A 40556-nucleotide genomic window follows, 5' to 3' on the forward strand; every position below is an offset into this window, starting at 1 on the left:
CTCTTGCCCGCACCGCTCGGCGCCATGATGGCGAGCCGCTCCCCCCTGGCCAGTGGCAGGTCGAGCCCCTCGAACAGGGTCTGATCCCCGTAGCCCATGGCGAGTCCCTCCCCCCTGAGCAGCCAGTCGCCGGTCGGGGGATGCACGGCCTCGGGCCAGGCCGAGGGCTCCGCCGCCAGCAGGGCGCGGGTGTAGGCATGGGAAGGCGCCTGCAGCACCTGCTCGGCGGGCCCCTGCTCCACTATCTCACCCCCCTTGACCACCAGCACCCAGCCCCCCAGCGCCCGGGCCAGGGAGAGATCATGGGTGATGGTCAGCAGGTGGCGCCCCTCGGTCAGATAGCCCTGCAGCAATGTCTGCAACCTGGCACTGGCCCGGCGGTCGAGCCCCTTGGTGGGCTCGTCGGCGATGAGCAGGCGCGCCTGCCCCAGGGTGGCGGCGGCAAAGGCGGCGCGTTGGGCCATGCCCCCGGAGAGCTGGTGCGGGAAGTGGCGCTCCCGCCCGGCAAGCCCGAGCCGCTCGAGGGCGTCCCGCGCCCGCGAGCGCGCCTCCTTGCCGCCCGCCAGCCAGCCCTCCTCCACCTGGGGCAGCAGCCCCATGGTGGGGTCCAGCGCCAGCACCGGCTCCTGGGGCAGCATGGCCAGCTCCCGCCCCCAGAGGGCGCGCAGGGCGCAGGGGTCCGCCAGGCTGTGGCACAAGCCGCCCATCGCCATCTCACCCCGGCCGCGCAGGGGGGCAGGCAGGGTCCCCATCAGGGCATGGGCCAGCAGGGATTTGCCCGAGCCGCTCTCCCCTATCAGGGTCAAGGCGCTGCCTGGGAGCAGGGTGAGATCCAGCGCCTGCAGCAGGGTCTGTCGACCGTCATCCACCTGCAGGCCCTTGATATGAATGGTCGTCATGGGGTGACTCCTTGCGGGGATCCAGGATGAAGTGTGCCCTTCTGATTGAGCAGCACCAGGGCCAGCAGCATCACTCCCATCACCAGTATGGGGGCCAGCAGCAGGCGGGGCGCCTCCTGATAGTGGGGCAGCGCCTCCGTCATCATCAGGCCGAGTTCAGGGGTGGGTGGCTGGATGCCCACCCCGACGAAGCCCAGGGTCGAGAGGGTCAGGATGGCCCCCGCGAGGCCAAAGGCCATCATGGTCAGCAGCTGGGGAGCCAGCTCGGGCCAGAGGTGGCGCCGCAAGATGTGGGCGTTGCCAAAGCCCAGCAGCCGGGACGCCTCCACCTGGGGCGAGGCAAGCAGCGCCCGGCTGCGGGCCCGCACCACCCGGTAGTACTCCACCCACTGGGCCATGGCCAACCCGAGATAGAGGATGGCGAAGCCTCCCTGGGCCATGGCGGAGAAGAGCAGCACCAGCAGCAGGCTCGGCAGGGCCAGCACGCCGTCGGCCAGGCTGCGCAGCAGGCCGTCGACCCAGCCACCGCGCCAAGCTGAGAGCCAGCCCAGCAGCGACCCCAGCAGGGCCGCCGTCAGGACGCACAGCATCCCCAGCAGCAAGGAGAGTCGGGTCGCCGCCGCGAGCCGCGCCATCAGGCTGCGGCCCATCTGATCCCGCCCGAGCGGCTCCTGCCAGGAGGGATCGGCCAGGAACTGCACCAGATCCTGGGCGGCGGGATCGGGCCAGAGCACGGGGCCCAGCAGGGCGAACAGCACCACCAGCAGGAGCAGGCTTGCTCCCGCCTTGACAGAGAAAGACATGATCAGGACTCCTTGGGACCGCGGGGATCGATGGCGAGGCAGAGCAGATCCGTCAGGGTATTGAGCAGCACGAAGAGCGCCGCCAGCACCAGCACGGTTCCCTGCACCATGGGGATGTCGCGCCAGAAGATGGCGTGCACCAGGGCATGGCCGATGCCGGGCCAGGCGAACAGGCTCTCGACCACCACGACCCCTTCGATCAGCAGCACCAGCTGAACCCCTGTATAGGCGATGACGCTGACCCCGGTATTGCGCAGGCCGTGACGCCTGAAGACCCGGGCGGGCGAGAGCCCCTTGGTGAGGGCGAAGCGGTAATAACCGGACTGCACCACGGTGAGTACGCTCTCGCGCACCACCCGGGAGAGCACACCCGAAAGCCCCAGCCCCAGGGTGAGGGCGGGCAACAGCAGGTTGCTCCCCTCCCCGTGACCGGCGGCACTGACCCAGCCCAGCTCCACCGAGAGCAACACCATGAGCACCAGGCCGAGCAGGAAGGGAGGCAGCGCACGCATCAGCACGCTCCAGCCCAGGGTCAGGCGATCGCACCATCCCCCCGGGCGCAGGGCGCTCAGGCTGCCGAGCGGCAGCGCCAGCAACAGGGCCAGGGCCACGGCGGCCACCGCCAGGGACAGGGTGGCCCCCAGGTGGTGGCCCACCTCGCTGGCCACAGGTGCACCCGTCACCAGGGAGCTGCCGAGATCCCCCTGCAGCAGGGCGCCCAGCCAGTCACCGAAGCGGGAGAGAGCCGAGCCGGCCAGCCCCAGCTCGCTTCGCACCGCGTTGGCGGCCTCGGCGGTGACATAGTCATAGCCGTAGCGACCCGCGGCGATGCGAAAGGCGATGTCCCCGGGCAGGGATTGCACCATCAGAAAGCAGAGCCCGGCCACCAGCAGGGCCACCATCAGCGCCTGCACCAGGCGCTGGCCCAGTATTCCCATGACGGTAAAGAAGGGCGCCGCTGTCATTGTGCACTCCATGCGAGCTTGTCCAGACGGTAACTACGCTCCTGGGGATCCAGCTCAAAGCCCTTCAGCCCACGGCTGACCGCCGCGCTTTGGCGATACCAGGCGATGGGCAGGAGGGGCAACTCCTGCTGCAGGGTGGTGGCGATGTCACGGCGCAGTGCCGCGGCCTCCCCCGCGGGCAGGGTCTCCTTGCCAAGGCGGGCCAGTGTTTGCGCCATGGCTTGGGAGTGCCAGTTCATCACCCCCCAGTCGGCACCGGCGGGGGCCAGATCCCCCATCAGGGTGACCAGGGGATCCGGCACCAGGGCATAGTTGCGGGCATAGAGGCCGAGCTGGAGCGAGCCATCCTGATGACCGGCCGGGATCTCGCTTGAGTTGCCCACCGCCACCTTGAGATCCACCCCCACCGCCTTCCACTGTGCCTGCAGTGCCGTGGCCAGCAGGGGCAATTCAGGGCGATCCGGGAAGGTGCGCAGGGTCAGGGAGAAACGCTCCTCCCCCTTGTGCAGCACGCCATCCGCCCCCAACAGCCAGCCTGCCGCCGCCAAGGCCGCCTGAGCTGCCTTGACGTCATAGGCGAGCGGGGTCAGCCCGGGTTGATGCCACTCCCCCAGGGTGGGAGGGAAGAGCTGGGTCGCCGCCATCTCGGGATCCCGCAGCAGGGCCGCCGCCATGCCACGGCGATCGATGGCGAGGCTGAGGGCGCGGCGCACCGCCGGATCCTTCAGAAGAGGATCGGCCCCATTGAGCTTGAGCTGTATGGTGCGCGGCAGGGTAACGGAGACGATGGAGACCCGGGGCGCCTGCTGCAAGCGGCGGATGCTGACCGGATCCAGCCCCCAGGCAATGTCGGCCTGACCACTCTCGGCCATCAGGGTGCGGCTCTCGGCGCGGCCCACCGTCAGGTAGCTCACCTGCGAGATGGCAGGCTGGGGGCCCTGCCAGCCATCGAAGCGCTCGGTCTCGACTCGCTGGGGCTGCTGCAACCGGGTGATGCGATAGGGGCCTGAGCCGATGACCTGGGTCACCTCCCCCTTGGCGCCGTAAGCCCCCTTCGCCAGGATCTGGGTGCTGGGGTGAGCCAGCACGGCGGCCAGGGGGGCGAAGGGGCCGGTGAGGGTGACCAGCAGGGCCCCCTCATGGGCCTCGATGGACGCGATGGGGGCGCTGGTCATGACGCTGGGCTTGCGCCATGCCTGCTGCAGGGCAAAGGCGACCTGCTCGGCGCTCACCTCGCTGCCATCGTGAAAGCGGGCCCCGGGGCGCAGGGTGAATCGCCATTGCAGGCCATCCTCGGAGTGAGACCACTGGCTGGCGAGCCCGGGTTGCAGATTGCCTTGGCTGTCGACCTCGACCAGGGTCTCCGCCACCTGCATGCGGGTAAAGAAGACCCCGTTGCTGGCGGGGTCGACACTGTGGATCTCCCAGGGCCCCACCATGGCCAGCGGCTTGCCGTGAGCAACATTCATTCCGGCCATCAACACCAGGGCGCACCACCCCGAACAGGTGTGTATTTTTGTCATCCATTCCATCCAAACGATAATGATTACCAACCGATATCTGACGTTATAACATAACAATTAATCAGGATGAATGACTTTTCATTTTTGATAGATGGCTTATTTGCAGCGGGAAAGGGGGAACAGATGAGCGGCCCAGCAGACGCGCAATGGGGCGGCAATCATAAAAAAAGATGGCCCGTCATCGGGCCATCGTCATCATCCTAGCGGATCACCATCTGCTGCGCCCGCTTGACCTGATCCTCGGGGCTCTCGTTGCGGGGCGGAATGGTGATGCCCTTCTGGCAGGCAGGTTTGGCCTCCATGCGCGCCATCCAGGCCTGCAGATGGGGCAGACCCTCAATGGAGATGCCGCTCCAGTCATAGATCCGCACCCAGGGCCAGGTGGCGATGTCGGCGATGCTGTACTCGTCAGCCAGGTATTCATGGTGCGCCAGGTGACCGTCGAGCACCTCGAACAGACGGCGCCCCTCTTTCTGGTAGCGCTCTATGGCCGCCGGGATCTTCTCGGGGAAGTAGCGGTAGAAGACGTTGGCCTGCCCCATCATGGGGCCGACGCCGCCCATCTGGAACATCAGCCACTGGATGGCCTGGGAGCGGCGCTTGGGATCTTGCGGCAACAGCTTGCCGGTTTTTTCCGCCAGATAGAGCAGGATGGCGCCGGATTCGAACACGGCGAAATCACCGTTATCCCGATCGACGATCGCCGGAATGCGGCCATTGGGGTTGATGGCCAGAAACTCGGGCTTCTTCTGCTCCATGGTCGAGAAATCCAGCGGGATCACCCTGTAAGGCAACCCCAGCTCCTCGAGGGCGATCGACACCTTGAACCCATTGGGCGTGGCGGCAGTGTACAAATCTATCATCTTGGACTCCTTGGTCGTTCAAACGTAATGATCAGGCCTGGGCGCTGGGACGGGCACTCACCCGCTCATGCCAGGCCTGCAAGTGATGCTGGTGCGGGGCGATGCGAAGACCGACGACCTTGCCAAAGTCGATGGTGTACAGCAAAGAGGCTTAGCTCTTCACCGTAACGCTAGATAGTCATCGTCTCACTGAGACAGGTACCATCATCGAGCTCAAGCACCGGAATGCGCCCCGCCGGGTTCTTGGCAAGAAACGCAAGCTCGAGGTTCTCTCCTGTTCCCAGATCTACCTGCTGATAGGCCATCTCGATGCCTTTCTCCGCAAGAAACATCCTGAACCGGCGGGCATTGGGGACACACTTCAACTCATAGATCTTCATCTCGCCTGCGTGGGAATGAAGACCGCTGGCCGCTTCCCATCCCCACGGGGAACCATGGCCAGCGGCGCAACATCGGTCTGTTATGACAAATATTGCACCGCTTGAACAGCCCGAATACAGGGGAAACAGTTAGCCGCACAGAGTGAGGGGTTGACGTTGGCGCAGCAGGATGAGGCGGGAGAGGAGCGGAAAATAGGACTCGAGTTTGCTCTGCAGGACCAGGCTGCAGGCGGGATCAGCAAGCTCAGTCTCATCCAGCACTATGCCATTGGAGACAAAGTAAAAGCGCGGGTCCCTGATATCCGGTCCCTGGGGAGCACAGTCATATTGCCGATGAACCAACAGTGGCAAAACGGGTAATCCCAACGTAGTGCCGCTGGCGGACCAGACCGACTCCGGCCATGGTGCATCATCGTCTTCCAGCAGCAGGATGGCCGCCTCCTCCTTCGACGGTTGCCACCTATCCGGTTGTGCGACCCTGATCTCGGTGAAGTAATGCCCATCATCACTGGCGGCACGCAGTGCGGCCAGCACACCCAATGTTGTCGCTGCCGACGGTTTTTGACTGACTAATGACAGATTCATGGCTCATGTCCCTATGCTCACCACAGCCTGTTAGCCGGCTGTCGCGATAAGACTAGCCGATAACAGGCCTTTATTGGAGCCGTCAGATCTGGCAGTCAATGCCGTGACAGCGCCCGCGGATAACGGTTGCCATTCCAGAATATCTTGGTAAGATACCGCGTCCTTTTATCCCCCGTTCTTTAACATCCAGTGGTGAACCTATGCATCCGATGCTGAATATCGCCGTGCGCGCTGCGCGCAACGCCGGTCAAGTTGTAGTAAAAGCCTTCTCCCAGCCCGAGAACATCGAGGCTATCCAAAAAGGCAGCCACGACTTCGTGACCAACGTTGACCGTGAAGCCGAAGCGGCCATCATTCACACCATCAAGAAGTCTTACCCGGAACACAGCATCGTGGCTGAAGAGTCTGGTGAGATTGCCGGTACCAATCCGGATTACCAATGGATCATCGACCCACTGGATGGCACGACCAACCTGGTCAAGGGCATTCCGCACTTTGCCGTCTCCATCGCCCTGCGCGTCAAGGGCAAGACCGAACAAGCCGTTGTCTACGATCCCATTCGTGACGAGCTGTTTACCAGCACCCGTGGTAACGGCGCCCAGCTGAACGGCTACCGCATCCGCGTCGGCAAGGCCAAAGAGATGGCTGGCACCGTGCTGGCGACCGGTTTCCCGTTCAAGCAGAAGCACCACATCGAACCCTACCTGAAGATGTTCCAGAGCATGTTCATCGAGTGTGCCGACATCCGCCGTGCTGGCGCCCCTGCGCTGGACCTGGCCTATGTGGCCGCCGGTCGCATCGACGGCTACTGGGAAATCGGCCTGAAGCCCTGGGAAACGGCCGCCGGTGAGCTGCTGGCCAAGGAAGCTGGCGCCATCGTCACCGACTTCGTGGGTGGTCACAACTACGAAAACTCCGGCAACATCGTGGTCGCCAACCCGCGCGTCCTGAAAGAGATGCTCGGCAAGATCCGCGAAAACCTGCCGGATTCTTTGGCTAAATAAGCTGGCCAAGTAAATCGCGAACCCTTGAAAAAATGCCAGTCGGCCCAGCCGACTGGCATTTTTTATCTCTGATATCGGGAAACTAAGCCGCTGAAGCGTGGAACTGACCCTGCCCCGTTCCAGATGATCAGAATAAGCGGTCGGGCACAAGCCAGAGCTGGGTTTCCTCGATCAGCTCGATCAGATGGTGCCGTTGCGCCCCATGTTGATCACGACCCGCCGGTTCTTGGCTCTGCCCGCATCCGTCTCGTTGGAGGCCACGTGCTGTTTCTCGCCGTGCCCCTCCACCGAGATCTTGCCCTCCTCGATGCCGAGATCCACAAACACCTGCTTGATGGCATCTGCCCGCTTCTCGGAGAGCTTCTGATTGGGCCAACGCCCGCCGTAGCTGTCGCTGTAGGCGTCGATCACCACCACGTCTATGCTCTTGTCCGCCTTCACATAGTCGCCGATCAGCGCCAGCCGCCGCTTGGAGGCGGGCGACAGCTGATCGCTGTTCTTGTCATAGGAGAGCACGCTGAAGGCGATGTCGTTGAAGCTGTAGGGCAGCAGGCCGCTCAGGCAATCCATGAAGGCCTGGTATTTGACCCTGAAGTTGACCGAGGAGAGCGACACCCGCACCGGCCTGTCCTGGCGATACCAGTCTCTGTACTGGAAGGTGGGCATACGCCCCCCCTCCAGCTCGTCCAGCATGGTCCAGGCGGTTTGCCCCGCCACCAGGCCGTCGAACTGCTGATAGAACTGCAGCTGGCTTATCTGGCGTCCGGAGACACCGGGGCGCCAGCTGGGAGGCATGATCCCGAGGCTCACCGTCTGGGTCCTGGCCTGCGGCCGCTGTCCCTTCAGCTCGAAGTCCAGGTTGATCTTGCGACCGGCCCGGCTGACGAAGGCGCCCGTGCCCCAGCGGGGAATAGGGTGTTCGAGACGGCACTCCACCTGAGTATCCGAGGTCAACCGCCAGACGGATTGATCCAGGCCGGCACCGAACTCGGTCACTCCCGCCTGCAACTGCATACTCACGGATATGCTGATCAACCCTAACACCCAAGCATTCAACGGCTTGCCCTCCACACGATCTCGGATTAACTATCGGCAGCGGCAAGCCAAGCTTTAGGGCAAAACCTCAATGGGGAGCGGGGCGCTCCATCAGTTTGAAGCTGGCGATGCGGGCCGTCAGATCCCGGGCCAGCTGATCCAGCTCGACACTGTTTTGTTGCAGGGTCTCCGAGTGCAGGCGGTGGGCCTCATAGACCTCCCGAATGGTCAGCACGTTGTGCTGGATGTCGTCGGTCACATAACGTTGCTCCTCGGTGGCGGTCGCCACCTGAGCGGTCATGTCGTTCACCTTGCGCACCTCCTTGACGATATCGGTCAGCTCGCTGCCTGCCCGTTTGGCTTCGGTCACACTCAGCCCCGCCTGCTCGGTGCCCAGGTGCATGGCCGTCACCGCCTGACTGGCGCCCTGGCGCAGACGGGCCAGCATCTGCGCGATGTCATCCGCCGCCTGCTGAGTGCGCGAGGCCAGCGCCCTCACCTCCTCCGCCACCACCGCAAAACCGCGACCGGACTCACCGGCGCGGGCCGCCTCAATGGCGGCGTTGAGGGCCAGCAGATTGGTTCTGTCCGAGATCTGCTTGATGAGGTTGAGCGCCTCGCCGACCGACTCCGTTTCCCGATGCAGGTTGTCCACCAACTGCTGGGTATCGACCAGGGTACCCGCCACCTGCTGGATGGCGTCTATGGTCTGGTCTACCTCCTTGTCACCCTGATGGGCACGTCCGATGGCCTGCTGGGTCGCCAGCGAGGTCTGGGTGGCATTGCGGGCAATCTCCGCCACCGTCGAGGCCATCTCGGTCGCGGCAGTCGCCACCAGATCCACCTGACCAACCCCCTTGACCACACCGGCGTTGACCTGGGCAATCACCTCTGCCGAGGCTGCGGCGCTGCGAGCCAGCACGTCACAGGAGCGGCGTACCGCCAGCAACAGCCCTTCCAGATGTTCGAGGAAGCGGTTCAGATCCTGCGCCAACGCACCCAGCTCATCGCCGGATCGCCAGTTGACCCGCACCGTCAGGTCGTTCTCCTGCACCAGCCGTTTGAAGGTCTGATGCAGCGCCAGGAACCCCAGATGCAGGTCGCGCACCACCCGCCAGCAGATGGCACTGGTCAGGACCACGCACAACAGTACACCGACGGCGGCCCACCAGAAGTCGCTGGCACTGCGGGCCCGCATCTGCTCAACCCGATCATCCAACTGTTGATAGAGGCGATCCTCGCTCTCCTTGAGCAGGCCTATCTTGTCGGTACTCAAGGCAAACCAGGCTTCGGGATCGACACCAAAACCGCCGCTGGACGCCTTGTCCAACGCCAGTTTTTCCATGGCGGCCACGTCGGCCACCACGGGAGAAGCCAGGCTCTCGGCCAGCAACTGGCGCTGGGACGGACTCGCCACCGCCTGGAAACGCTCGAGATAGGTGTTCTGGGCGGCAAGGAGGGAGATGAACTGCTGCAACAGCGCCGGGGTGAAGCTGTCTCGTGCGAACACGTTGCTCAGGGTCGCCCGCTCCAACCCCATGCGTTCCTTGCTCTGCAAGAAGGCGGCGTAGGCATTGGTCTGCAGCGCTATGGTGGCATCCTGACTGCGGATGCTGACCTGATCCACCACGGCCAGCAGCTGGGTGATGAGACGGGTATAGAAGCCAACCTGCTCCGCCACCTCGACTCCCAGCGCACTGACCCGCTCGCGCATGGCGGTGAGCCCCACCAGCTCCTGCTGCACCTCGGACAAGGCCAGCAAGGCAGGATCCTGATGAAAACCCGCCAGCAGGGTGTCGACCACCTTGCGCTGGGCAGGCAGGGCATCACGAAACTTGTTGCCACCGGAGCCGAGGAAGCCGGCCGACATGCCACGCTCCTTTTGCAGCTCATGGGCGAGCTGCGCCGCCTCCCGCACCACTCCAAGTGCAGCCTGTGCCTGACTCATCTCCTGCTCGACCCGATAACGCTCATAGACGTATCGACCGGAAAAAAACAGCAGGGCCAACAGTGGCAGACAGACCACCAGCAACATCTTGTGCGCCAATCCCAGCTTCTTCATCGCCTCTCCCCTCCATGGTTGAAGTGGCCAATTATAAGCGCAACTGCTTTTAATAGAACCAGTTGGCGTGCGCATGGCGGCCCAGGAGGGACAAGGGCCGGCTTTTTTGCCATAATGCCGCCTTCTTTCACGCCGACCGAGATACCATGACCGACGCCGTTCACACCCTCAAGGGCCGTTTTCGTGGCTTTTACCCCGTCGTCATCGATGTTGAAACCGCCGGATTCAATGCCAAGACCGATGCCCTGCTGGAGATCGCCGCCTATACCCTCAAGATGGATGAGCAGGGCTGGCTCATGCCCGATCAGATCTTCCATTTTCATGTGGCGCCATTCGAAGGGGCCAATCTGGAGAAAGCCGCGCTGGAGTTCACCGGCATAGACCCCTTCAATCCACTGCGCGGTGCCGTGGACGAAAAGGAGGCGCTCACCGAGATCTTCAAGGGGGTGCGCAAGGGCATGAAGGAGAGCGACTGCGGCCGGGCCATCATAGTGGCCCACAACGCCACCTTCGATCACGGCTTCGTGATGGCCGCCGCCGAGCGAGCAGGCCTCAAGCGCAATCCGTTCCATCCCTTCGCCACCTTCGACACCGCGGCCCTCTCCGGCCTGGCACTGGGGCAGACGGTGCTGGCCAAGGCCTGTCAGAGCGCGAACATCCCCTTTGACAATAAAGAGGCCCACTCCGCCCTCTACGACACCGAGCGCACCACCGAGTTGTTCTGCCATATCGTCAACCGTTGGAAGAGCCTGGGGGGTTGGCCACTGGCCACACCGGACGAAACGCCCGCCGATGACAACCCCCAGTAGTTCCACCTGGGCATGAGAAAGAGGCTGCCTTGGCAGCCTCTTTCCATGAGGTTGCTGGGGACTCGACGCCTGGCAGCTGGTTTGACCAGAGTGGCATAAACAGGGTCATACAGCACCGTTTTCAGCATTCCATCCCGGTTGATCCGAATTTGCTCGGCAGGAATGCCGTGAAGAGGCCATTTTGCCGTTTTTTTTCTCGACTTTTGTCACGTTTTTCGCAAACTAGCTGGCTTTCACACGACTGACAGCAACACAATCCATAAGGAAATCAAATGAATCCTGTTGTTATCGCGGTGGCGCTGATGCTGGTGCTCAGCCTGCTGCGGATCAATGTGGTGGTCTCCCTCGCCATCGGTGCCATCGTGGGTGGCTTGCTCGGCGGCCTCTCCCTCGAGCAGACCCTCAGCACCTTCACTGGCGGGCTGGGTGGCGGTGCAGAAATCGCCCTCTCCTACGCCATGCTGGGGGCCTTCGCGGTAGCCATCTCCCGCTCCGGCATCACCGATCTGCTGGCCCGCAAGGTCATCAACCAGCTCGGCAAGGATGCCAGCAGCACCCGCATTCTCTGGGTCAAGAGCCTGCTGCTCACCTCGGTGCTCGCGGTCTCCGTCTCCTCCCAGAACCTGATCCCGGTGCACATCGCCTTCATTCCCATCCTGATCCCGCCGTTGCTGCATGTCATGGCCCAGATGCAGATCGACCGCCGTCAGGTGGCCTGCGTCATCACCTTCGGCCTGACCGCTACCTACATGCTGCTGCCGGTGGGCTTTGGCGGCATCTTCCTGAACAACATCCTGGCCAAGAATCTCGTCGACAACGGCGTACCGGTGGAATTCAGCCAGTTGCCCCTGGCGATGGCCATCCCGGTATTCGGCATGTTCCTCGGCCTGCTCATCGCCGTCTTCTTCAGCTACCGTAAGCCGCGTCAGTATGATCTGGAGAAGATCCTGGCCGCCGAACCGGAGACGGTCGAGCTCAATCTCAACCACATCTGGGTCGCCCTGCTGGCCATCGCCGTGGCACTCGGCCTGCAACTGATGACCAACAGCATCGTGCTGGGGGCGCTCGCAGGCTTCATCATCTTCACCTGCGGCGGCGTCATCAAATTCCGCGAGAGCCAGGATGCCTTCACCCAGGGTGTGCGTATGATGTCCCTCATCGGCTTCATCATGATCTCCGCCGCAGGCTTCGCCGCCGTCATGAAGGAGACCCACGGGGTGGAGAGTCTGGTGCAGTCCGTCTCCAGCATGATGGCAGGTCACAAGGGATTGGCGGCCTTCCTGATGCTGCTGGTGGGCCTGCTCATCACCATGGGGATCGGCTCCTCCTTCTCCACCGTGCCCATCATCGCCACCATCTATGTGCCCCTGTGCATCCACCTCGGCTTCTCGCCCATGGCGACCATCGCCCTGGTGGGCACCGCGGGCGCGCTGGGGGACGCGGGTTCCCCCGCATCCGACTCGACGCTCGGTCCCACCTCTGGCCTCAACGCCGACGGTCAGCACGACCACATCTGGGACAGCGTGGTGCCAACCTTCATCCACTACAACATCCCCCTGGTGATCTTCGGCTGGATTGCCGCCATGGTGCTCTGAGACCATCCCGAGCAGACAGACAAAAGGCGACCCCGAGGTCGCCTTTCTTGTCTTGCACATACCTCAGATGGCCGGTTGCAGCCCCCGCCTGCCGGCCAGGGCGCAGAGACAGGCCACCAGGGCCAACCCCATGCCGGCTGCTCCCACCCCGAGCCAATGTCCCTGTTGCCAGACCAGCATCCCCAGGCTGGAGCCGAGGGTTCCCCCCAGGAACATGCCGGTCATGAAGAGGGTATTGATACGCCCCCTGGCCTCAGGTCTCAGACCATAGATGCGCTGCTGATGGGCGATGAGTGCGCTCTGCACTCCGAGATCCAGCAAGATGACCCCGCACGCCAGCCCGGCCAGAGAGAGCCACAGCTCGAAGCAGATCCAGGCAAGCACCACCAGCACGGCACCGGCCAATACCACTGGTCTGGCCCCCAACCGATCCGCCATCCGGCCTGCCAGAGGGGCCGCCACCACCCCAGCCACCCCGATGACGCCGAACAGACCCGCCATGTCGGCCCCCAACCCATAGGCAGGTTCGGCCAGGTAGAACGCCAGCACGGTCCAGAAGGCGCTGAAGGAGGCAAACAGCAAGGCCTGGGTCAGGGTCGCGCGGCGCAAGGCGGGCTCCTCGCGCCACAGACCGACCAGAGAGTGAAGCAGACGGCCATAACCGAGGGGAGAGCGCGGCAATCCGGACGGTATCATCCTGGCCATCAGCAGGGCCCCCGACAGGGCCAGGGGAATGGCCAGCCAGAACATGGCGCGCCAACTGCCATAGGCGGTGACCAGACCGGCGACGGTGCGGCTGAGCAGTATCCCGGCCAGCAGGCCGCTCATCACGCTACCGACCACGGCACCACGGCGGGCAGGATCTGCCAGGGTTGCCGCCAGCAGGGAAGCCAGCGCGATCAGTGCAAACTGCCCCGGAATGAGCCCGCGGCGCTCGACCACATCGCCAAGCGGCACCAGCAAAAGCAGACCCATGGCATAGCCAAGCTGGGTCAGCATGGCGATCAATGGCATGCCCGAGTGCCCGGGAAAGTCCTGCGCCATCACCGCCAGCATGGGCTGGTTGTAGTAGATGTTGGCAACTGCCAGGCCGCATGACAGGGCCATGGCGAAGAGCAGGGAGGGGCCGGGGGTTGCGGCCCCTCCGGCAGAAGGCGATGTACTCATGATCTTCTCCTCGTGTTAGAAGGGCTCCCGCCAGGATACGGGCCCCATGCGCACAGCCTACCCGGGGAGCGTCGCCACCAGTAGAGCGGTGGGGACCATAACAGTTATTCCGCTGGCGTATGCCCCACGCCGGGCAGGCCGGTCACGAATGCCAGAAAGGCGCTCGCCTTGGCACCAGGCTGGCGACCTGCCGGGAGCAGGGTCCAGAGCTCCTGCATGGGCAGTTGCCACTCGGGCAGCACCGCCACCACCTCGCCGCGGGCAAGCTCGGGAGCAAACATCCACTCCGAGGCGATACCGAGCCCCAGGCCTGCCAGCACGGCTGCGCGCATGCCTTCGGCCGCCGAGACCGTCAGCCTGCCTTCTCCGGAAACCACTTTCTCTTCGACGCCGCGGCGAAATCGCCACTGCTGCCCCACTCCGGGCCGTGGACTGTAAAGCACCAGATCATGCTGTTGCAGAGCCTGAGGGGTCTCAGGCTCTCCTTTGGCGGCCAGATAGGCCGGCGTCGCCAGCACCCGCACGTCGCTTCGGGCGAGGCAGCGGGCGACCAGCGACGAGTCAGCCTGTTTGCCGATCCGCAGAGCCACCTCGATGCCCGCCGAAATGAGATCCACATTGCCGTCATCCAGCAGGATCTCCAGATCCAGTCCCGGGTGAGCCGCCAGAAAACCGGCAAGATGGGGAATGATATGCAGGCGGGCGAAGGTGACGGGAGCGCTCACCCGCAGACGCCCGCTCAGCCCGGCCCGGCATTGCTGCACCATGGCATCGGCCTCGTTGACCTGGGCCAGGATCTCTCTCGCCCGCAGATAGTAGGCCTCTCCGGCCTCCGTGGGCGCCAGCCCCCGGGTCGAACGCAGCAACAGGCGGCTGCCAAGGTGCGCCTCAAGCTGGGCAATCAATCTGGAAACCGTGGGTTGCCCCATCCCCAGTCGGCGGGCCACCGCCGAAAACGAGCCGGTCTCCACCGCCAGCACGAACACCTCCATCACCCCCAAGCGATCCATTTATGGCTCCTCTGCCCTGTGGCACTGTTCGTGGCACTGTTCGTGGCACAAGGTAGCACCGGGCCTGCCCTCTCGCACCCTCGTTCTGGCAGGAGGCACAAGAAAACCGCGTCAAGGGCGGTCCTGCCATGGAAGAAAGGTGTCGGGATGAAATATCAACCAGGAACAATCGAACAGAGGGACTCGAAGACAAGGCTACAGGGGCTCGATTGCCCCAAGGCTACCCCAGTGCCACTTCCTGAATAGCGGCGCTGTGGGCGAAATAGCGGTGACAGAACTGCATGAACTCCGGCAGCGGCAAGGGACGCGAGTAGAAATAACCCTGGATCTCATCCACCCCTATGGTGAGCACCGCCTTGAGCTCATCGCTGTTTTCCACCCCTTCTGCCACGACACGCACCCCCAACTGATGAGAGAGGGTGGTGATGGTCTCGACGAACAGCGCCTGACGGGGATCCTTGTCGATGGCGGTGATGAAGGAGCGGTCGATCTTGAGCTTGTCGAAAGAGAGTTCACGCAGGTAAGAGAGCGAGGACCAGCCGGTCCCGAAGTCATCGAGGGCCACCCGCACCCCTATCTGGCGCAGGGAGTGAATGATCTGCTTGCTGAGGGCGATGTCATCGAGGGCGATGGTTTCGGTCAGCTCCACTATCAACTGGTGCAGCCCCAACGGCCCATCTTCCATCTTCTCTTCAATCTCCCTGGCCAACCCCATGTTGAACATGGAGTTGGAAAGGTTGATGGAGATCTCGAGCGGTGCTAGCACCTCCTCCGGGAAGCCGGACAGATCGAGCTGCATGCGCCGGATGATCCAGCCCCCGAGCGCCTCGCCCAACCCGTTCTCTTCTGCCAGCGAGATGATGTCGAGGGGGGCAATAAAGCCATATTCCGGATGATGCCAGCGGATCAGCGCCTCGGCCCCCAGCCTCACTACACTCTGGCCGCGCACGATGGGCTGATAGTAAAGGGCCAGTTGCGGGCATTGCGGGCAGTGGATAAGCTCCCGCAGCTCGGTCGACAGCCGGCGTTTGCGCTGATAGTGCTGATACATGCTGCTGGAGAAGAGCACATTGTCATTCAGCCGTTTGCGCTTGGCGCTGTCGAGGGCGATATCGGCAAACAACAGCATCTCTTCCGGTGAATGATCCGGTTTCACGTACTGGCTGGTGCCCATGAAGACCCGCACCCGGTGCGCCGGATCGGCGGCAAACACCAGATCCGCCAGCTCGCTGCGCAGTTGCTCCAGAAACGGGAAGCGCAGATAGGTGGGCATGGTGCCGGTGATGATGAGGGTGAACTCGTCACTGCCGGTTCGGGCAACGAAGATCCCCTGGCCAGAGGCGGCCTTGATCCGCGCCGCAAGCCGTTTGAGCAAGGCGTCCCCCACTTCGTAACCCAGACTGTTATTGACCTCCCTGAAATGCCCCAGATCCATGAGGCAGACGGTGATGCTGCTGCGCCGCCCGGGGTGGCTGGTCCACTGCTGGAGGTGCTTGATGAGCGCCGCCCGGTTAGGGAGACGGGTGAGAGGGTCGTTCCACGCCAGAAAATACTGGCGACGCACTTCGCGAAACAGCACCATCAACATCACCATAGTCGCCAGCATCAGAAACCCCAGGATGAAGAAGTTCTGGGTTCTCGACTCGTTGAGCAGCTCACGCTGGGCGATGGCAGAAGGCCCGGTAAAGTTTTTCACCATCACGTCCCGCACCCCGCGCATCTCGTCATCGAGTGCGGCCGTGAACATCTTGAGTGCGGGGGAATCCGGCTCCCCTTGCACCACATCCTGCTCATAGCGTTCGAAGAGAGCGAGGATCTTGCCGACCGCCTTGTCCGCACCGAATCGGGCCCTGACCGACTTTGCCTCCTTCCCGTGCAGGAAGACATCGAGCCGGTTCCAGGCAATGTCAAAGCGTTTGTTCATCTCCTCCCGGCTGACGGCACCGGCACGATAGAGCTGCAAGCCCTTCTCGAAGTCGTGGATCTCCAGCTCGAGCTGGGCCAGTGCCCAGGCGGAGAGCTGGGTGTAGCGCGTCACCTCATTGAACGCGCGGTCATAGTTCCAGACCGACCAGAGGGTCACCCCCAAAAAGGTGGTCACCATCAGGATCAGGCTCAAGAACTTGCTGCTCAGCATCTTATTTGCTCTCCAGCGCCGTCAGCTGCCACACCATCCGGCTGTGATAGATCTCCTTGTTGAGTTCGGGATGGTCGGTGAGGGGATAAATGACCCAGAGCGGCCCCTTGTTGCGCAGGGTCATAGCCTTGCCATCCTGCTTCTCGGCCACCAGCACCGGGTACTTCTCCCCGTCTTCCAGCGGCAGTGCGGCCCAGTATTCATTGACCGCGAGGGCCTTGACCTCCTGGCTCTTGAGACCGTAGATCCTGACCAGGTCCCGCAGCAACACCCCGCGATAGAGGTGCTCCCCCTCGGTCCAGGGCGTCCCCGTCTTAACTTCCGTCTGCGGCAAGGCCTCAAACTCGGCACGGGTCAGCACCACCTCCCCCTTGCCATTGCAGCACCCCGCCCCCGCAATTCTGAAGAAGGGCTCCTCCGCCAACACCATACCCGACACGAGCCATCCAGATATCAGCAACACCTTGCCAAGCCACTTGCCCATCACGCACCTCCCTGTCATACGGTTTATTTATTCATCTCACTCTGCTGACTCATATGCAAACAACAGAATGCACCTTCAGACCAAAGTCGCAGTCGTTTGCAACCAGCAACGATTGTGCGTCTTCCAAAAGTATCCAATCGCTTCCCAAAGAATGACACCAGGCGCCACCCCCAGGCAAATGGATTGCACCATTTTTCTTTCACTGGCTCCTCATCAAACCGGATGCCCACCACGGCCGGAAAAAGGTGACAATCTTCGCTACGCATCTGAAAAACAGACACAAAAAGGGCCACTCCATGGAGCGGCCTTCTCATCAGTGCAGTCAGGGTTTAGCTATCGCGGCGCTTGTTGCCACCGAACTTGCGATCCTTGTTGAAGCCACCTTCACGGCGCTCCCCGCTCTTGTTGAACGGACGGTCACCGCTGGGGCGGCGATCCTTGTTGAAGGGACGATCGCTGCGGGGCGGACGGGGGGCAGTGTTGCTGCCGGCCGGCACCTCGGTGTAGCGAGTGATCATCAGCGGACGCTGACAGACACGGGCCTTCTTGATCACTTCCAGCACGTCGGCGGTCATGCCCTTGGGCAGGTCGACGGTGGAAAAGTCATCGGCGATGTCGATGTTGCCGATGAAACGGCTCTCGATGTTCGCTTCGTTGGCGATGGCGCCGACGATCTGGCCCGGCTTGACGCCGTGATGGGCACCCACGTCTACGCGGTAACGCTCCATCTCCACGTCAGGATTGTCTTTCAGCGGACGCGGCTCGAGGGACGGCATGCGACGGGCAGGACGATCGCCACGGTCACCGAAATCACGGGGAGCACGATCACCGAAGTCACGGCGCTCGAACTCACGGCCAGCACGGTCGCTTGCCGGTTCAGTGACGGAGTCATCCAGCAGCAGCGGTTGGTCACCCTGCACCAGCTTGGCCAGGGCGGCAGCCAGCTCCAGCGGATCGGCAGAATCTTCTTCGATCAGCTCGTTCACCAGGTTTACGTAGATCTCAAGCTCTTCGCCCATCATGGTTTCCCGGATGCGCTCCTTGAACTTGGTCATGCGGTGCTGGTTGATGTCCTCGGTGCTCGGCATCTTCATCGGCTCGATGGCCTGACGAGTGGCGTGCTCAATGGCGCGCAGCATGCGGCGCTCGCGGGGAGCCACGAACAGGATGGCCTCGCCCTTGCGACCGGCACGGCCGGTACGGCCGATACGGTGAACGTAGGATTCGGTATCGTACGGAATGTCGTAGTTCACCACGTGGGTGATGCGCTCGACGTCCAGACCACGGGCGACGACGTCGGTGGCGATCAGGATGTCCAGCTGGCCTTGACGCAGCTTGTCGACGGTACGCTCACGTAGCTTCTGCGGGATGTCACCGTGCAGGGCTTCACAGGCGTGACCACGGGCGGCCAGCTTGCCAGCCAGCTCTTCGGCGGCGTTCTTGGTGCGCACGAAGACCAGTACGGCTTCGTACGGCTCGACTTCCAGCAGACGGGTCATGGCGTCCAGCTTGTGCAGACCGGTTACCTGCCAGTAGCGCTGGCGGATGGTCGGTGCGGTGGACGTCTTGGTGATGATCTTGATCTCTTTTGGCTGCTTCAGGTGCTTCTGGGCAACACGACGGATCTGGTCCGGCATGGTGGCAGAGAACAGGGCAACCTGACGGGTGGCCGGGCACTGCTCCATGATCCAGTCCACGTCGTCGATGAAGCCCATACGCAGCATTTCATCGGCTTCGTCCAGTACCAGGGCTTTCAGGCCGGAGAGGTCCAGGTTCTTGCGACGGATCAGATCCATCACGCGGCCAGGGGTACCGACGACCACCTGGGCACCACGGCGCAGGGCGCGGGTCTGGGTTTCGTAAGAGGAGCCACCGTAGATGGGCAGGACATGGAAGTCAGGCATGTGCTTGGCGTAACGTTGGCACGCCTCGGCAACTTGCAGCGCCAGCTCACGGGTCGGTGCCAGCACCAAAATCTGGGTGTTACGGTTACCAGCTTCCAGACGAGACAACAGAGGCAAGGCAAAAGCAGCGGTCTTCCCCGTACCGGTTTGCGCCTGCCCCAGCAGATCGTGTCCCGCCATCAGGTGGGGAATTGCTGCGGCCTGGATCGGTGACGGGCGCTCATAGCCCACGTCTTGCAGCGCTTTCAATACAGGCGCGGCCAGTCCAAGCTCACTAAAAAGGGGCATTTGTTCGGTATGGGTATCAGACATAGATTCTTCCAGAGTAAGGCAGGCGGCTAAGCACCGCGGAATAGCAAAAAGGCGGCGATTATAGCGCCACTTTGTTCTGCTGTCTTGAAAAATGTGATAAGCGTCTCAAGACGTTGGCAATTATAGAGGGATCTTGCGACTATGGCTTGCTTATTTTGCACTACTGGTGCGTTATTGCTTGTCACGCCCCGCTGGAGTCCTTGTCCCGCTTGTGTTTGAGCACCGCCATGGTCAATCGACTGGTGCACAATAAACGCCCACGTTCATCCCGAATGTCAATCTGCCACACCTGGGTCGTCGCTCCCAGATGCAGCGGCGAGCAACGCCCTGTCACCACCCCTTCCCGTTTGGCACGCAGGTGGTTGGCGTTCACCTCCAGTCCCACGCAGTAGCTCTCCTCCCCTACCGCCATGTTGGCGGCCAGCGACCCCAAAGTCTCCGCCAACACCACGGAGGCACCACCGTGCAGCATGCCAAGGGGCTGATGGGTACGGTGATCCACCGGCATGCTGGCCTCGAGCCAGTCGGGCCCAAAGGCGGTATAGAGGATGCCAAGGTGGGCCATCAGGGTGTTGCGGGAGCTGGCATTGAGCCCTTCGAGGCTCATGGGTTTGCGCCAGATGGGGGCGCTTTCTTGACTCATGGCGAGCAGACTCCTTATGTGATCAATGAGTTGGACACGATCAGTGCCGGCGAAAAAAGATGCCCCGATCCGGGGCATCTTGACAAGTACCTTGCGTCACCAGGGATAGGTCACCCCGGGCCACTCGGCCCAGGGGAGCTCGCGCCCCGGCAGGCGCGGGTGATGCCAGTGCCACACCTTGCCCAGCCAGGCACGGAGTTCGGCCTCCAGCACGACGTCATCAAGGGGGGCCTCGGCCACCTTCCAGAAGAAGAGCTCCACCTCCACCTCAGGCAACACCGAGGGGTAGAGATAGACCCCGCCCCAGAACTCGGGCTCCCGCTCCGGGCTCCAGAGGCCATAGGCGAAGGAGCGCTTGGCGAGAAACTCCGAGCGCTGCCACTCCAGATCGGCCTCGTGCTGGCTCAGGCTGAACTGAGCCGAGGGCCAGACGTCATCCGGGCGAAACAGCTGATGAAGCTGCTCCCGCTCGCGCAGCATGGCGACAAACTCCACCACCGCCTGAGTTGGGCTGGCAGGCAGCAGCAGAAAGCTCGGGTGCCGATAGGCTTGCGGCACCCGAAACCGCTTGGGGAAGCGCAGCATCAGAGCAGTTCCAGCAGCGCCTGCAGCGGATGCTTGAGTTTCTCCCCCTCCATCCGCTTGACCTGGCTACGGCACGAATAACCCGTGGCCAGACAGCGATCCTTGGGCAGGCGAGCGAGCGGCTCGGCCCAGCTCAAGGAGTAGATCCCCTTGGAGTTGTCCACCTGCTTGGCGTCGTGACCATAGGTGCCGGCCATGCCGCAGCAGCCGACCGACACCGGCTGCAACGTGGCGCCGAAGCGGCCAAACAGGGTACCCCAGTCACCGTGAGTCGAGGGCTTGGCAGTCTTCTCGGTGCAGTGGGCAAACAGATACCAGGGCTCGGCTTCTCCCGGCTCTTTCGCTGCGGCACTGACTTGTGGGGCAGGAAGAGAGAGCAGCCACTCCTGGGGCAGCAGCACCTGGAAGTCGCCGCGGGCAGGGCCCAGCGCCTTCACGTATTCATCGCGATAGCAGAGTACCAGGGAGGGATCGACTCCCACCATGGGGATGCCCAGCGCCGCCATCTTGTTGAGGAACTGGGCACTGCTGGCTGCGGTGCGGGCGAAGGCGCGCAGGAAGCCCTTCACGTGCTGGGGCTTGCCGTTGGGCTTGAAGGGCAGCAGGTAGGGCTGATAGCCCAGCTTGCTGGCGAGCTTCACCAGGTCGCGCACCACGGGGGCGTCGTAATAGCTGGTGAAGGGATCCTGCACGATGAGCACGACCTTCTTGCGCTGCTCGGGGCTCATGGCCTCCAGCCCCGGCAGGTCGAAGTAGCGGGCCTTGTGATCACGCAGCTCCTCGGCCAGGGTGGGAATACTCAAGAGCGGCACATCCACCATGCCGATGCTCTTCTCGGTCGCCTTCTGGGCCCACTCTTTTTCCAGGAAGAAGTTGACCAGCTTGGGCGCCCTGGCGAGCAGGGGCGCATAAGCTTCGACGGTGCCGACGAAGTAATCCTTGGGGCCGCGCAGATAACGGCTGTGGTAGAGCTGCATGAAGCGGGCGCGGAAGGTGGGCACGTCCACCTTGATGGGGCACTGGCTGGTGCAGGCCTTGCAGGCCAGGCACCCCTCCATCGCCTCCATCACCTCGTGAGAGAAGTCGTACTCGCCGCGGGCGCGGGCCAGGGTATTACGGAACTTGTCGACAATCTGCTTGAAACGCAGACCGCCGCTTTGCAGCGCCACTTCTTCGGCCAGGGGATCGTAGCCCTGCTCCGCCAACTGACGCAGCCATTCGCGCATCAGCCCGGCCCGCCCCTTGGGGGAGTGGCGGCGGTCGCGGCTTATCTTGACCGAGGGACACATGGGGGAGTCGGTCTCGAAGGTGAAGCAGAGGCCGTTGCCGTTGCAATCCATGGCGCGGGTGTAGCTTTCGCGCACCGCAATCGGGATCTGGCGGTCAAACTTGCCGCGCTTGGGACCGTCCACCGACACCAGTTCGGCACCGCTGCCATAAGGGATGCAGATCTTGCCCGGGTTGATGCGGTTAGCCGGATCGAACGCCCCCTTGACCCGCTGCAGCTCCTCCCACAGCTCGCCGAAGAAGGCGGGGCTGTATTCGGAGCGAAAGCCCTTGCCGTGCTCCCCCCACATCAGACCGCCATATTTGGCGGTGAGGGCCACCACCTGATCCGAGATGCGGCGCAGCAGCACCTCCTGTTCAGGGTCGCATAAGTCCAGTGCCGGGCGCACGTGCAGCACACCCGCATCGACGTGGCCGAACATGCCGTAGTCGAGGCCATGGCCATCGAGCAGGGCGCGAAATTCCATGATGAAATCGGCCAGGGACTCCGGTGGCACGGCGGTGTCTTCGGTGAAGGCTACCGGCTTCTTTCGCCCCTCGGCATTGCCGAGCAGCCCCACCGACTTCTTGCGCATACCGTAGATGGTCTCGATGCTCGGCAAGTGACTGCACACCTGATAGCCGATGATCCCCGCCTCCTCCTTGGCCAGCAGGGCGTCGATGCGGCGGCACAGCTCGGCCACCTTGGCCTGGTGTTCAGCCTCGTCGGTGTCGGCGAATTCGACGATGTTGAGCCCCTGCAGATCCTTGCCGGGCACGTCCTGAATGAACTCTTTGACCGAATGCCAGATGATGTCGGCGCGAGCCAGCCCCAGCACACGGGAGTCCACCGTCTCCACCGACAGGGCGTGAGCCTCCACCATAAAGGGGGCGTTTCTGAGCGCCGACGGGAAGCTGTCGTACTTGACGTTGACGAGCGTCCGGTAGCGCGGAATGGGGGTGATGTTGAGGCGAGCCTCGGTGATGAAGCCCAGCGACCCTTCCGAGCCGCACAGCACCCGGCTCACATCCAGGGTGTCGGTGTCGGGGGCATAGAGGTGCTTGAGATCGTAACCGGTCAGGAAGCGGTTGAGCTTGGGGAAGGTGGCCTCTATGTCGGCGCGCCGCTCGCGGCCGATGCGATAGAGGGTGCGGTAGATCTCCCCCTCGCGGCTCTCCAGCGCCAGCTTGTCTGCCAGGCGCTGGCCGTTCACCGGCTCGGTCGCCATGATGTCACCGTTCTCCAGCACGGCCTTGAGCCCCAGCACGTGATCCGAGGTCTTGCCGTACACCAGCGACCCCTGCCCCGAGGCATCTGTGTTGACCATGCCCCCCAGGGTGGCGCGGTTGGAGGTGGAGAGATCCGGCGAGAAGAAGTAGCCGTGGGGTTTGAGGTAGGCGTTGAGCTGATCCTTCACCACCCCGGCCTGGGCCCGCACCCAGCCCTGCTCCAGATTAATTTCCAGGATCTGGTTCATATGGCGCGAGAGATCGACGATAATGCCGCCGCCCAAGGATTGACCATTGGTGCCGGTACCGCCGCCGCGAGGGAAGAAACTCAAGGCCGCGTACTCGGGCCCCTGGGCCAGCTTGAGCATCACCGCTATGTCATCCGCGCTACGCGGATAGAGCACCGCCTGAGGTACGACCTGATAGACGCTGTTATCCGTCGCCATCGCCAACCGGCTTGCATAAGACTTTTCGATATCACCACGAAATGCTGAGCGCGCCAGCAACTCAAGAAACTGCAGGGTTGTAGGTGACAAACTGTCCTGGTAATCGAGTCTCGGGATCATGAATCCTTGTTCCCATCCTTTGCTTGATGCCGGAACTCCGGCGACAACGACCGTTCGGGCCAGCCTCTTCGCGGGCCCCCGAACCAGTCCGCTCACATGTGAGCGGGCAGTATATCAGCTAGAAAACCGCTTGCGCGTGCAATCTTCACCATTTGAAAGGAGGACTTTTATGGCTCATCACAGCCATGTTATCAGTACGCTGGTTCGCACCGAGAAACAGGCGCTGACCCTGTCGCTGTTCGGCTGCATCAGCTTCGCCATCTTCGGGATCGGCTACGGCCTGTTCGTCGGTTCCAACGCCATCATGCTCGATGGCATCTTCACCCTGTTCAGCATGGGCATGACGGGACTCGGACTCATCACCGCCTACCTGGTGACTCGCCCCTCCGACTCACGCTTCCAGTACGGCTATGCCCACTTCGAGCCCATCACCAACGTCATCAACGGCACCGTCATCCTGCTGCTCTGCCTCGGCGCCCTCTATAGCGGCATCACCTCCCTGCTCGAAGGGGGACGGGAGATAGACCTCGGCCACGCTCTCATCTACGCCGCCGTCTGTACCTTCTTCTGCGCCATTATCTACCGGATCGAGGCGGGCGTTGCCGAGCGGCTCAACTCCGAGCTGGTACGGGTCGACGCCAAGGAATGGTTGGTCGACACCCTGCTCAGCGCCACCCTGCTCATCGGCTTCGCGGTCGCCATCGGCCTCGACGCCCTCGGCTACGGCCACTACAACCGCTACATAGACCCGGTGCTGGTTACCCTGCTCGCCCTGTGCGCCACCCTGATCCCCATCAAGGTACTCGGCCGCAACCTGCGGGAAGTGTTGAAAATCGCTCCCAAGGGGGATGTTTCGGCGCGGGTCGAGAGCGAGATAGATGCCCTGCGCCAGCGCCATGGCATCGAGTGCTACAGCCATCTGGCGAAAAGCGGCCGCCGCTTCGATCTCGAACTCAACATTCTGGTGGCCCCCGGCCAGGAATGGCCCGTCGAGCGCCAGGATGCCCTGCGCCAGGAGCTCTGGTCCCGCCTCGGCGATACCCTGGGAGATGCCTGGCTCTCGGTATGCTTCACCCGCGAGAAGCGCTGGCTGTAGTAAGCAGCAAGGCGGAGCCTGCCCGGTAAGCTCCGCCCGCCCCTGTCCCCCACAGTGGGCGGCATGCCTCTCCCCCTCGCGCTTCCTTGGGTGTCCTCTTGCCAAACGCGGGATTCCCGTTATCATCAGGGCTCACTTTTGACCCGAGGTTTTATTGCCCATCATGGACAACCCCCGAAGTAGCCCTTCGTTTTTCCCCATCAAAGCCTATCTGTACCTGCTCAATCAGCGCCTCTGAAAACACTCGAGCCTTAGCCTGCCACGGCCCTTGCCGTGAGCGACATCCACTGCGTCTGTTTTTATTGAGGTCATCCTAATGGAATTCTTGCTGGACCCGTCTATCTGGGTCGGTCTGTTCACCCTGATCATCCTCGAGATAGTGCTCGGGATCGACAACCTGGTCTTCATCGCCATCCTGGTGAAGAAGCTCCCTCCCGCCCAGCGGGACAAGGCCCGGCTCATCGGCCTCTCCCTGGCCCTGATCATGCGCCTCGCCCTGCTGAGCGTGATGTCCTGGCTCGTGACGCTCACGACCCCCATACTGCACATCTGGGATCACCCCTTCTCGGGGCGGGATCTCATTCTGATGGGGGGCGGCCTCTTCCTGCTGTTCAAGGCCACCTCGGAGCTGCATGAGCGGCTGGAGGCCAAGCCGGAGGAGCAGGGCCCGGCCGGTGTCTATGCCGGATTCGGGGTGGTGATCGCCCAGATCCTGGTGCTGGATGCCGTCTTCTCTCTGGACTCCATCATCACTGCGGTCGGCATGGTGGAACACCTGGGCGTCATGATGGCGGCCGTGACCATCGCCATGGTGGTGATGGTGATCGCCTCCAAGCCCCTGACCCGCTTCGTCAACGCCCACCCCACCGTGGTGGTGCTCTGCCTGAGCTTCCTGCTGATGATAGGCTTCAGCCTGGTCGCGGAGGGCTTCGGCTTCCACATTCCCAAGGGCTATCTCTATGCGGCCATCGGCTTCTCTGTGCTCATCGAGTTCTTCAATCAGCTCGCCCAGCGCAGTGCCCAGCGCCACGAATCCAGGCAGCCCCTGCGCGAGCGCACCACGGCCGCCATCTTCAAACTGATGGGGGGCAGCCGGGCCAACCAGCACCCGCAGCAGGATGAGGAGGAGGAGCTGGAGGCCCCCCGCCCCATCAGCTTCGGAGAGGAGGAGCGTTACATGGTGACCGGGGTGCTGTCGCTCGCCGAGCGCTCCATCCGCACCATCATGACCCCCCGCGCCGAGATGGAGTGGATCGACGTCAATGACTCCCCGGACGAGATCCGGGCCCTGCTGCAGCGGGCACCCCACAGCCTGTTCCCGGTCTGCGACGGGGAGCTGGATGAGATCATCGGGGTGGTGAAGGCGCGGGATCTGCTGTTTTCCCTCAACGAGGGGCAGTCCCTGGCCGAGCTCGCCAGGCAGAATGACCCCATCATAGTGCCCCAGACCATCAACGTGATCCGGCTGCTGGCGGAGCTGCGCCAGGCCAGGGGCAGCCTCATTCTGGTGGCGGATGAGTTCGGCATCATCCAGGGGCTGGTCACCAACCACGATCTGCTGGAGGCCATCGTCGGCGAGTTGCCGGATGAGGATGAGACCCCGGACATCGTCCAGGAGGGAGAGAGCTGGCTCATCAACGGCAGCACCAACATCCACCAGATAGAGCAGACCCTGGGCCATGACGGCCTGGTGAGCGAGAGCGATGAGTACGTGACCCTCGCGGGCATGCTGCTCTCCCACTTCGGCAGTCTGCCCACCAGCGGCCAGCAACTGCGCCTGAGTCAGCTCTGCTTCGAGGTGCTGGCGGTGAGCGAGCGCCGGATAGAGCGGGTGCGGGTCACCCCGATCGGCGCCAGCGCCGCCTGATCTGCCGCGACACTGAAGAGGGCCAACAGGCCCTCTTTTTCATGGCCTCAGGCCCATTGCTGTGCCAAGGGCAATTCTCTTCTGCAATTACCCCTCTTTTTCACAATGACAATCCCCTCTAGAGTCTCCTCCATCTCAACACGAGGAATTCACCATGCACCACGATCCCCTGTTCTGCCCCCTTCGCCTCGGCCAGTTGCACCTCTCCAACCGCATCGTCATGCCGCCCATGACCCGCTCCCGCGCCAGCCAGCCCGGTGATCTGGCCAACGCCATGATGGCCACCTATTACGCCCAGCGCGCGGGCGCCGGTCTCATCATCGGCGAGGGCACCCAGATAGATCCCCTGGGCAAGGGCTATGCGTGGACCCCGGGCATCCACAGCGCCGAGCAAGTGGCCGGCTGGAAGCAGGTGACCGATGCGGTGCACGCCAGGGGGGGCATCATGTTTGCCCAGCTCTGGCACGTGGGCCGGGTCACCCACCCGGACAACATAGGCGGCGCCCAGCCCATCTCTTCCTCCGCCATCAAGGCCGAAGGGGTGAAAGTGTTTGTCGACAACGGCAGCGATGCCCCCGGTTTTGTGGAGACGGTCACTCCCCGCGCCATGACCCAGGCCGACATCGACGCCGTGGTGGGCCAGTTCCGCCAGGCCGCCCGCAATGCCATGGAGGCCGGCTTTGACGGCATAGAGCTGCACGCCGCCAACGGCTACCTCATCAACCAGTTCCTCGACTCCGAGTCCAACGCCCGCACCGACAACTACGGCGGGTCGCTTCAGAACCGGCTGCGCTTCCTGAAAGAGGTGACACAAGCGGTCAGTGCCGAAATCGGAGCAGACCGCGTCGGGGTGCGTCTCGCGCCACTCACCACCCTCAACGGTACTGTCGATGCGAACCCGCAGGAGACCTATCTGGCTGCAGCGAAGCTGCTGGGGGAAATAGGCATCGTCTATCTGCATATCGCCGAGGCGGACTGGGACGATGCCCCCCTGATGGCGGAGGGCTTCAAGCAGGGGCTGCGGGATGCCTTCCCCAACACCCTCATCTATGCGGGAAAATATGACGGCGAGCGAGCCAGAGCCGCGCTGCAGGCGGGCTGGGCCGACCTGATTGGCTTCGGTCGCCCCTTCGTGGCGAACCCGGATCTGCCGAACCGGCTGCGCCACGGCTATCCCTTTGCCCCCCACGATCCCGCCACCCTGTTTGGCGGTGGTGAGCAGGGGCTCATCGACTACCCCGTCTATCAGGCCGAAACAGCGTCACAGCCTGCCTGAGACTGGCAACCAGCCTGGCCTCGGAGCCACGCGCCCGCCCTTATCGGCGGGCGCGTTGTTCTTGAACATCCGGGCGCTAGTAGAGAGCCACCCCGTGGCAGGCACCATAGCCCCTGATCTCCTGGGTCAGCTTCACCTTGTCGGCGAGGCTCAGCCAGCTCGCCTCCACCCCATTGAGGGAGAGCCGGCAGAGCTGCTCCCGCGTGGCACCGAGACTGTTCGCCAGCGCCTGGAAGTTGGCCCCCATGTAGCCGCCAAAATAGGCGGGATCGTCGGAGTTGATGGTGACGCAGAGCCCCTGCTCCAGCAGGGTCAGCACGTTGTGATCCGCCATCTTGTCAAACACCCTGAGCCGTACGTTGGAGAGGGGACAGACGGTCAGGGGCAACCGGGTATCGGCAAGGTAGCGCACCAGCGCTGGATCCTCGGCGCAGCGCACCCCGTGATCGATGCGTCTGACCTGCAGCTCCTGGATGGTCTGCCAGATGTAGGCCGCCGGTCCCTCCTCCCCCGCGTGGGCCACCACCGGCAGTCCCAGCTCACGGCAGCGGGCGAAGACCCGGGCAAACTTGCCGGGCGGATTGCCGAGCTCGCTCGAGTCGAGGCCGATGCCATGGATACGGGACAGATGAGGCCGCGCCTCGTCCAGGGTGGCGAAGGCCGCCTCTTCGCTTAAGTGCCGCAAAAAGCTCATGATGAGTCGCCAGCTGATGCCAAGCTGCCGCTCACCCTGCTGCAATGCCCGCTCTATGCCGCCGAGCACCGTCTCGAAGGGAATGCCGCGGGCACTGTGGGTCTGGGGGTCGAAGAAGATCTCCACATGCACCACCTTGTCGGCGGCGCAGCGTTCCAGATAGGCCCAGGTGAGGTCGAAGAAATCCTGCTCGGTGACCAGCACGCTGGCCCCCAGGTAGTAGAGATCGAGAAAGGATTGCAGGCAGTCAAACTCATAGGCGGCTCGCAGGCTCGCCACGTCGGGCCAGGGCAGGGTCACCCCGTTGCGCTGGCCAAGGGCAAACATCAACTCGGGCTCCAGGGTGCCCTCGATATGCAGGTGCAACTCCAGCTTGGGCAAGCCGGCAATAAAGTTCTCCATGATGACGGCTCCATCGTCAGCGCCTGATGGTTAAGGCAAGTACAGGCGCCAACGGCGCCCTCCCTCTGCCGTCATTGTGCACCCATCTGACGCGCCGGGGGAGACTTGTCATCAAAGCGCCTTATAATGGCGGCACAAAAAAGCCATAAGTGATTGAAGACATTCGAGGTTGGCAACCACCTCCCCCTACAAGGAGTTTCCATGAAGAAAAGCGTCATCTGCGATATCGACGGCGTCATCCTGCACAACAACGATCTGGTGCCCGGCGCCGACCGTTTCGTTCATCGCCTGCTGGAGCAGGGCAGCAAGCTGTTGTTCCTCACCAATTACCCGGCCCAGACCCAGAAAGATCTGCAAAACCGCTTCCGCTCCGCCGGGATCGAGGTGCCAGAGGAGTGCTTCTATACCTCCGCCATGGGCACCGCCGACTTTCTCAAGCGCCAGGACGGCAAGAAGGCCTATGTGATCGGCGAAGGGGCCCTGACCCACGAGCTCTACAAGGCAGGCTTCACCATCACCGACATCGACCCCGACTTCGTGGTGGTGGGCGAGACCCGCAACTACAACTGGACCATGATGCAGCTGGGGGCCAAGTTCGTGGATCAGGGTGCCCGCTTCATCGCCACCAACCCCGATACCCACGGCCCCATGATGCACCCGGCCTGCGGCGCCCTCTGCGCCCCCATAGAACGGATGACCGGCAAGAAGCCGTTCTACGTCGGCAAGCCGAGCGCCTGGATCATTCGCGCGGCGCTCAACCGGATGGAGGCCCACTCCGACGACACCATCATCATCGGCGACAACCTGCGCACCGACATCCTGGCGGGCTTCCAGGCCGGTCTCGAGACGGTGCTGGTGCTCTCCGGAGTGAGCAAGGTGGCGGACATCGACCGCATGCCGTTCAGACCGAATCACATCTTCGACTCCGTGGTCGACATCGATATCGTCTGATCCCCTTCCTTGGTCCCCCTTGGCAAGGTGGCGCACATCGTTTAACGTAAGCGCAACATTGTTAAACAAACTAAACGGGAGCAGGACGCTCCCCTCGCCACCCCAAGGACGCACCATGAAGAGCCTGAACGACTGGATCCTGCTGGACCAGCACCCCGTCTCCCCTACCCCGCTGATGCCCGCCCCCGAGCGGATCCGCGCCGGCAACCCGAGCCAGACCCTCTGGAACCACTATTCGGACCCCAGCCAGCAGTTTCACGTGGGCTTCTGGGCCTGCGAGCCGGGGCGCTGGGCCGTGCACTACACCGAGCACGAATATTGTCAGCTGCTGGAAGGGGAAGCGCGGATCCACGACGGCCAGGGGGGCGAGCTGCACCTCAAGCCGGGGGATCAGTTCGTCATCCCGGCGGGCTTCGTCGGCGAGTGGGAGACCCTCACCCCCTGTCGCAAGCTCTATGTGATCTTCGAGCCCGCCGCGACTTGACGCCAACGTCAACCAGGGCCCTGTCTGCGGCCCTTTTTCATGCCGGCCAGGTTGACGTTTGCGGCATGATTTTGTGCGGTTTTCCCGCTTGCAAAAGGTTTTTGCACTAGGCATTGTGATTGGCGAGGAATGTAAATGGAATTTCGAGCCCAAACGTGGGGGGCTCATATAAAAATCAAGAGGATTACCGCCAATGTGTTCTATTTTCGGCATTCTGGACATCAAGACCGACTCCGCCGCCTTGCGCAAATCGGCCCTGGAGATGTCCAAGCGACTGCGTCACCGCGGGCCTGACTGGTCCGGCGTCTACAGCTCCGACAAGGCCATCCTGGTGCACGAGCGCCTGGCCATCGTCGATCCGGGCAATGGCGCCCAGCCGCTCTACAACCCGGAGCGCACTCACGTATTGGCCGTCAACGGCGAGATCTACAACCACAAGGAACTGGAGAAGAACCTCAAGGTCGACTTCCAGTTCCAGACCCACTCCGACTGCGAGGTGCTGCTCGCCCTCTACAAGGAGAAGGGCCCCGCCTTCCTGGACGATCTGAACGGCATCTTCGCCTTCATCCTCTATGACGCCGAGCAGGACGCCTACCTGATCGGTCGCGATCACATGGGGATCATCCCCCTCTACACCGGCCGCGACGAGCATGGCAACGTCTACGTCGCCTCCGAGATGAAGGCCCTGGTGCCGGTGTGCAAGAGCGTCGAGACCTTCCCACCGGGACACTACCTCTGGAGCAAGGATGGCGAGCTAAAACAGTGGTACAAACGCGACTGGATGGAATATCAGGCGGTCGAGCACAACGTCAGTGACAAGGCCGAGCTGAAAGCCGCTCTGGAAGCGGCGGTCAAACGCCAGCTGATGTGTGACGTGCCCTACGGCGTGCTGCTCTCCGGCGGTCTGGATTCGTCCGTCATCTCCGCCATCACCAAGCTCTACGCCGCCCGTCGGGTAGAGGATGATGGCAAGAGCGAGGCTTGGTGGCCCCAGCTGCACTCCTTCGCCGTGGGGCTGGAAGGCTCGCCGGATTTGGCCGCCGCCCGCAAGGTGGCCGATCACCTCGGCACCATACACCACCAGATCCACTTCACCGTGCAGGAAGGGCTGGATGCCCTGCGCGACGTCATCTATCACCTCGAGACCTATGACGTCACCACCATCCGCGCCTCCACCCCCATGTATCTGATGGCGCGCTACATCAAGGCGATGGGGATCAAGATGGTGCTCTCCGGCGAAGGCTCCGACGAGCTGTTTGGCGGCTACCTCTACTTCCACAAGGCCCCCAACGCCCGGGAGTTCCACGAGGAGAACGTGCGCAAGCTTGCCTCCTTGCATCTGTATGACTGCCTGCGGGCCAACAAGTCCATGGCCGCCTGGGGCGTGGAGGGTCGCGTGCCCTTCCTCGACAAGGAGTTCATGGACGTGGCGATGCGCCTGCAGCCCGCCGACAAGATGTGTGGCAACGGCAAGATCGAGAAGCACATCCTGCGGGAAGCGTTCGAGGAGCTGCTGCCCCACGAGGTGGCCTGGCGTCAGAAGGAGCAGTTCTCCGACGGCGTGGGCTACTCCTGGATTGACAGCCTGAAAGCCATGGTCGAGACCGAAGTGACGGATCAGATGTTCGAGGCGGCGGCATTCCGCTTCCCCATCAACACTCCGCTCACCAAGGAGGCTTACTTCTACCGCGCCATCTTCGACGAGCACTTCCCGCTGGAGTCCGCCGCCCGCACCGTGCCCTACGGCAAGTCGGTCGCCTGCTCTACCCCGACCGCGCTGGAGTGGGATGCCAAGTTCAAGGAGATGGCCGACCCCTCCGGTCGCGCCGTGATGGACGTCCACCAGCAGAGCTACTGATCCGCAAGCGGACAGAGCCCGACCAAACAACAAAGCCCCTCTCGAGGGGCTTTGTTGTTTTCTGCCATTTCATTCCCGCTTTTTTGCTTCTCTCCTTCCCTGTTTACGGCTTGGCGAAGGGGCTCGCTCGTGTCACATTATTCCGGCTTGGAAGCAACAACGACAATACAAGGAAGAGACGATGAAACGACTGTTACTGCCCCTGGTGCTGGGCACCCTGCTGTTCAACGGCGCCGTCCGCGCGGGTGACCACCTCTGGGCCAGGGGCTTGCCCGATTACAGTCAGGGCTATGACGAGCAGCGGGATCCGGCGAAAGATCTCGCCGCTGCCACCATCAGGGCGCAACAAGAGGACAAGCAGGTATTGCTGCTGGTGGGGGGCGAGTGGTGCAGCTGGTGTAAGGAGATGAACCACTTCCTGGATCGGGAGCCCGAGCTTGCGCACCAGTTCAACCGGACCTTCGTGGTGGTCAAGGTGAACGTCAGCAAGGAGAACAAAAACGCCCTCTTCCTCAAGGCCTATCCAGAATATCTGGGAGTACCCCACTTCTACGTGCTGGACGCCAGAGGCAAGCTGCTGGAGTCCTTCAATACCGGATTGCTGGAGAAGGGGAAAAGTTACGATGAGGTCAAGTTTGGCAAGTTTATCAGCTACTTTGAGCGCCAGGATGCTCGTAGCTGACAAGCCTTGACCATGATGCAAACACCCCGCACGGTCGCCTGACGGTGCGGGGTGTTTGTTGTTTATCACGGGGAAGAATCAGGCTTGCGCATCCGGCTGATTGGCGGGAGCGGCCTTGACAAAGGCCTGCAACTGCTCGCAGTTGGCGACGATGCGCGCGATGGTGGGGTAGTCGTCCAACGTCATATTGAAGCGGTGGGCGTTATAGACCTGGGGCACCAGCATGCAGTCCGCCAGGGTTACCTCGTTGCCCACGCAATAGACGCCGGCGGTGGTCATCAACAATTGCTCAAGGGCGGTGAAGGTCTCGTCAATCCAGTGGCGATACCAGGCATCGCGCGCCACCTTGCTCTGCCCCAACTCCTGCTCCAGGTAGTTCAGCACCCTCAGGTTGTTGAGGGGATGAGTGTCGCAGGCGATCATGTTGACTATCTGGCGCACCCGGGCCCGCTCCTCGGGAGCGGAGGGCATCAGGGGGTAGGCCGGATAGGTCTCGTCGAGGTATTCCATGATGGCCACCGACTGACCCAGCTGCACATCCCCGTCGATGAGAAAAGGCACCAGCCCCTGGGGATTGACCCGGCGATAGGCCTTCTCTTTCTGCTCACCCTGTCTCAGATTGACCGGGTGCTGCTCATAACCAAGCCCCTTGAGGTGCAGCACCAGACGCACGCGAAAGCTGGCCGATGAACGCCAATATCCAAACAACTGCAGCATATTATGTCCCTATGGTGGCAGGTGTGTGCCACCTGCCGTGTCGCCTGGCCGACCTTGGCCGGCCCAGGCCTTGCTAGCTCGTCTGACTGGCCCCCCCTTGCGTGACCCGTTGCAAAATGGTGCCAAACAGACTCATCCCGTTGCGATCCTGCATCGCGATGGACACTGTATCACCAAAGCGCAGAAAGGGTGTAGTGGCTTGACCTGACTCGATTATTTCCAGCATCCGCTGCTCGGCGAGGCAGGAGGATCCCCGGCTTCTGTCGTAGTTGGAGACGGTGCCCGAGCCGATGATGCAGCCCGCGCCAAGGGGCCTGGTCTTGGCCGCGTGGGCGATCAGCTCGAAGAAGTTGAAGGTCATGTCGAGCCCCGCATCCGGCTCCCCGAACAGGGCGCCGTTGAGCTGGGTCACCAAGGGCAGATGCACCTTGCCCTGCCGCCAGTCGCTGCCGAGCTCGTCCGGGGTGATGGCCACCGGCGAGAAGCTGCTGGAGGGTTTGGACTGGAAGAAGCCAAAGCCCTTGGCGAGCTCCCCGGGAATGAGGTTGCGCAGGCTCACATCGTTGACCAGCATCAACAGCTTGACGTGCTCCTCTGCCTTCTGCGCGCTGGTGCCCATGGGCACGTCGTCGGTGATGACGGCCACCTCAGATTCAAAGTCGATGCCCCACTCCTCCGACCCCATGACGATGGGGCCGCGCGGGGCGAGGAAGCTGTCGGAGCCCCCCTGGTACATCAGGGGATCGTGCCAGAAGCTCTCCGGCATCTCGGCGCCACGCGCCTTGCGCACCAGCTCCACGTGATTGACGTAAGCGCTGCCATCGGCCCACTGGTAGGCGCGGGGCAGCGGGGAGAGGCAGGCCGTCTCATCGAAGGGGAAGGCATCGGGGCAGGCTCCGTCGTTGAGGGCCTGATAGACGGCGGTCAGTCGGGGGGCGAGTTCGGCCCATTCGTCCAGTGCCCCTTGCAGGGTGGGGGCTATGTCGGCCACGGCCACCGCCCGGGTCAGATCCCGGCTCACCACCACCAGGGCGCCATCGCGCTTGCCATTGTTCAAGGTTGCCAATTTCATATCGAATTCCTTATTTGCCGATGGTGCCGTCTGGTCGCTGCCAGCTGGAGACATAGTGGGGATCCTCTATCCCTTCGCAGATCTGGCCGACCCCCAGGGCATCCCGGGTGTCGAGCATCACCGCCACCTCGTCGGTGAAGGTCTTGGCGTGGGCCTGCCCCGCCGCAAAGGCCTTGGGATGGGGGCCGTGGGTGAAACCGGCGGGGTGGAAGGTGACCATACCCCGCTCTATGTTGTCCCGGCTGAAGAAATCCCCGGCGTGGTAGAAGAGCACCTCGTCAAAGTCGTCGTTGCTGTGGTAGAAGGGCACCCGCAGCGCCCCGGGATCGCTCTCGATGGGGCGCGGCACGAAGGTGCAGATGACGAAGCGGCTCGCCACGAAGGTGGAGTGGGCCGACGGCGGCAGATGGTAGCGGTGGCTCATCAGCGGGCGGATGTCCCGCCAGTTGAGGCGCACCACGCAGAGATCCCCATGCCAGCCCTGGGCATCCAGGGGGTTGAAGGGCCAGGTGATGACCGAGACCTGATCGTGGCGCTTGACCTGCAGCGACCAGGGGTTTTCGTCCTGCTGGGCCAGGAAACACTCATCGATGGCGGGCACATCCAGCGCCGCCGGATCGAAGATGGCGTGGTTGCCCACCAGCCCCTTGTCCGGCAGCTGATAGCTGTCCTCGGTCGCCTCTATCATCAGGATGAACAGCGGCGCGGTCGGCTCGATGCGCCACATGGTGCCGCGGGGGATCACCACGTAGTCCCCCTCTTTCAGCGTGAGATGGCCGTAGTCGCAGAAAAACTCCCCGCCCCCCTCGTGGATGAACAAGAGCTCGTCGCCATCGGCGTTGCGCACCAGAAATGGCATCGACTCGCTCAGGCGCCACATCCGGTAGCGGCAGTGGGGGTTGCTGAGCAGATCCGGCATCACCCAGGGGGAGAGGGAGCTCACCGCCTCGCCGAGGGCATTGAGATCGAACAGCCGCGGTCGCAGCGGCCCCTCCTAACTGCTCCAGTCGGTGGGGGCATGCTTGTGGTGCATGTGGGTGGCGGGGCCGAAGAAGCCGCTGCGGCCCAGTTCGCGCTCGTAGATGGCCTGCTCGGGCAGGTCGGCGTGGGCCTGGCGGGAGTGGGTCCCCTCCCGGTGGGGGAAACTTATCCAGTTACGCATGGCTGTGTACCTCCCATGAAATGAATACCGGCCGACGAGCTAGCATCCCGTTACGCATCGCTCGGCTCCCCCTTCTTCTCGCCCTGCTCGGCCCCGCTCAGTACCCCACGGCGGATTTGATCCAGTTCAATGGATTCGAACAGTGCCTGGAAGTTGCCCTCGCCGAACCCCTCGTTACCCTTGCGCTGGATGATCTCGAAGAAGACCGGGCCGATGACGGTGTCGGTGAAGATCTGCAGCAGGATGCCGTCCTTGGTGGGGGAGCCGTCGATGAGGATGCGCAGCGCCTTGAGCGCCTCCAGATCCTCCTGATGCCCCTCCACCCGGCTGTTCACTTTCTCGTAGTAGGTGTCCGGGGTCGGCATAAAACCGGTGCCGCGACCACGCAGGGTACGGATGGTCTGGTAGATGTCGCTGGAAGCGAGCGCTATGTGCTGGATCCCCTCCCCCTTGTACTGGCGCAGGTACTCCTCGATCTGGGACTTGTCGTCGGAGGATTCGTTGATGGGGATGCGGATCTTGCCGCAGGGGGCCGTCATGGCGCGGGAATGCAGCCCGGTCAGCTTGCCTTCGATGTCGAAGTAGCGAATTTCCCGGAAGTTGCCGATCCGCTCGTAGAAGTTGGACCAGACGTCCATGTTGCCGCGATGGACGTTGTGGGTCAGGTGATCGATCTCGTAGAGCCCCGCATCCACCTCGGCCATGCGCACCTGCCAGTCGGGATAAAAGACGAAATCCACGTCATAGATGGAGCCCTGCTCGCCGTAGCGGTCGACAAAGGAGAGGGTGCTCTCGCCGATGCCGTAGATGGCGGGGATGTTGAGCTCCATGGGCCCTATCTTGCCGACGAAGGGTTTGGCCCCCTTGGCGATGGCGTACTGCTGGGCACGGCCCGCATCCGCCACCCGAAATGCCATGCCGCAGACGCTGGGCCCGTGCAGGCTGGCAAACTGCTCCGCCTGGGAGTGGGGCTCGGCGTTGACCACGAAATTGATGTCCCCCTGGCGGTAGAGCCAGCACTGCTTGTGCTTGTGTCTGGCCACCTCCGCAAACCCCAGGGAGACGAACAGCGCCTTGAGGGCGGCAATGCCCTTGAGATCCGGGGCCGTGTACTCGACGAATTCGAACCCATCGGTGCCGAGGGGATTGATGGTATGGGAACGGGAAGAAGAGGTCGTCATGATGCGCTCCTTGCGATGGATTGATAACGAAACGGGTCACACCGGGGCCACGACAGGCAGTCGCCACCGGCGTTGTTAACAACTTGTTTCATTAGAAGCAGGGGCGGAGCAGAAGAGAAGAGGCGGGTTTCAGATAGTTTGGCGAGAACTACCGCCAGAAGATGTAAATAGATTGTGACATTACAGCCTGAGCCTTGCGGACAGCCCCACGGCGCACCGCAAGGCTGTCAGCTTTACCTTACAACCGCCAGTTTTTCACCTCGAGATGGGGCAGGCTGACCCTGGCCTGTTGCAGCCGGCGGGCGCTGGGATTGATGAGCCAGGCCTCCTCCCCCAGCGCCAGCAGCGGCAGATCATGCAGGCTGTCACTCAAGGCCAGCGTGGCGCCGAGGGCGCTGATCCCGGGCAGGATCTTGTGCCGGCCGTGGCAATAAAAACGCGGCACCAGGCCGCCGAGACGATAGTGCATTCGCGAACCGATGATGCGATGGGGCAGCCTTGGCAGTTGCCGATGGAGCTGTGCCCGGACCAGGGCGCGGGGGCTGGCGGAAAGCACCCAGCAACGGTGCCCTTCGGCCAGCAGCAGGGCGCGTGCCTCCCGAAACAACCCCGGCCGGGTGTGGCAATAGGCCCGTACCAGCTGGCGCCAGCCGAGTGGCGAGAGCCCCAGGGTGATGGCCCACCAGATAAGCGAGATCCCCTGACGCCGCAGGCTGGGCACCAGATACACCAGGCCACCCAGTGCGATCACCGGCAGCAGCAGCAGTGGCCAAAGCCGGCGGCGCAGGATGAAGCGCAGCAGGCCGGCGTGACTGTCCCCCGGCGCCAGGGTGTCGTCAAAGTCGGCCAGGATCCAGCCCGAGCTGGGCGCCCCGCGTGAGCTTGTCATTCGCTCAATCCTGCGATGGCGGCGTGCAATTCGGGCAGGAGGAACAGCGCCCCCTCATCCGGCGGGCAGACGAGATCGAAAGCCTCCCCTGCCAGGGTAAACTGCAGGCGCCAAGCGTGCAGATAGCCGCGATCGGCGACAGTGCCACCGTAGCGCGTGTCCCCGAGGATGGGGGCACCAATACTCTTGAGGGCGACCCGGATCTGGTGGGTCTTGCCGGTCCGGGGCTTGATGCGATAGAGCCGCAGCCCCTCCCCCACCGCCACCGAATCGAACCAGCTGATGGCCGGGTTCTGCTGGGTGCGGGCCAGCATCCAGCTGCCGCCACGCCCTTTTTCCATGTCCCCCTTGACCCAGCCCTGCTTCTTCTTCGGCTTGCGATCGGAGAGGGCCAGATACTGCTTGCTCACCTCCCGGGCGGCAAAGGCCATGCTGAGTGCCCGGTTAGCCTCCGGGGTGCGCGCCAGCAGCACCAGTCCCGAGGTCATCTTGTCGAGGCGATGGACCGGATAGAGTGCCAATCCAGTCTCGGCACGCACCCGATTGACGAGTCCGGGCTCACCGCCCTCGTCATGCATGCCAAGGCCTGGACCCTTGTTGATCACCATGAAATCTTTGTGCTGCAACTGTATCCGGTACATCTATAACCCTTTAGAATGTGATTTGTTAACAAGTTGAATGCGGGCCTGCTGGCCACCCCATGGATCCTCAGCACAAGAATCGCACGGATGACGAGATACCTGTTTTGGCTGCTATTGCTTGGCGCCAGTTACGCTTCCCCTGTCCAGGCAAGTGACCGTCCCCATGAACCTCCGGATCGGGTCGTCTTGCAATTGCGCTGGCTGCATCAACCCCAGTTCGTCGGCTACCACATGGCCAAGGCCAAGGGGTTTTACGCCGAGGCCGGACTGGACGTCGAGATAAGACCCGGCGGCAAGGGCATAAGCCCGGTCCAGGAAGTACTCAGCGGTCGCGCCGACTTTGGCGTCGGCAACACCGAGGTGCTGACCGGCTACGCCAATGGCGAACCCCTGCTGGCACTGGCCAGTGTCTACCAGCACTCCCCGTCCATCTTCCTGGCCCGTCGCGACAGCGGCATTCTCACCGTTGCGGACATGCGTGGCAAACGGATCATGATGTTCCCCGGCCATCAGGACGCCGAGCTGCTCGCCACCCTCTACTATCAGGGGCTGCACGAACGCCAGCTCATCCCGGTGCCGACCTCGGTCAACATCGACGATCTGATCGCCGGCAAGATAGACATCTTCAACGCCTACCTGAGCAACGAGCCTTTCTACCTGGAAGAGCGCGGCGTCTCGGTCTCCGTCATCAATCCCCGCAACTACGGCATCGATTTTTACAGCGACATCCTGTTCACCACTCAGGACGAGGAGCACACCAACCCGGATCGGGTGGCTCGGTTTCGGGCCGCGAGCCTCAAGGGGTGGCGCTACGCCCTCGCCCACCCGGCCGAGGCCATCGACCTGCTGCGCAAGGAGTATGGCGTCAACCGCAGCCAGGCCCACATGGAGTACGAGCTGCAGATGAGCAAGGAGATGATACAGCCGCTCTATGTGGAGATCGGGTATATGAATCCGGATCGCTTCGCCCACATCATGCAGCAACTGGTCGAAATAGGGCTGGTTCCAAAGCCGGTGCCACTGACCCGTTTTCTCTATCAGGCCCCCTCCGAGCAGTGGATCTTCTGGCGCCCCTGGTTCTTGCTGAGCCTGGGGGTCGGCAGCATCATACTGCTGCTCGCTCTCTATCTGCTCGCCAACAACAAGCGACTCTACCGGGAGGTGGCCCTGCGCAAGCAGCGGGAGCAGGAGATACTGCTGTTGGCCAGGCGCGATCCCCTCACCGGATTGCCCAATCGCCTGAACCTGATGGAGCAGTTGAAAGCACAGGTAAAGAGCGACAGCCCCGGCTGCCTGCTGTTCTGTGATCTCGATGACTTCAAGCGCATCAATGACAACTTTGGCCACAGCCAGGGGGATGCGCTCCTCTGCCAGCTGGCTCAGCGGATCAACGATGCCATCGGCCATCACCGTTTCTTCGCTCGCCTGGCGGGAGATGAGTTCATTCTGCTGTTGCCCGGCTACAACACCCATCAGGCAGAGGAGGTCACCGAGGTGATCCGGCAGGCCATGGAGGCCCCGTTCGTGGTCAATGGCCAGCCCATGCAGGTCGGGATCAGCATCGGGGTCAGTCACTACCAGAGCGGCTGGAGCCCGGAGCAATGGCTCATCCAGGCGGACAGGGCCATGTATTGCGACAAGAACGGCGGCTTCATTGCGCTGGCGGAGCAATCCAGCTGACAGTGCCATCAACGGCGGGGCCACCCACAGCGCCCATGCAATAAGGCCACCCCAGGGTGCAATGCTGATCAGTTAAG

36 protein-coding genes are annotated in these 40556 nt (G+C 62.8%); 11 read left to right on the forward strand and 25 right to left on the reverse strand.

The window, feature by feature from the left end:
• The 7 genes from BN1127_RS09795 to BN1127_RS09825 all read right to left on the reverse strand — a co-directional run.
• Positions 1-899, reverse strand: an 899-nt coding sequence (locus BN1127_RS09795; protein WP_042649304.1) for an ATP-binding cassette domain-containing protein, incomplete at its 3' end; no start/stop codon positions are given.
• A complete protein-coding gene (locus BN1127_RS09800) occupies positions 896-1702 on the reverse strand; it encodes an ABC transporter permease (RefSeq protein ID WP_042649305.1) in 807 nt (268 codons plus the stop codon). The genes BN1127_RS09800 and BN1127_RS09795, both read right to left, overlap by 4 nt.
• Before the next feature lie 2 nt (positions 1703-1704).
• Positions 1705-2667, reverse strand: a complete 963-nt coding sequence (locus BN1127_RS09805) for an ABC transporter permease (RefSeq protein WP_042649306.1) — start codon at positions 2665-2667, stop codon at positions 1705-1707.
• A complete protein-coding gene (locus BN1127_RS09810) occupies positions 2664-4190 on the reverse strand; it encodes an ABC transporter substrate-binding protein (protein WP_052833536.1) in 1527 nt (508 codons plus the stop codon). Before BN1127_RS09810 ends, BN1127_RS09805 begins: the two co-directional genes overlap by 4 nt.
• A gap of 200 nt (positions 4191-4390) precedes the next feature.
• Entirely contained in the window at positions 4391-5053 is a 663-nt protein-coding gene (locus BN1127_RS09815) for a glutathione S-transferase family protein (RefSeq protein WP_042649308.1), read from the reverse strand.
• Positions 5054-5223: 170 nt separating this feature from the next.
• Positions 5224-5433, reverse strand: a complete 210-nt coding sequence (locus tag BN1127_RS22775) for a glutathione S-transferase N-terminal domain-containing protein (RefSeq protein ID WP_042649332.1) — start codon at positions 5431-5433, stop codon at positions 5224-5226.
• 129 nt (positions 5434-5562) lie between these two features.
• Positions 5563-6018 (reverse strand): hypothetical protein, encoded by a 456-nt coding sequence (locus BN1127_RS09825; protein WP_042649309.1) that lies wholly within the window; start codon positions 6016-6018, stop codon positions 5563-5565.
• Positions 6019-6218: 200 nt separating this feature from the next.
• Between BN1127_RS09825 and suhB the strand changes: the two genes are divergently transcribed.
• Complete coding sequence (suhB, locus tag BN1127_RS09830; protein WP_005326757.1) at positions 6219-7022, forward strand: inositol-1-monophosphatase; 804 nt, start codon at positions 6219-6221, stop codon at positions 7020-7022.
• Between the two features lie 180 nt (positions 7023-7202).
• Here the strand turns inward: suhB and BN1127_RS09835 are convergent, their stop codons facing one another.
• Together BN1127_RS09835 and BN1127_RS09840 are read right to left on the reverse strand one after the other, a co-directional pair.
• The gene (locus tag BN1127_RS09835; protein WP_041205962.1) at positions 7203-8078 is read right to left on the reverse strand and encodes a flagellar protein MotY; all 876 of its coding nucleotides are present in this window, start codon (positions 8076-8078) and stop codon (positions 7203-7205) included.
• A gap of 67 nt (positions 8079-8145) precedes the next feature.
• Complete coding sequence (locus tag BN1127_RS09840) at positions 8146-10119, reverse strand: methyl-accepting chemotaxis protein (protein WP_042649310.1); 1974 nt, start codon at positions 10117-10119, stop codon at positions 8146-8148.
• Positions 10120-10265: 146 nt separating this feature from the next.
• Here BN1127_RS09840 and rnt point away from each other — a divergent pair, with 146 nt between their 5' ends.
• Both rnt and BN1127_RS09850 read left to right on the forward strand, forming a co-directional pair.
• Positions 10266-10928 (forward strand): ribonuclease T, encoded by a 663-nt coding sequence (gene rnt / locus BN1127_RS09845; RefSeq protein WP_005330208.1) that lies wholly within the window; start codon positions 10266-10268, stop codon positions 10926-10928.
• Positions 10929-11200: 272 nt separating this feature from the next.
• Complete coding sequence (locus BN1127_RS09850; protein ID WP_042649311.1) at positions 11201-12523, forward strand: Na+/H+ antiporter family protein; 1323 nt, start codon at positions 11201-11203, stop codon at positions 12521-12523.
• A gap of 63 nt (positions 12524-12586) precedes the next feature.
• On the opposite strand, the gene BN1127_RS09855 is transcribed toward BN1127_RS09850, so the two are convergent.
• The 8 genes from BN1127_RS09855 to ydiJ form a co-directional block, all read right to left on the reverse strand.
• The gene (locus BN1127_RS09855; protein ID WP_042649312.1) at positions 12587-13690 is read right to left on the reverse strand and encodes an MFS transporter; all 1104 of its coding nucleotides are present in this window, start codon (positions 13688-13690) and stop codon (positions 12587-12589) included.
• Between the two features lie 104 nt (positions 13691-13794).
• Positions 13795-14700, reverse strand: coding sequence for a LysR family transcriptional regulator (locus BN1127_RS09860; protein ID WP_042649313.1), 906 nt, complete (start codon positions 14698-14700; stop codon positions 13795-13797).
• A gap of 220 nt (positions 14701-14920) precedes the next feature.
• Positions 14921-16837: a putative bifunctional diguanylate cyclase/phosphodiesterase gene (locus tag BN1127_RS09865; RefSeq protein ID WP_042649314.1), complete on the reverse strand. Its 1917-nt coding sequence runs from the start codon at positions 16835-16837 to the stop codon at positions 14921-14923.
• 1 nt (position 16838) lies between these two features.
• Positions 16839-17321 carry a putative pterin-binding protein gene (locus BN1127_RS09870; RefSeq protein WP_042649315.1) on the reverse strand — a complete coding sequence of 161 codons (483 nt, stop codon included), beginning with the start codon at positions 17319-17321 and terminating at the stop codon, positions 16839-16841.
• 329 nt (positions 17322-17650) lie between these two features.
• Positions 17651-19537: a DEAD/DEAH box helicase gene (locus BN1127_RS09875; protein WP_041205964.1), complete on the reverse strand. Its 1887-nt coding sequence runs from the start codon at positions 19535-19537 to the stop codon at positions 17651-17653.
• Between the two features lie 181 nt (positions 19538-19718).
• Positions 19719-20180 (reverse strand): hotdog fold thioesterase, encoded by a 462-nt coding sequence (locus BN1127_RS09880; RefSeq protein WP_042649316.1) that lies wholly within the window; start codon positions 20178-20180, stop codon positions 19719-19721.
• Between the two features lie 96 nt (positions 20181-20276).
• Positions 20277-20765 (reverse strand): hypothetical protein, encoded by a 489-nt coding sequence (locus tag BN1127_RS09885; RefSeq protein WP_042649317.1) that lies wholly within the window; start codon positions 20763-20765, stop codon positions 20277-20279.
• A complete protein-coding gene (gene ydiJ / locus BN1127_RS09890; RefSeq protein WP_042649318.1) occupies positions 20765-23827 on the reverse strand; it encodes a D-2-hydroxyglutarate dehydrogenase YdiJ in 3063 nt (1020 codons plus the stop codon). Before ydiJ ends, BN1127_RS09885 begins: the two co-directional genes overlap by 1 nt.
• 169 nt (positions 23828-23996) lie before the next feature.
• On the opposite strand from ydiJ, the gene BN1127_RS09895 reads away from it, so the two are divergent.
• From BN1127_RS09895 to BN1127_RS09905, 3 genes are all read left to right on the forward strand, one after another.
• On the forward strand, positions 23997-24923 hold the full coding sequence (locus BN1127_RS09895) for a cation diffusion facilitator family transporter (protein WP_042649319.1): 927 nt from the start codon (positions 23997-23999) through the stop codon (positions 24921-24923).
• Positions 24924-25239: 316 nt separating this feature from the next.
• Positions 25240-26790, forward strand: a complete 1551-nt coding sequence (locus BN1127_RS09900; protein ID WP_042649320.1) for a TerC family protein — start codon at positions 25240-25242, stop codon at positions 26788-26790.
• A 154-nt stretch (positions 26791-26944) separates the two neighbouring features.
• Complete coding sequence (locus BN1127_RS09905; RefSeq protein WP_042649321.1) at positions 26945-28066, forward strand: alkene reductase; 1122 nt, start codon at positions 26945-26947, stop codon at positions 28064-28066.
• Positions 28067-28142: 76 nt separating this feature from the next.
• On the opposite strand, the gene BN1127_RS09910 is transcribed toward BN1127_RS09905, so the two are convergent.
• Positions 28143-29162, reverse strand: a complete 1020-nt coding sequence (locus tag BN1127_RS09910) for an adenosine deaminase (protein WP_042649322.1) — start codon at positions 29160-29162, stop codon at positions 28143-28145.
• Positions 29163-29363: 201 nt separating this feature from the next.
• Here BN1127_RS09910 and BN1127_RS09915 point away from each other — a divergent pair, with 201 nt between their 5' ends.
• The 4 genes from BN1127_RS09915 (at position 29364) to BN1127_RS09930 (ending at position 33137) form a co-directional block, all read left to right on the forward strand.
• A complete protein-coding gene (locus BN1127_RS09915; RefSeq protein ID WP_005302324.1) occupies positions 29364-30113 on the forward strand; it encodes an HAD-IIA family hydrolase in 750 nt (249 codons plus the stop codon).
• A gap of 115 nt (positions 30114-30228) precedes the next feature.
• Positions 30229-30597: a cupin domain-containing protein gene (locus BN1127_RS09920; protein WP_042649323.1), complete on the forward strand. Its 369-nt coding sequence runs from the start codon at positions 30229-30231 to the stop codon at positions 30595-30597.
• A 193-nt stretch (positions 30598-30790) separates the two neighbouring features.
• A complete protein-coding gene (gene asnB / locus BN1127_RS09925; RefSeq protein WP_042649324.1) occupies positions 30791-32455 on the forward strand; it encodes an asparagine synthase B in 1665 nt (554 codons plus the stop codon).
• A 181-nt stretch (positions 32456-32636) separates the two neighbouring features.
• Positions 32637-33137: a thioredoxin family protein gene (locus BN1127_RS09930; protein ID WP_042649325.1), complete on the forward strand. Its 501-nt coding sequence runs from the start codon at positions 32637-32639 to the stop codon at positions 33135-33137.
• A gap of 78 nt (positions 33138-33215) precedes the next feature.
• Here the strand turns inward: BN1127_RS09930 and maiA are convergent, their stop codons facing one another.
• The 7 genes from maiA to BN1127_RS09960 form a co-directional block, all read right to left on the reverse strand.
• Positions 33216-33854, reverse strand: a complete 639-nt coding sequence (gene maiA, locus BN1127_RS09935; RefSeq protein ID WP_042649326.1) for a maleylacetoacetate isomerase — start codon at positions 33852-33854, stop codon at positions 33216-33218.
• A gap of 73 nt (positions 33855-33927) precedes the next feature.
• On the reverse strand, positions 33928-34926 hold the full coding sequence (locus BN1127_RS09940) for a fumarylacetoacetate hydrolase family protein (RefSeq protein ID WP_042649327.1): 999 nt from the start codon (positions 34924-34926) through the stop codon (positions 33928-33930).
• A gap of 10 nt (positions 34927-34936) precedes the next feature.
• Positions 34937-35911, reverse strand: coding sequence for a homogentisate 1,2-dioxygenase (locus tag BN1127_RS09945; protein ID WP_231557469.1), 975 nt, complete (start codon positions 35909-35911; stop codon positions 34937-34939).
• A 9-nt stretch (positions 35912-35920) separates the two neighbouring features.
• Complete coding sequence (locus tag BN1127_RS22780; RefSeq protein ID WP_231557468.1) at positions 35921-36088, reverse strand: hypothetical protein; 168 nt, start codon at positions 36086-36088, stop codon at positions 35921-35923.
• Positions 36089-36138: 50 nt separating this feature from the next.
• Entirely contained in the window at positions 36139-37269 is a 1131-nt protein-coding gene (hppD, locus tag BN1127_RS09950; RefSeq protein ID WP_042649328.1) for a 4-hydroxyphenylpyruvate dioxygenase, read from the reverse strand.
• Positions 37270-37507: 238 nt separating this feature from the next.
• Positions 37508-38158, reverse strand: a complete 651-nt coding sequence (locus BN1127_RS09955; protein WP_042649329.1) for an HAD family hydrolase — start codon at positions 38156-38158, stop codon at positions 37508-37510.
• Positions 38155-38799, reverse strand: coding sequence for a TIGR01621 family pseudouridine synthase (locus tag BN1127_RS09960; RefSeq protein ID WP_042649330.1), 645 nt, complete (start codon positions 38797-38799; stop codon positions 38155-38157). Before BN1127_RS09960 ends, BN1127_RS09955 begins: the two co-directional genes overlap by 4 nt.
• An 87-nt stretch (positions 38800-38886) precedes the next feature.
• On the opposite strand from BN1127_RS09960, the gene BN1127_RS09965 reads away from it, so the two are divergent.
• Positions 38887-40479, forward strand: a complete 1593-nt coding sequence (locus BN1127_RS09965) for a GGDEF domain-containing protein (protein ID WP_042649331.1) — start codon at positions 38887-38889, stop codon at positions 40477-40479.
• Positions 40480-40556 lie beyond the last annotated feature (77 nt).

It is taken from the genome of Aeromonas media, assembly GCF_000819985.1.
Lineage (GTDB): Bacteria > Pseudomonadota > Gammaproteobacteria > Enterobacterales > Aeromonadaceae > Aeromonas > Aeromonas media.

What these genes read in the sequence shown, in the direction of transcription:
- BN1127_RS09800 (WP_042649305.1), bottom strand. Translation starts at nt 1,702, where the DNA reads ATGTCTTTCTCTGTCAAGGCGGGAGCAAGCCTGCTCCTGCTGGTGGTG.
- BN1127_RS09805 (WP_042649306.1), bottom strand. Translation starts at nt 2,667, where the DNA reads ATGACAGCGGCGCCCTTCTTTACCGTCATGGGAATACTGGGCCAGCGC.
- BN1127_RS09810 (WP_052833536.1), bottom strand. Translation starts at nt 4,190, where the DNA reads ATGACAAAAATACACACCTGTTCGGGGTGGTGCGCCCTGGTGTTGATG.
- BN1127_RS09815 (WP_042649308.1), bottom strand. Translation starts at nt 5,053, where the DNA reads ATGATAGATTTGTACACTGCCGCCACGCCCAATGGGTTCAAGGTGTCG.
- BN1127_RS22775 (WP_042649332.1), bottom strand. Translation starts at nt 5,433, where the DNA reads ATGAAGATCTATGAGTTGAAGTGTGTCCCCAATGCCCGCCGGTTCAGG.
- BN1127_RS09825 (WP_042649309.1), bottom strand. Translation starts at nt 6,018, where the DNA reads ATGAATCTGTCATTAGTCAGTCAAAAACCGTCGGCAGCGACAACATTG.
- suhB (WP_005326757.1), top strand. Translation starts at nt 6,219, where the DNA reads ATGCATCCGATGCTGAATATCGCCGTGCGCGCTGCGCGCAACGCCGGT.
- BN1127_RS09840 (WP_042649310.1), bottom strand. Translation starts at nt 10,119, where the DNA reads ATGAAGAAGCTGGGATTGGCGCACAAGATGTTGCTGGTGGTCTGTCTG.
- rnt (WP_005330208.1), top strand. Translation starts at nt 10,266, where the DNA reads ATGACCGACGCCGTTCACACCCTCAAGGGCCGTTTTCGTGGCTTTTAC.
- BN1127_RS09850 (WP_042649311.1), top strand. Translation starts at nt 11,201, where the DNA reads ATGAATCCTGTTGTTATCGCGGTGGCGCTGATGCTGGTGCTCAGCCTG.
- BN1127_RS09855 (WP_042649312.1), bottom strand. Translation starts at nt 13,690, where the DNA reads ATGAGTACATCGCCTTCTGCCGGAGGGGCCGCAACCCCCGGCCCCTCC.
- BN1127_RS09860 (WP_042649313.1), bottom strand. Translation starts at nt 14,700, where the DNA reads ATGGATCGCTTGGGGGTGATGGAGGTGTTCGTGCTGGCGGTGGAGACC.
- BN1127_RS09865 (WP_042649314.1), bottom strand. Translation starts at nt 16,837, where the DNA reads ATGCTGAGCAGCAAGTTCTTGAGCCTGATCCTGATGGTGACCACCTTT.
- BN1127_RS09870 (WP_042649315.1), bottom strand. Translation starts at nt 17,321, where the DNA reads ATGGGCAAGTGGCTTGGCAAGGTGTTGCTGATATCTGGATGGCTCGTG.
- BN1127_RS09875 (WP_041205964.1), bottom strand. Translation starts at nt 19,537, where the DNA reads ATGTCTGATACCCATACCGAACAAATGCCCCTTTTTAGTGAGCTTGGA.
- BN1127_RS09880 (WP_042649316.1), bottom strand. Translation starts at nt 20,180, where the DNA reads ATGAGTCAAGAAAGCGCCCCCATCTGGCGCAAACCCATGAGCCTCGAA.
- BN1127_RS09885 (WP_042649317.1), bottom strand. Translation starts at nt 20,765, where the DNA reads ATGCTGCGCTTCCCCAAGCGGTTTCGGGTGCCGCAAGCCTATCGGCAC.
- ydiJ (WP_042649318.1), bottom strand. Translation starts at nt 23,827, where the DNA reads ATGATCCCGAGACTCGATTACCAGGACAGTTTGTCACCTACAACCCTG.
- BN1127_RS09895 (WP_042649319.1), top strand. Translation starts at nt 23,997, where the DNA reads ATGGCTCATCACAGCCATGTTATCAGTACGCTGGTTCGCACCGAGAAA.
- BN1127_RS09900 (WP_042649320.1), top strand. Translation starts at nt 25,240, where the DNA reads ATGGAATTCTTGCTGGACCCGTCTATCTGGGTCGGTCTGTTCACCCTG.
- BN1127_RS09905 (WP_042649321.1), top strand. Translation starts at nt 26,945, where the DNA reads ATGCACCACGATCCCCTGTTCTGCCCCCTTCGCCTCGGCCAGTTGCAC.
- BN1127_RS09910 (WP_042649322.1), bottom strand. Translation starts at nt 29,162, where the DNA reads ATGGAGAACTTTATTGCCGGCTTGCCCAAGCTGGAGTTGCACCTGCAT.
- BN1127_RS09915 (WP_005302324.1), top strand. Translation starts at nt 29,364, where the DNA reads ATGAAGAAAAGCGTCATCTGCGATATCGACGGCGTCATCCTGCACAAC.
- BN1127_RS09920 (WP_042649323.1), top strand. Translation starts at nt 30,229, where the DNA reads ATGAAGAGCCTGAACGACTGGATCCTGCTGGACCAGCACCCCGTCTCC.
- asnB (WP_042649324.1), top strand. Translation starts at nt 30,791, where the DNA reads ATGTGTTCTATTTTCGGCATTCTGGACATCAAGACCGACTCCGCCGCC.
- BN1127_RS09930 (WP_042649325.1), top strand. Translation starts at nt 32,637, where the DNA reads ATGAAACGACTGTTACTGCCCCTGGTGCTGGGCACCCTGCTGTTCAAC.
- maiA (WP_042649326.1), bottom strand. Translation starts at nt 33,854, where the DNA reads ATGCTGCAGTTGTTTGGATATTGGCGTTCATCGGCCAGCTTTCGCGTG.
- BN1127_RS09940 (WP_042649327.1), bottom strand. Translation starts at nt 34,926, where the DNA reads ATGAAATTGGCAACCTTGAACAATGGCAAGCGCGATGGCGCCCTGGTG.
- BN1127_RS22780 (WP_231557468.1), bottom strand. Translation starts at nt 36,088, where the DNA reads ATGCGTAACTGGATAAGTTTCCCCCACCGGGAGGGGACCCACTCCCGC.
- hppD (WP_042649328.1), bottom strand. Translation starts at nt 37,269, where the DNA reads ATGACGACCTCTTCTTCCCGTTCCCATACCATCAATCCCCTCGGCACC.
- BN1127_RS09955 (WP_042649329.1), bottom strand. Translation starts at nt 38,158, where the DNA reads ATGACAAGCTCACGCGGGGCGCCCAGCTCGGGCTGGATCCTGGCCGAC.
- BN1127_RS09960 (WP_042649330.1), bottom strand. Translation starts at nt 38,799, where the DNA reads ATGTACCGGATACAGTTGCAGCACAAAGATTTCATGGTGATCAACAAG.
- BN1127_RS09965 (WP_042649331.1), top strand. Translation starts at nt 38,887, where the DNA reads ATGACGAGATACCTGTTTTGGCTGCTATTGCTTGGCGCCAGTTACGCT.